Source organism: Aquimarina sp. AU119 (genome assembly GCF_900312735.1).
In the GTDB taxonomy this organism is placed as follows: Bacteria; Bacteroidota; Bacteroidia; order Flavobacteriales; family Flavobacteriaceae; genus Aquimarina; species Aquimarina algiphila.
The window spans coordinates 1-57,671 of record NZ_OMPF01000015.1 but is presented as its reverse complement, the minus strand read 5'-3'; the positions used below and the strand labels follow the sequence as shown (position 1 = coordinate 57,671).

Genomic DNA, 57,671 nt, shown 5'->3' with positions numbered 1-57,671 from the left:
ACCGATATCGTAAAATTTTCTTTTTCCATAATTACTCTAATCTTATATCAGAAACTGATGCTCCTGTCGGAATCATCGGAAATACATTATTTTCTTTTTCAACACATACCTCCAAAAAATAAGGCCCTTCACACGCGATCATTTCTGCAATTGCATCTTGTAAATTTTCTCTTTTGGTTATTCTTGTGGATTTTATGTGATATCCTTCTGCTATTTTTATAAAATCTGGATTTACCATTTCTGTAGAGGCGTATCTTTTATCAAAAAATAGTTGTTGCCATTGCCTTACCATACCCAGAAAATCATTGTTTAAAACAACTATCTTTACAGGTACTTTGGTTTGAAAAATTGTACCCAACTCCTGAATCGTCATTTGATATCCTCCATCACCAATTATAGCGACAACTTCTCTATCCGGAGCTCCCATTTTTGCACCAATAGCAGCAGGTAATGCAAATCCCATTGTACCTAGCCCTCCAGAAGTAACATTACTTTTGGATTTAGTAAACTCTGCATATCTGCATGCAATCATCTGGTGCTGTCCTACATCAGATACGATAACTGCATCTCCTTTGGTTTCTTCATTAATCCCTCGAAGCACTTCTCCCATAGACAATCCTTCTTTACTAGGATATAGCTCATCTTTGATTACTTTATCATATTCTATAGCATCGTAATCTTTAAATTCCTGAAACCACGAATCATGTGTATTTGATTTTACCAAAGGAAGTATTTTGGCAAGTGTATTTTTAACATCTCCCATTACAGCAACATCAGCCTTCACATTCTTATCAATCTCTGCTGGGTCAATTTCAAAATGAACAACTTTAGCTTGTTTTGCGTATGTTTCCAGATTTCCTGTTACTCTATCGTCAAAACGCATTCCGATGGCTAATAATAAATCACACTCATTAGTTAATTTATTTGGACCATAATTACCGTGCATACCTACCATACCAACATTTAATGGATGTGATGTCGGCAATGCAGAAAGTCCTAATATTGTCCATGCTGCAGGTATTCCTGTTTTTTCTATAAAGTTTTTTAATTCTTCTTCTGCTTCTCCAAGAATTACCCCCTGACCAAAAACGATCATTGGTTTTTTTGCTCCATTTATGAGTTTAGCAGCGGCTTCAAGACTTTTTGGTTCTGTTTCTGGTATTGCCTGGTAACTACGTACTCCTTTGCATTTTTCATATATAAAATCTAATTCACCAAACTGAGCATCTTTAGTAATATCAACCAGAACAGGTCCTGGTCTACCCGACCGAGCAATATAAAAAGCTTTTGCCAGTACTGTTGGAATATCTTCAGCTTTTGTTACCTGGCAATTCCATTTTGTAATTGGCATGGAAATTCCAATAATATCTGTTTCTTGAAATGCATCTGTACCTAAAAGATGAGAACCTACCTGGCCTGTGATACAAACCATAGGGGTAGAATCGATCTGCGCATCCGCAATTCCAGTCACAAAATTGGTAGCTCCCGGTCCAGAGGTTGCAATTGCTACTCCTACTCTACCACTGGTTCTGGCATATCCTTGCGCAGCATGTGTTGCACCTTGCTCATGTCTGGTTAATACATGATGTAACTGATCCTGATACTTATAGAGTTCATCGTAGACAGGCATTATTGCCCCTCCCGGATATCCATAAATCAAATCTACACCTTCTGCCAAAAGACATCGTATTACCGCTTCAGCACCAGTCATTTTTTCTGTTGCTACTACCTTTTGTTTTTTCACTGTTTGCGTTTGTGTTTCCATACGCGTTTTTTTATTTAGAGTCTGGATTTTATTTCAATCAAGACTTAGATCCTTTTATATATTTCGGTTTTCACCGAAATGACAATTAATAGAAACCAATACCTCATAAAGCATTGGAATACTTTTTTAGAATTCATCAGTTACACATCCTTGCGATGCTGATGAAACCGTTTTTGCATATTTATACAATACACCTTTACTAAATTTCAATTCTGGTTGTACCCAAGAAGCTCTTCTTTTCTCTATCTCCTCTTTATCAATATCTACAGTAATAGCATTGGTCTCTGCATCAATTGTAATGATATCTCCATCTTTTACTAATGCTATCAAACCACCTTCTTGTGCTTCTGGAGTAATATGTCCTACAACAAACCCATGGGTTCCTCCCGAAAATCTTCCATCGGTAATCAAGGCTACATCTTTACCCAAACCTGCTCCCATAATCGCGGCGGTAGGCTTAAGCATTTCTGGCATTCCTGGACCTCCTTTTGGACCTTCATACCTAATGACGACCACATCACCTTTTTGTACTTTTCCATCTCTAATCCCATCATTAGCATCATACTCTCCATCAAACACTTTAGCTTTTCCTTGAAAACGCAATCCTTCTTTACCCGTTATTTTTGCAACACATCCATTTTCAGATAGGTTTCCAAACATAATTCTCAAGTGCCCTGTTTGTTTGATAGGGTTTTCCAAAGGTTTTATAACGTCTTGACCTTCGGTAAGATCAGGAACATCTAATAAATTTTCTGCTAATGTTTTTCCGGTTACAGTCAAACATTCTCCATGTAATAACCCTTTCTTTAATAAATATTTTAATACTGCAGGAATACCTCCAACCTCATGTACATCTTCCATAAGGTACTTTCCACTTGGTTTTAAATCTGCCAAGAATGGAGTTTCATCACTAATTCTCTGGAAATCTGCAAGTGTAAAATCTACATCTGCAGCTCTTGCAATGGCTAAGAAGTGTAATACTGCATTGGTAGATCCTCCAAGGATAGTCACTAACCGTATTGCATTCTCTAAGGATTTCTTAGTTACAATGTCTTTTGGTTTTATATCTTTTTCTAAGAGTACTCGCATAGCACGACCTGCAGCGATACTCTCTTCTTCTTTGTTGTTACTAATTGCAGGATTTGAAGAGTTATAAGGTAATGACATGCCCAAAGCCTCTATTGCAGACGCCATTGTATTGGCAGTATACATACCTCCGCAAGCTCCTGCTCCCGGACAAGCTTTTTCTATCACACTTTTATATTCTGTTTGAGTAATTGTACCAGCCACTTTCTCTCCCCAGGCCTCAAAAGCTGAAACCACATCTAATTTTTTACCTGCATGATGTCCTGAAGCTATTGTACCTCCATACACCAGAATTGAGGGTCGATTCAATCGTAAAATAGCCATTAAAGCACCAGGCATATTCTTATCACACCCTACAACAGTTACCATTCCGTCATAAGACATGGCTTGTACCACAGTTTCCATAGAATCTGCAATCACGTCTCTTGAAGGTAATGAAAAACGCATTCCCGGAGTTCCCATAGAAATCCCATCACTTACTCCAATAGTATTAAAAATGAGTCCTACAACATCTTCTTCTAATGTTCCTTTCTTCACTAATTTAGCGAGATCATTAAGATGCATATTACAAGGATTTCCTTCATATCCTGTACTTGCAATCCCGACTAAAGGCTTATTAAAATCTTCATCGGTTAAACCAATTGCATGAAGCATTGCTTGCGCTGCAGGCTGTGTGTCATCTTGAGTGACTTGTTTACTATATTTATTGATGCTCATTACGTTTGAATACCAGTTTTTTATTAATTTGATAAAATTTTAACTATTCTTTTACGACATTTGTATCGTATTGAATAAACCACAGTATAAAATTATTTCCTTATGGCTAAACGGGTAAAGATTATTCAATACCCTTACAATATCCAATACTCACTTTACCTTTCTTAAACACTGATTAACAAGTGTTTATATTCATTTTTTTTACAATCACTATTTGTTAATTTTTAATTAATTCTACATTTTGGTCTAAAAAAAATCCCTTCATACTTGAAGGGATTCTTATATTTTTAACATATCAATATCCCTCATCATGGTGAGCTAATCACAATACTAATAATGACATTGATATTACTGTTGTTAAACATGTTCATTTTTTAAATTTGGTTCAAAAAAAATCCCTTTACTGAGGGTAAAGGGATTTTTTATATTTTGAATATCAAATATGATCCCTTATCAAGGTAAAATAATTACCTCAATACTAATGACCGCGTTGATATTTATGTTTTTTATACTCATTTATATGGTCAAATATAGCAAAATATTCTATTGTCCTATATTTTTATATGTAAACTTTTGAAAATTTAGCGTTTCACTAGATTTTAAATAATTTGTTTTTCATACAATAAATCACCAACCCTACTCTTGTTTTCACTTCTAGCTTTCTAAAAACAGTTTCTCTATAATTTTCTATTGTTTTTGGACTTAGGTTCATTTCTCCAGCAATATCCCTATAGGTAAGTTCTGAACAAGCGAATTTCAAAAAGACTCTTTCTTTGTCTGTTAATTTATCTTGTAGGTTTTTACTAGTATCAACACCTTCAGAATTTCTTAATGCACTTTCTATTTTACCTGAATAATAGAAGCCTTGTTCTATTACCATCTTCATTGCAAACTCAAAATTCTCTGGATGAATATCTTTAAGCAAATATCCTTTTGCTCCAGCTCTAAGCATTTTGATAATGGTTTCTTCATCATCTTCCATGGTCAAAGCCAATACTTTTTGATCTGGTTTATTTTCCTTAAGCCATTGCATGGTTTGCACACCATCCATAACTGGCATTTTTACATCCAAAAGAATAAGGTCTGGTGTTTTTCTTTTATGAAGATAATATTGTGTAAGTTCTTTGCCGTTCTTTAGAATCGCTAATACCTCATATGCTTCAAGCTTAGAAATCAAACTTTCTAGCGACTGCGCGAATAAAAGATGATCATCAACAATTACTATGGTCTTTTTTTTCATCTGGTCCTTTTTATTATGTATACCATTTAAATTATATAGCCATCTATATTGAGAAAACAATTCTCAATACTACAAATGTATTAAATCAATTTCTATCTAGCATAGGATATGACAAGGTAAGTAAGACACCTTTTCCCGGAGAAGATTTATAGTCCAGTTTTGCTTTGACCAATGAAGCCCGACTTTTCATATTTAATAATCCTGAGTTTGCCTGTACAGATTTCATATCAAAACCAACCCCATCATCTTGTATTTTAATACGAAGTGCTTCTGGTGTATACTCCAGTTTTACATCGAGATTAGATGCTTCTGCATGTTTAATGGTATTAGAGAAAAATTCCTGAATAATACGATATAAGATAATCTCATCTTTGGGATCAATATACCCCTCTTCACCCTTTATCGTTAGTGTAGGTGTTAAAAAATTAAGTTTTTCAAAACGTTTTAGTTCTACCCGAATGGATTTCTCTAATCCCACATTCTCAATCACTTCATGATTTAAGGTTTTGGATAAATTGCGGATTTCCTGGAGACTATCTCCTACCAGTTTGCGCACATCTTGCAAAGAATCTGAAGACTGGGTATCAATCGTTGTACCCATTATATTGATTTGCATTACTGCTGTAGATAATAACTGGCCGATATTATCATGTAACTCCCAACTTACATTTTTAAGAGCCTGTTCTTGTATTTCTATACGAGATTTAAAAATCTCGTCTTCAAAACGTTGTTCTGCTCTTAATTTCTCAAGAATCAATTTATTTTTTCGTCGTTGAAAAGCTATAAAAAAGATAATCCCAAATACTACAAAAAAAAGAATAATTGCAGTAAAATAAACTATTAATAAGATTTGTTCTTTCGCGAGCATACCACAAAACCAATTGTATAACAAGTATAGGTAAAAATTATAGCACAATAAAGAATTATAACGCGGATTTTAACAAATTCAACGTTTTCTTTTGAATAATAAGAACTATAAATAAATAAAGGTGCTACTACTAAATGCAGAACCATTGTTCCTATTGCAATATAAAAAACCAAGTCTTTATTGAATTCTAATATTTTTTCACTTTTTAACATTTCAAAAAAATAAAAAAACACACTTATTAAAATAATTAAAGTACCAGTAATCATAGGGAATGCAGAATGAACTTTAAAAAAGTCATCAGTAACTAGCAAATTAAGTACAGATGTAACAAAAAATACAACTATTAAGACATTTAGAATATAAATGAATTTTTTTGATATTAAATTTTCTTTAAAATACCATGTATAAAAAACAATACTAATAATAGAATGAATATTATATAACCATGCATTCTTATAACTTAATAATGTCCCTTTTAAAAATGACATACTATCATATGTAGAGATAAGTGTTGGAAGTTTACCAAACATCTCTACAAAAAAGTTAAACCATAAAAAATATACAAAATACCGTATCAAACTACTGACACGGTATTTCATTATATAAATCGTACCCACTAACGCTGCTAAAAACTCAGCAGCCTGAAAAAGAATACCTAAAGTTTTCATTAATAAATCTGTGGAGGATTACCGCTATTTCCATAATTATAAGGCTCTAATTTATAATTATTTTGAGCACTATCACCTCCTTTACCCATTTCACCAGCAGGTGCTCCGGTAGGTACTAAAAATACCGTAGAGTAGCCTCTATCCATTTTACATTGTTCTTTTGGGTATGCGCCAAAATAAATTCTAATCCCTGGATTACAGATTCCTTGTTTTTTAGACTGTTTTTTTACATATTTAAGATACTCCTGAAGTTCTTCTACACTCCACCAAAATTCTCTGGTATCTTCAAACCCAAGACATTTATCTATTTCTGGTGTTCTGGTATCACACCATGCTTTTTGAAGCTCTTTTGCCTCTTCTACACTAATACATTTTTCGGGTCTTTTTTTTCCCATAACTTTTTTTTATTTAGGTTAACTGATGCTAATATATCCAAAAAACCTGGTGCAAAGCAAATACAACGTACCATCAACCACAAAACCAAAAGAAGACCAACAACTATTAAAAAACTGGATCACAACATCTTAACACACTAAACACAATACCATAAAAAAAGAACATAGGGGATTTTCCCCCTATAGTAAAAAGGGGCATTTCCCCTGTTTCATAATTACACTTTTTGATTATACAAATGTGTGACATATAGAAAGATTATGCGCTATACAGTAAGTCGAACAATAAGAAATCACCCCAAGGATTGAGGCGTTAAAATAAGACTCTGTTGAAAAAACAAAATTAGTTTAACTTACAATATTTAATTCTCAGTTAAATAAGATTCAAAAAAACGAATTTCATTAATATAGAAATAAGTTGATTTTTCATTCCGTTGAAAAATGGAATCTACTTAATACATGTACTACCAAAAATTGACTCCAGCCTACACTGGAATGACAAAAAACAATGAATACTCGTTCATCATACTAAAAACAACTAATTAAACATATAGGCAAATAGGAAATGAAAAAATTACCTTATCACTTTGAAACTACACTTTGACAATGCCTGTCCTGAGCTTGTCCAAGGGCTCAGTATGACAATTTTGATTTTATCATACTTAACGGTATTGTTATATCAACTTAAAACTACATCTTTCTTTCATTCTTTTTTGTGCAATTATATTGATTGACATTTCACTTAATTGTAAAACTCTTGGATATCCTCCCGTGGTTTGACAATCTCTCATCAAAATTATCAAAGTCCCCGATGGAGTCAATTGAACTGTACCCGGTAAAACCGGAGAAGTTAACATCGATGGTAAATCATTATATAATTTCTCTTCTAATTGAATTGCCATTCTATTTATTGTATTCGAAATGGTAAACGAATTATCAAATAAAAACGACTGTTGATCTTTTGATAAATGATCAAATTCTGGTCCCTTGTACACTTCTAATTTTTGGGTACTATCGAACAATATTGGAATAGAAATAGTAGACAATTGACGCTCAAAAATATTGTTGATTTTATATGGCAAAATAGCATCATTTTCTAATCGATAATCAGAGGTAATTGATTTATAAAATGATTTGCTTTTTAAAATCATTGGAGTAGAAAAACCTTTACTTATTCCTACATAACCATACACGCCTTTCCTACATGATTTAAATTTTAAAATATCATCTTTAACAATGCGAATTTTTTTATACATATCAATTTTCAGATCATTTAAAAAGGCATCCGCTTCAGCCCCTGTTAAAACAATTTCTGTATTTTCAAAAAAATGTAAAACTGGAGGTTGGAAAGTCCATTCTATACATGCCGAATTTTTATCATTCCCCAACAATGAATTTGCTAATCCATATGATAATTTATCCATAGCCCCACTTCTGGGAACACCATATTTTGAAAACCCAAAACGACCTCCATCCTGAATAGTAGTAAAAAAACCTGCTTTAAGAATTTTAACTCCTCCAGTCATCTCATGATCGGTTTAAGTAAGAAACTATCTTTTTCACACTTTGATCTGATATCGTTATATTCATATTCTTTTATCGACATAAACTGAATAGTATCGCCAGGTTCAAAAACAGTAAACTCTTTAGCATTTGGATTAAAAAAATCAAAAGGACACATACCTATCACATGCCAACCACCAGGACTTGTAACCGGATAAATTCCGGTTTGATTTCCACCTATAGCTACCGATCCTTTTTTCACCTCTAAGGAAGGTGTGTTTTTTCGAGGCAAATGAAGCTTTGAATCAAGACCACCCAAATATAAAAATCCAGGTAAAAAACCTATAAAGAAAATAGTATAACGAGGAGCAGTATGCAACGCAATTATTTCATCTACAGACAATGATTTATTTTTTGCAAACGTGTTCAAATCAGGTGCCAGAGCAGGGGAATAACATACCGGGATTTTCCACAGTCGATTTTCTTGTTGTCCTGGTAACACATTAGATGAATACAAGGTTTTTAGTTCAAAAACGGTATCATAGAATTTCTCTATAGTAGACACATAGTAAATTAACAACGAGTTATATCCAGAAATTACCTCAACAATTAGTTTACCATAAAAAGATTCAATTGATTTTTTATAAAAAAGAAGGTCATAAAGGACATTTTTGTCAATTACTGAAGGCCATTCGATTAAAATAGCCTTTTCAGAATACTGCCAATATCTTAATTCGTAACTCATGAATTTATCCTATACTTATGTTCAATTTCAAAAATTCCTGATGTAAATATTTTAAAATATCAACCGATTTTGGATTATCTCCATGTACACAAATCGTATCAAAAAAAATTGGCAACTCCTCTCCTTTTTTCGTTCTCACCTCATCTTCTAAAACCATTCTTTTTACATGTTCAAAAACTTGTTTTACATCTGTAAGAACAGCTTCATTTTCTAAACGAGAAACCAAAGTCAAATCGTCATTATAATTTCGATCTGCAAAAACTTCAAATTTTAATCTAAATTTATCTTTCACAAGATACGATAATTTAGAATTTTTTGACGTTATTATAAACAAACTTTTATCGATATTATTTATTGCTTCAAGTACTGCAGAAGCTACCTCTTCATTTTTGACTACTTCATTATAAAGCGCTCCATGTGGCTTTACATGATGCAACTCCTCTCCTTTTTTGTCAACGTAAAATTTAACTTCTTCTATTTGAGCAACAATTGTTTTCACTAAATCATCATATGCCAAGGCCATCTTAACTCTTCCAAAATTTTCTCGATCGGGATATGATGGATGTGCTCCAATCTTTACTTTATGTGCACTTGCTAACCGGATAGTTTTCTGGATCTCTTCTTGATCACCTGCATGACTCCCACATGCAATATTACACCAAGATATAAATGGCATTATCTGAGCATCAAAACCAGCTCCTTCTCCAACATCTGCATTAAAAATTATTTCTTTCATATTCCTACAAAAAATAAAAATAAATCCTACAAATTAATTACTACCTTCCAAATACTTCTACATCCTAAAAAAGCGGCAATCAATACAATCAAAAAACCAATAGCATTTTGCACCTTAGAATTAGTGTATTTTCCTAAAATATTTTTCTTGTTCATAACCCATAAAAGGAAGCCTGCAATTACAGGTAAAAGGAGTCCGTTTGCCACTTGTGCAAATTGTATAATCTTAATTGGTTTTATCCCTAGAGATGAAAATACTACACCAAGAAAAAGTATAAACATCCAAACTGATCTAAATTGTTTACTCTTTAATCCTCCTTGCCATCCTAAACATCCTTTTACTACATATGCAGCTGCTAAAGGAGCAGTTATAGCCGAGGTAATTCCTGCTGCAAAAAGCCCTAAAGAAAGTACATATTTTGCTGCAGGTCCAAAAACAGGTTCCAGGCTTTTTGCTAAATCAGCTGCATTATTTACTTCGTTACTAAGTATTGCAGCACCCGCAATAATAATAGCCATAGACACTAACCCACCAGCCGAAATAGCAATAATGGTATCTTTTCTTGCTAATGGTAGTTCTTCTGGAGTATTCCATTTTTCTTTTACCACTGAAGCATGAAGAAACAGATTATAAGGAACGACTGTAGTACCCACTAACCCAATAACTGTAAATAGTTTTTCTGAAGAAAAATCGGGAACAAACCCTTTAACAACTAAAGAAATATCTGGTTTGGTCACAATAGCAGTAATAATAAAAGCCAAACTCATAAAAAGTACTAACACTATCAAACTTCTTTCTAGTATTTTATAATTACCTATGTACAAAACCACAAATGCCAATACTCCAATTATCCAACTCAAATAGTTAAAAGCGAACCCTCCCAAGCTTATATTTGGCGATTCAATGATTGTTGATAACCCTAAGACACCACCACTTATATTGCCTGCTTCATAGGCAGCATTACCAATAAAAATTGCAGAAATAATAATACCCAGAAGTATTGATTTTACAATTTTATTATCAAACTGAGATTTAAGCACTTCACTAAGTCCATTTTGAGTTACCACACCTAGCCTTGCTGCCATTTCTTGCAATACCATACAAGCTATAATAGAAAGTCCCAAAGCCCATAATAATGTATACCCAAACTTCACTCCTGCTATTGTGCATACTGTGACTGTACCCGGACCAATAAATGCTGCTGTAACCAAAGTCCCCGGACCAATATTAGAAAACCACTTTTTCATGCGTTCACCTATTTTTAATCATTTATTTTGTATTTATATCTAAGGTGTATATCGCAAATGACCCTAACCAATGCCCTCCTTCATAACTATCTCCAACCAGATTGGGTAATGAATAGTTGATGTGCGTATTTGCTACCGAAAAAAGATGCGCATAGTCCTCGTATTGTTTTGCTAATCCATATAGCACCCAGGCTCTACTAAAATTGAGCCCATCTAAATGTACTAGTTTACCATCAGTACGATCAGATACTTTACCCACTTCTATTGTGTAGTTTTTATTTTTTAGTTGAGGCATGAAAGCAGAAATCCAATGATCAAATTCTTTTTTATTAAGTATTCTTCTCATTAGGTCAATTTCTTCAAAACAAGGAGACAAAAAATCATAGCCACTTGGTTCCCATCCGATAGGGCAGTTCTGATCATTCTGATAGAACTCCTTTGCTTTACCTTCAATACTTTCCTTTAATTTTTGATGATTAACCGTATTCGCATAGTCCCAAGCAAATGATAATCCGAATGCTGTATTGGTATGCTCTCCCACTCTAATAGGATAATTAAGTTTTGGCAAGAAATCAATGTATTTTTGAACAATCATAATTGTTAAAGGTTCTAAATTTTCCTCCAACTCCCTTGCTATTGGATCATCCCAGGTATGCAATTCTTCTGCTAGTTTAAGCAACCAAGCCCAACCATAAGTTCTCTCATAAGATTTATTATGTTTCTCTTCAAAATATTTAACTTCTATTGCTATATTATTTTTTGAAATATTTTGGCGCAATTTGTTTATAGCTTCTTCTCTTTTTTCGAGATCGGGAAAGGTTTTTAAAAGCTTCACCAATGACCAATGACCATGAACAGAAGAATGCCAGTCAAAGCAACCATAAAATGTAGGATGCAATTCTTTAGGCTCTCCAATATTTTCTTTTCCTCCCAGTGTTTGATTAAGCTTGTTAGGATATTCAATTTGTAAACACGCTAATGGTAATTCTGCCAACGAATTAGCATTGGCTAATGTAAGTTGCAAAGGTTTTTGAATTGGATGTTCTTGCTGATTTTGAGCTGCTTTATCTTCTGATAATTTCTTCTGATTTTCAGCATCTTTATTACAACTTATGAAAGCTAGTATTAAAATCAAAAAAAGTATTCGATTCATAGTCAATATTTAAAAGTTCAATGTCTGTTTTCCTAAAAATATTGATTTCAGAAGGGATAGTAAATGGATTGTTGATAAGAACCACAAATAGTTTATAAGTTATCGAATACCCCATTATTGGACTTATTAAACTAGCCTAACCAACCATCCCGATCCAGGCTTCTGTATTGTATGGCTTCAGAAATATGATTTCCTTTTATATCCTTAGAACCTTCAAGGTCTGCAATAGTTCTTGAAACTTTTAGAATACGATCATAAGCTCTTGCTGATAGATTTAACCTTTCCATTGCTGTTTTCAGTAATTCTTTTGAATTTTTATCAAGTGCACAAAATTCTCGTATTTGTTTTACTCCCATTTGTGCATTGTAATGAATACTCTGTAACTTTTCAAATCGCTTGGTCTGAATATCTCTTGCTACAATCACTCGTTTCCGAATATCGACACTAGGCTCTCCTCTTCTTTCTTCGCTAAGTTTATCAAATGGAACCGGAGTAACTTCAATATGAATATCAATTCTATCTAATAAAGGCCCGGAAACCTTACTTAGATAACGTTGCATTTCTGCAGGAGAAGAGACTACAGGCGCGTCAGGATCATTAAAATAACCTCCCGGACTCGGATTCATGCTCGCCACTAACATAAAACTAGATGGATAAGTGACTGTAAATTTTGCTCTCGAAATTGTTACTTCTCTGTCTTCTAAAGGTTGACGCATTACCTCTAACACTTCTCTTTTAAATTCTGGCAACTCATCCAGAAATAAAACTCCATTATGTGATAGGGATATTTCTCCTGGTTGGGGATAACTTCCTCCTCCAACTAAAGCTACATTTGAAATCGTGTGATGTGGACTTCTAAATGGTCGTTGTGCCATTAATCCAACATTATCTTTAATACGCCCAACGACACTATGAATTTTGGTCGTTTCTAATGCTTCTTGCAAAGACATAGGCGGAAGAATACTTGGTAACCTCTTACTTAACATCGTTTTTCCACTACCCGGAGGACCTACCAATATAATATTATGACCTCCCGCGGCCGCAATTTCCATACAACGTTTTATACTTTCTTGCCCTTTTACATCGGCAAAATCAAATTCGGGATTAGCAAGCGCTGAATAAAATTCTTCCCTAGTGTCAACGATAGTTTGTTCTAATTGTCCTTTATCATCAAAATAATCAATTACTTCTTTAATATTATCAACACCATACACCTCTAGATGATCTACAATTGCAGCCTCTTTAGCATTTTGTTTTGGAAGTATAAAACCTTTAAAACCTTCTTCTCTGGCCTTAATTGCTATTGGAAGAGCTCCTTTTATCGGTTGCAGACTTCCATCTAGAGAAAGTTCCCCCATAATTAGATAATCAGAAACAGTATCTCCTTTGATTTGTGAGCTTGCAGCAAGGATTCCTAATGCCAAAGTAAGATCATATGCAGATCCTTCTTTTCTTAAATCTGCAGGCGCCATATTGATAGTAATTTTCTTTCCTGGTAATTTGTAACCGTTATTTTGTAAAGCAGCTGCGATACGATAACTACTTTCCTTTATCGCATTATCAGGCAACCCTACCAAATGATACCCAATCCCTTTATCAATATTTACTTCTACAGTTATTGATGTTGCTTCAACACCAAAAACAGCACTACCAAAGACCTTTGTCAGCATATATTCCTTTTTTCATACATGCAAACATAATCAGAATGAGTTTCAAAAAATGAAACTAGATTTTTGTATTCCGAAATATAGAATGGTAAAATAAATTATTCGACTATCAATATTTCTCGAATAGAGACTGGTTTTCCTTTATCTGTAAATCCTTCTAGTGAGATTTCATATTGCCCAACATTGTCTGATGTAAAAAAGTCAATTACCATCTCTTTAGCATCAAATTTAAGGTTGGGTATCCACAGTAATTGATGTCTATAATCCGGAATATGATCTGTTGTAGACTTTGTAGCTTCATCATATTGTTCGTGATAATATTTTTTTATAGGCAATGGTTTTGATAAAGTCAAGCTATACACCCCTTCACTTCTAAATGATTTATAATAATCCCCATCTATTGTTTCTATATCTATCACTCCTTGAAACATTTGTGAATTTAGAAAATACAAATCTCTTATAAGTTTAATACTTTTAATTTTGTTTGCATTATAATCCACTATAGTACTATGATCCTGAATTATGACGCCATCAATAATAACGAGTGGTAGAAATGCATAATTTGAAGAAGATTCATAGCCACGAACCTGAAAAACATATTGCTCTTCATCAATCTTTTTAATCCATGCATTATTTACAATTTCTACCAAAGTTTCTCTTATTGTAGGGAATCTTGTGTAATCATCTAAATTAAAAACCTGTGCAATATCTCCATAAAAACGAGACTTATCATCATTTAAAGCCAGTGTATCAGGTTTAACAGAGAAGTATCCATTGCGTATTTGATTATACACACTGCGTTCCAAAACGGATGATTTAGATTCTGAAGACAATGAAAATTTATTAAATACAAGATCAGAATAATCAGGGGATTTAGGATCATCCAAGGTTATTCTGAATTTCTCTTTATCGCCTAATACCTGAACTAAGGCATCCTGCTCAATGTGGGCCTTGTCTACATTAAAATAAAACACTCCGTCCCCATCTGCTTCTGCTATTTTTAATTCATAATTCTCACCAGGTATTGATATAGCTACTTTCTTATTAGATACTAAAGTTCCCGAATCTACAGGAGTAATCTTTCCCGATATAAGCTCTCCTCTAAGTTCTGGTGGAACAATTTTTTTAGGACTACCACTTTGTTGTGATTCATACAGAGAAAAAAATGTTTTGGCGCTATATCTTGATGCTTCTTGAAAGGATGTATCCTTCTTTTTAACTGATATTGAATAATTTCCATACCCAAGATTGCTTCTTATATCTTTTATGGTTAATTGAACCTTACTCCTTTTAGTAAATTTTTTCTTATTCAGAATCAGTTTTACATTAGTATTATCATTTTGAATCAGATCCGAATCACTATTTATCTCTTTCTTATCTGAAGTCTCTAAAATGTTTTTTTGATTACCTTGATAAGGATTTATGACACTAATATCTCCTTGAAAAAAATTATTCTTAACCCCGTTATTCATCCATTGCGTGTATCCTACAAGTTTATAATTCCCAGAAGGAATAGTAACTGGAAGGAAAAAATCTCCTTGCCCTACTCCTTTATTCAAATTTATTTTATGTTGGAAAATACTTTTTTTATCCTCTCCTACTAACTCCACATATGCAATTTTACTCAAATCACTCAAGAGGTTAAGCTTAGCATTAATACAGTATAAACTATAGTATAAATATTCTCCTGTGAATAATAATGATGAATTGTAATGTATATAAACTTTTTCTTGAGGTATATCCTTATAGTCTATAGATTGTAATTTATCTTCAGTATTTGATTGAGAATTAACCAATGAATAAAATAAAAGAAAGATCACCACTAATTTCATACTATGTCTATTCATAATTTTCATAATTAATTTTCCCAAAATTCTGGGATTTCACTATTACCTATCTCTGTACAATCACCACACTCCTTTTCTACTAACTTATATGGACCTCCTTGTTCTGGGTCATCATTAAGACCAGCAAACAAAAACAATCCCGACCTTATTATACTAGAAAATCCATTTATACGTGGCGCACCAATATTACAATCTTCAAAATAAGGAGGTAAGTCTTCTTTTGGAAAAAAGTCTCTATAATTAAAAAAAATACGTTTTGATGATATTGAAGAAACCTGAAAAAGCCCTAAAACATTTTCTTTTTCATTAGAAAGCGATTTGATATTACCTACAATAAATCCAGGTTGTGTTTGAGAAAACAAGGTTATAGAATTAGAAAATTCTTTCAATGTTTGATAAAACTCATATGTTTCTCTCGACTGCACAAACTGATGTACTAGAATTGAATAGCGATCACTTATTGTATAATCATCGATACCAATAAAACGAACCAAAAATTTTGACACTCTATTTTCATCAAAATCTTCAGTTTTTGTAATTAAAATATCTAAAGCAGGGTTTGTTTTATAGCATACTCTTTTTTCTAAAGGTCGTCTAACGAAATCCACTGTTAATGGATTATCAGAAAGTAAAATCAAATCAAAATCATTAAATTCTGGAGCTACAAATCTAAATGTTTCTTCGAATTCATATCTGTAAAAAGACGCATTACCTGTTGCATCAAAACTATCCACAAAAATCCCTATTCCTTCTTTACCTTTTTCATTAATAATTCGCTCAGCATATAGTTTGTCTATACTTGTTTTTGGTGTTAATTCTACCGAATCAGATATATATGATTTACCGTCATTGGTTTGAATTGATAAAGTATACTCTCTATCAGATAATGCCTGAAAAGGCAATACTGATGTATACACCCCTAAATCTGTTTCCTGAAAGAGATACTCACTCCCTTCACTATCATTAATCTTCACTTCGGCATCCTTTTCTCCTGATAGATTATCATCTTCAAACCGAAAGGTTTTTGACAACTTAACCACTTGGTGTTTTAACTCATCTGTAATAATAGCTTCGATAACAATAATATCTTCAAAAGTCTCTGTTTGTAGTTTAAACTCTTCTGTACAATTTGTTATACAAAACAAGATGAGCATTCCTAAAAGTATACGATATGTATTATTATTCGTTTTCATTATATTAGTTCTCCCAAAACTCTGGTACTTCACTACTTCCTACCTCTGTGCAATCACCACATTCTTTAGGAACAATAAGATATGGTCCAGTTTCTACATCATTTGATCCTGTTTCTTCTAAAAATAAAAAAAGTCCTGTATTAAATGTGTTCGTAAAAATGCCTGGAGAAGGCATAATTGGCGGAGCAATACCTTCACAACTAAAAAAATATGGTGGTAGATCCTCTACTACAAAAAAATCTCTATAATTAAAAAATATACGTTTTGATGATACTGATGATACTTGAAAAAACCCAAGTACATTTTCGTCAGGATTTTCAATAGCTTCGATATTACCTGCTATAAACCCTGGTTGTATTTGCGAAAACAAGGTTTCTGAACCAGAAAAGTCTTCTATCGTTTCATAAAACACCTGAGCTTCTCTGGACTGTACAAATTGATTAACCTGTATAGAATAACGATCACTAATACTATAATCATCTGTTCCTACAAAATGAACCAAAAAACGAGAAATTCGATTTTCATTAAGTCCTTCAGTCTTTGCCAGAATTATATCTGTTGAAAGATCAGTTTTATAACATGTTCTTTTTTCGATTGGTCTTGGTGTAAAATCAACCACAAAAGGATCTTCTGAAATCACTTCGAGATCAATAAAAGAAAACGACGGCGCAACAAATCTATATGTCTCGGCATACTCATACCGATAAAACGAAGCGTTCCCTGTAGCATCAAAACTATCTACAAAAATACCTACTCCTTCTAACCCATCATCATTAGTCATACGTTCTGCATAAAGGTTATCTATTTCTGTTTCTGCCGGTAAAACAACAGGATCAGAGACATATGATTTCCCATCGCTTGTGCGTATCGATAATGTATATTCTAGCCCAGAAATTGCTTGAAAAGATGTCGTAGATATATATACCCCTGAGTCAGTTTCTTCAAAAACATATTCATTTTGATCACTATCAACAACTATTACCTCTGCATTACTTTCTCCAAATGTTCCACTTTCATCCTCAAAACGAAATGTTTTTGATAATTGAATTTTATGCTGTTTTAATTCATTCGTAATGTTTCCTTCTATTACCAAAAGGCTTTCAAAAGTTTCGGTTTTAGGTACAAATTCTTCTGTACAATTTGTTAAACAAATGACTACTAATCCTAGAAAAAAACGATGTATTCTATTTTTTAAATTCATGTTATTAATCTTCCCAAAAATCTGGTCTTTTATTAGTTCCCAAAACGGTACAATCTCCACATATCTTGGGCACTAATAAATAAGGCCCTTCAAAAATATTATTTACCCCTGTTTCTCCATCAAATAAATACCTATCCGCATTTAACTCATTAATTAGAGCTACTGGAATTGGAACTATAATAGGCGCAAATGATTCACATCCTACAAAGAATGGAGGGATAGGCTCTGTTGGGAAAAAGTCCCTATAATTAAAAAATATGCGTTTTGTAGTGGTTGATGTAACCTGAAAAAAACCCAACACATTTTCATCAGAGTTATCGACTGAATTAATATTTCCTTCAATAAATCCTGGTTGAGTTTGAGAAAACAAAGTTACTGAACTAGAAAAGCTTTTAACATTTTCATAAAATGAATGCGCTTCTCTAGATTGAACAAATTGATGCACCAAAATAGAGTATCTATCACTATTTCTGTAATCATCCACCCCGATAAATCTAACTAAAAACTTAGACACTCTATTTTCATCAAAATCTTCGGTCTTGGTAATTATAATCCCCTGAGAAACATCGGTTTTATAACAAGTTCTCTTATTTTGAGGTCTTGGAACAAAATCAATAACAAAAGGATCTTCAGAATCCAAAACAATATCCTCGTCATTAAAACTAGGTGCATTAAATCTATATGTTTCTTCAAATTCGTATCTATAAAAAGAAGCATTACCGCTTGGATCGAAATTATCCACAAAAATACCAACTCCTTCTAATCCTTCATCATTAGTCATACGTTCTACATAAAGATTATCTATTTCATTTTTCACTGGTAATATCATTGGGCTGGAAATATAGGACTTCTCATCATTAGTTCGTATTGATAGCGTATATTCTCGACCAGAAACAGCTTGAAAAGGAGATATAGACCTATATACCCCAGGAGTAGTTTCTTCAAAAATAAATTCGTTTCCTTTATTATCAACAACCATAACTTCAGCATTACTTTCTCCTAAAGAACTATTTTCTTCTTCAAAACGAAATGTTTTTGACAACAAAATTTCATGTCGTTTTAACTCATCTGTAATGTTTCCTTCAATTACCAAAAGACTTTCAAAAATTTCTGTTTTGGGTTCAAATTCTTCAGTACAATTTACAGCAGAAAATATGATCATGATTACAAATAACATATAATATTTCTTATAGTATTTCATAGCTATAATATAGAATACCTCATCAAAATTTAAAACTATAAGTAATTGACGGCACGGGTACCGAAAAAATTGAACTTTGTAATCCTTTAATCTCACCCTCATCCGTAACAAAAAAGACAGAGAAAGGATTATTTCTTCCCAATACATTATATATAGAAATTGTCCAAAAACTATGGGCCACTTTTCCCTTTTTGTGATTGCCTTCAACATTAAAACCAATATCTAATCGATAAAAATCTGGTATTCTAAATTTATTACGATCACTGTACACTACAAATTCAGAATTATTAAAATTAAAATTCCCTATAGGAAAAGTTACAGGTCTCCCTGTCTGGTATACAAAGTTTGCAGATAGACTAAATCTTCTTGTAAATTTATAATTAGTAACCATACTAATATCATGAGGCCTATCAAAATTTGAAGGAAAAAAATCTCCATCATTTACTTGTTCTTCTCTAAATGGACTATCCAACTTAATAAAAGAACGTGAATAAGTATATGCTAACCATCCATTAAACTTTCCTTTGTTTTTTCTTATTAAAAATTCTGCACCATATGATTTTCCATCCCCTTGTAAAACTTCGGTTTCTATATTTTGATTTAGTAATGTTTGTGCACCTGTTTTAAAATCTAAAATCTTATCCAATCTTTTATAAAACCCTTCTAGACTTAGCTCATAAGCATTCTGATTAAAGTTTTTATATAGCCCGATAGAATATTGATTTGCCCTTTGCGGTTCTATATTTAAATCTGAAAGTTTCCATGTATCTATTGGAGAGGCTGTGGTATTATTAGATAATCTATGTATATATTGTATTGTGTTATTGTAGCTTGCTTTGACCGAAAAATCTGGTAATATCAAATATCTCGCAGACAATCTAAGTTCTGGTCCTCCATATGTTTCGACTACTTCATTTTTATCAAATTCTCTTGTTTCAATTAGAGTTCCATCATTTTTAGGTAATCCTTCTTGATATATTCGCTGTGATGATTCTCCCAATGTATTAAACACAGAAAATCTAATCCCTGCATCCAATAATAATTTTTTGGTTACATCAAACTTTCCAGAAAGAAAAGCAGCTGATTCTAAACCTCTTTCTTTTGGAACGTTTACAGGTGTTACAATAGATTCTGCACCATCCGGTTTTTTATTTCCTGGTCGCAATGCATATAACTTACTTGAAATACCATAATCAAACTTTAATCGATCACTATACAAGTATTTCATTTTTAATTTTAATTCGGTTTCTTCAATACTATTCCCTAGTTTAAAATCACCATTTGTATCTCCATCAAACTCTATATCAAATTCATAAGCACTATTTACTACTATTAAATTACCTCTATTCTTCTCATTAAACTTATGCTCCCAGTTAAGAGATAATGCTCTGTTTTTATAGATATACAATGAATCAGAAGTAATACTAAAGTCATCTCTACTAAAATAGCCTGTTGCGCTAATTTTATTATTCTCATTGAATTTATGATTATATTTTGCCACAACATCATAAAATGATGCCTCACTATTTTGTAGATTTTCTTCATCCAGAGATCTTAAAATCCAATTCGCATAAGCTACTCTTCCTCCAACCATAAGTGCAGACTTATCTTTAAACACTGGTGTTTCTAATACTACATTACCGGTAACAGGACCTATAGAGGCCTCTCCTTTAAACTCCTTAGCATCACTATCTCTTGTTTTGATATCAAATACAGAAGATAATCGACCTCCGTATTCTGCTGGTATACTCCCTTTATAAATATTAACTTCACCAAGAGTAAATGGGTTTAATGCAGAAAATACTCCGAAAAAATGTTGAGGATTATAAACCACTGCGTCATCTAGTAAGATTAGATTCTGATCTGATTTACCCCCTCTAACATTAAATCCAACGGCTCCTTCGCCAGCAGTAGTAACTCCTGGTAATGTAGTAGCTACTTTTAAAACATCACGTTCTCCAAGTACCAATGGTATATTCTTTGATTCTTCTACATCAACTTTCTCTGCTCCTGTTATTGCACTTTTAACATTTTCATTGACATTTGATTCTATAATTACTTCATCAAGAACTTCTAAACTTTCTTCGAGATTAAAATCCAACTCACCGTCATTATAAATAATAATCCTTTTAGTTTGACTTGCAACTCCCATAGCACTTGTTTCTAAAATATTGAGACCTGGAGAGAGTTCTATCTCATAGTATCCATTTTTATCTGTATCGGTTCCTGTATTTTTATTTTTTACAATAATCGAGAGGTTAGACACTGGAGCACCTGTTCTAGCATTTATAGCATATCCTTCTAGAGTAAAACTAGATCGATCACTATTTTTATTTTCTCTTCCTATTCGAATAGTTTGTGCTCTTCTCTTTTTTGAAATACCATCTTTTATCTGAAAAACCGGATTCACCTTTATTTCTTCTCCACTATCAACAGTTTCTTTTTTTTCATTTCCAAAAAACCCCTTAGGTAATTCATCATAAATAACACTATTACGAGTTATTATAATCCCTTTTTTATTAGAAATAAAAAAGTTCAAAATGGTGTCTTTAAAGATATCTTCTAAAACTTCATTAAGCGGAGTATTTTCATACTTACCAGAAACAATTTTATCTCCTAACCAAGCATCGACATAATAAAAACGATAATTTGTTACTTCTTCTATTTGACTAAATGCATTTTTGAGATTAACGTTATCGAATGACAATGACACCTTAGGTTGATTATCTTGTGCGTATATAACGGTAAGCCCGAAAAAGAATATAATTCGTATTAAAAACCTCATTCTTTTATACTATTATTATTGTTAGAAATCAGTGAATGGATTTTTTTCATTAGAAGTATCCAAAACATATCTGAATTTGATTTACGTACTGTCTTATTAGCGTTATAAAAAGTAGTGATGTCTTTCTTGAGTTCTGGAAAAACTCTGTTTAATTCGCTTTTTGTACGTATTAAATAGTAACTATCGTTATAAAAAAGAAAATATGATTCTCTATCTAAAAAATCATATAACAACCGGTCTTCTTTAAAGAGCTCTTTCTTAATTTTATGATGTTTCTTATAAAAAACAAAACGATCATTACTTGTTAGAACTTCATAGAATCCAGATTCTTTTGTAGTACTTATTCCAGAACGAATATTAACAAATTTATGATCACCAATACTAAAATTATCCACATTACTGGAAATAAGCTGTAAAGTTCTTACTCCAAATTTATTTGACAATTTAATAAGTACCTTATCTTCATAAATATTATATTTTATCATCAATCCATAGTATTCCTTACCTTCATACGAAACTGATCCCGGAATAAAATCAGATGAATTAAAAAATTGATGTTTTTTATGTATAAGATTATATTTTTCTGTGTATAATACACCATTATATAGTCCTGTATTCTCTATACCTATAAATGTATCAAACCAATTATAGTAGTCTGGATTATTTTTATTGAGTAACTGACCATAGGATATGAAACAAAAAAGTGAGGAAAAAAATAGTAGCCGTATTTTCATGCAGTTTTGATTAGTTAGACTCTTTTAAAACCACAATAACTTTTAGCCCAATAACTATAAAAGGAATATCTATAGTTTAGATAGTTAAATTAAACCCAGGATTTAGATAATTGTAATGAATTAACAGAGATTTCTTACTTTTTTCTAAAAATACATATTTTGAAAAGCTAAAAAACACCCTTCACTGTTAAATAATGTTAATTATTTAAAAAAGAAGAAAATAGTTGAATTATAAAAAATTCATAATCTCCTCTTTCTTCTTTCGAGTATCTTCCATAGTTTCTGGAATATGATTTTAAATAAACAAGTATAATTTAAAAACACTATCTAGTAGTCCTGTATATATAGAAAGTTGAAGATCTAGGACTTTTTTCTTGTTGATAACTTATATCTTTTTTTGTATAATGATTAGCAATCTATTATAAACTAATAAAGTAGGGCTTACACTTTGTTAAGATATATATTACGTATGATATCAAAGCTCATGCCCTACTTATTTATGTACAAATTACATAACAAACAATTATACTACTGCCTCTTCTTTAACCTGAAACAGTTTTTCATTTAAAAATCTTAATGTTGGAATTTTATCTTTTGTATCTACCAGAATAGATATATTATTATTACTTCCTCCATAAGAAACCATACGAACCGGAATAAAATTTAATATTTCAAAAAGTTTATATGAATTCTTATCATTAATAACAGATTCTCCAACAATACATATAATACTATGATCCTGTTCTACTGTTATTTCTGCATAGTTTTCTATTTCTTTTACAATCTTATCTAAATTGGTAGTATCATCAATAGTTAATGATATGGCGATTTCTGAAGTTGTAATCATATCAATAGATGTATGATAATTATCGAATACTTCGAAAATCCTTCTAAGATAACCATGCGCCATTAGCATTCGATTAGACTTTATTTTAATCGCGGTAATTCCATCCTTTGCAGAAATTGCTTTCAATCCTTTTCTATATGTCTTATTAGAAATTACTGTTCCTGAGGCTTCTGGATCAAAAGTATTTTTTAATAATACAGGGATATCTTTATCTACTACAGGAGAAACAGTTTGTGGGTGAAGAATTTTTGCTCCAAAATATGCTAACTCTGCAGCTTCGTTATATGTAAGGTGAGATATTGGATGCGTTTCATCCACATATCTTGGATCATTATTATGCAGGCCATCTATATCTGTCCAAATTTGTATCTCAGAAGCGTTTATAGCTCCTCCAATAATTGTAGCAGTATAATCACTACCTCCTCTTTTTAAATGACTAATCTCTTCTTTAGTATTTCTACAAACAAATCCCTGAGTAATATATATTGAAGATTGAATATTATTTTCTAATATCCTGTTCAATTTTTTTGAAACCTTCTCAAGATTGGGGTTATCTACAGAATCAACATACATAAATTCTTTGGCATCTAAAAGTACATTGGGCACATCAACAGTATTTAAAAATCCAGAAAATATATACGTTAATAATGTCTCTCCATATGTAATAATCCTAGAATTAATAATTTCAGAATAATCTTGACTAGATATCTCAAACATTTCTGTTATCATAGATGATAAACCATCTTTAAGTGTATTTTTTACTTCCTGGTTTTCAATTAACTCATCAATAACATCACTATGTTTACTCTCAAGTCGATGTAAATTTCTTGTTATAGCATCTGTATCTTTAAATTTTATACTTTCTACCAATCTAATCAATTGATCAGTAACTCCAGACATTGCAGAACAAACTACAATTTTATCTTCTTGATCAGAAGTCAAAATTTCTTTAACTCTATTTAGATTTTCAACAGATCCTACAGAAGTTCCTCCAAACTTTAAAATTTTCATCAATCTTACTTTTACTGTTTTTTAACGTTGCATAATTAGTTAATAACGAACAGATAATAAATATTTTAAAAGAAAAAGCATAAATTTGCACAGAATGTTAAATATATAACAATGAAAACAATTACTGATTGCGTACACAATATACTTAGACATCAACCCTTTCTTGAGGACGCTCTATCAAGAGATATTATAAACTTTAGTTCTTTGGCCATTGATTTATTGCCAAGAGTAGAAAAAGTTATGAAAAAACCTGTTAAACCAGGATCTATTGTAATGGCATTAAGGCGCTATCATCCCAGACGTATTAAGCATATTGACAATTTGAGGAACCTTGGAGATATTGTAGTAAGGTCTGGAATAACAGAATATACCTTTTTAAATTCTAACACTATATTATCAAGTCAGAGTAATCTCTTAGAAAGTGTAAAAAACGAAGCTAAAGCATATTTCACTTATTCCAGCAACTTCCAGGAGAGTAATATTTTAGTAACATCTTCACTTAAAAGTATTGTAGAAAAGCATTTTAAAGCTGAAACCTGTATCTCTGTTGCAGATAATTTATCTTCTATTTCTATTGCCTTACCTGAAGATAATTCTAAATCCATTGGACTATACTTTTACATTTTTAAACTCTTAGCATATGAAGGCATTCCTGTTTTTGAGGTTATTTCTACTTCAAATTATTTTACTTTGTTTCTAGAAAAAGAATATGTAAACAAGGCTTTTCTTTTAATGAATGAAATTAAAGAAGATTGAATAAAAAAACCCTGCCAGATAGCAGGGTCTTATTATATAACTATTATAAATAAACGTATTACCAGATTTGAACTCTTTTCTCTGGCGCTAAATACATTTTATCACCTTCTTTTATCTCAAATGCATCGTAGAATGCCTGAACATTTAACAACGGTTGAATTGCTCTTGTAAAGCCTGGAGAATGTGGATCAGTTTTGATTCTTGTTCTTAATGCATCTTCACGCATTTTTGTTCTCCATACTGTAGCCCAAGACATAAAGAAACGCTGCTCTGCCGTAAACCCATCAATATCTTCTGGTCTTCCGTTTTCAGCAAGGTGCATTTGTAATCCATCATAAGCTCCTAATACACCTCCTAAATCACCTATATTTTCACCAAGGGTAAATTTTCCATTGATAAATACACTATCCAATACTTCTATAGCACTATATTGCTCTGCTAATGCATCTCCTCTTTTTGTAAATGCCTTAAGATCTTCTTCTGTCCACCAATTTTTAAGGTTTCCATCTGCATCAAAACGAGCTCCAGAATCATCAAAAGCGTGTGAAATCTCATGACCAATTACCGCACCGATACCTCCATAATTAACAGCTTCATCAGCAGTGTAGTTATAAAAAGGTGGTTGTAAAATCGCTGCAGGGAACACAATCTCGTTATTAAGTGGATTAAAATATGCGTTCACCGTTTGTGGTGACATTCCCCATTTTGTTTTATCAACAGGTTCTCCTATATCCTCAAAATTCTTATCCCTTGCCCACTTATCTACAGCAGCCATATTCTCAAAATAAGTTTTATCTGAAGATACTTCCATTTTAGAATAATCTTCCCATTTATCAGGATATCCAATTTTAACAGTAAACTTATTCAGTTTTTCAATCCCTTTTGCCTTGGTTTCATCACTCATCCAATCCAATTTCTGGATACGAGCTTTATATGCTTCAATTACATTAGCAATCATTTTTTCGGCCTTGGCCTTAGCTTCTGGCGGGAATTTTTCATCCACATATAGTTGTCCTAAAGCTTCTCCAACTGTTCTATTTACAGTAGCAAGCGCACGCTCATCTGCTGGACGTTGTTCTTTTTGACCACTTAAATATTTACTATAAAACTCCCAATTAGCAGTTTCAACATCTGTTGTCAAGCGACCAGCTGCATTATTAAATGTATCCCATCTGATCAAAGTCTTTAAATCTTCGATAGACGTATCCTTTAAGAAACCATCTAAAGCTTTAGTGTATCGTAATTGAGCAACTATTATGGTATCAAATTTCTTAGTTACACCAAGATCACTAAGCATTTTATTAACATCTATTGAAGTTAACATTTTATCAGCTTCTGCTATTGTTCTTGGATTATTATAGTTACGAGCATCTCTACTTTCAACTTTATTTAGTCTTGGTTCTGCAAGTTTAGTTTCTAAATCAAGTATCTTGTCTGCTGCTGCAGTAGCGTCGGACTCTGAATCTCCCAACATTTGCAACATTCTAACAATATGCTTTTTATATTCTACACGAATTTCTTTTGATTTACCATCTTGATCTAAGTAGTAATCTCGATCTGGTAATCCCAATCCATTTGCTCCAAGATAAACCGCATTCATAGCACTGTTATTTAAATCTGCTTGTACACCTAATCCTATGAATGGTGACGAAACTGATGGGTTTTTGGCCAGTACAGTTTGTAAGTCATTAAGATTCTTAATCGATGCAATATCATCAAGTGCTGACTGTAATGGTGTAAGACCTGCTTTATTCCTTGTTACCGTGTCTAATTTGGTATCAAAAATGGCTAATGCTTTTGCTTGATCGGTATCTCCACCGTATTTCCCGCTTTTCTTAGCTTTATCCAAAATTTCCAGTACATCTTTATCTGTTGACTTACGAAGCACTCCAAATCCTCCCCAAGTTGTTCTGTCCGCCGGAATTTCGGTGGTTTTCATCCAACTTCCATTAACATAGTTATAGAAATCTTCTTTAGGGCTCACGGTCGTATCCATATTTTCTAGGACTATCCCGGGGATTTTTTCTACCTCTGCTACCACTTCACTCTCGCTATCATCTTTTTTTGTTTCGTTTTTACAACTCACAAAAGCGAAAATAAATGCAGCTAAAAAATAAACATTTTTCATTTTTATACTCATTCTATTAGTAAATTAAGATTAGTTATCTGCAATATGACGTATAAATTGAGAATTTGTTACGCATATTAAGCGCGTAATTTATGGAAAATGATAGATGTTAATACTCTTTATATAGAGTTTTAACTAAAAAATAAGATTTATAAAAAGTAATAAATTCAAAATAAAACAGTTAGCTTCTCAAAAAAAAACAATTCTTATTTCAACAATCTGGTATCGAAAGAGAATGGTTCTATGTCCACAAGTTTTATTTCCCCAAATTTAGGATGCAAAGGATTGATGAGAAGGTTTTCTTCTTTTGGTATGATTATACTAGGGACCTTAAGTCCTAAGTATTTCTCCTCTGTTATCCATGGAACTGCAAAATTTTGAATTTCTATCGGTACAGGAATTTTATTCCAATTATCAGGTAATGTTTCTATACGCATAGTAGTTACCAGCTTATCAGGAATGGTTATAGTAGCAATTGCCATATCATCCGGGAAATAAGCAGCTGGTAAATGTGCTAATACTTCTAAGGCCGAAAGAGCTACAGACGCACTTGTATAAAGTACCGCAATACCTTTGGGATTCCACCTTCCACCTACAGTTTTTGCTCCAATTCCAGAAAGGTCTTTAATGTATTTTTGCTTTGCTATTCTATATACTTGCATTATGCAAAGATTCCATGCTCGATTCTAACTAATTCTTCATTAAGCAGTTGAAAGCCAAAAGTTGTATCCAGAAGTTCTTTTGGTTTTTTCATAGCTAATGCAACACTTGGGTGATCCATCCAATTCTTAAAACGAATAAGGTCTCCAAAAATATTTTCCCCTTTTGCATAAAGTTTTGCTAATTGTAACGCCTTTGCACTTGCCTCAGTACTTAATTTTTTATTCAAATCATAACGTTGGATAGTACGTTCTGACATATGTAGTACATGTGCTAATTCTTTGAGATCAAAACCAATAGTTTTGGCTAAATGTAACAATGCTTTTTTATCTATTCCATTTCTTGATAATTCAATAAAATCATACATATTTCGTAATGGAATATCTATATTTAGATATCGTAATAAACCTTTATTCTCAAAACTATCAAAATCCAAAGGAGATACTGCACTCATGGCTATTTATTTTACGACAAAAGTACAAAAAAAAATGACAACTGTCAAACATTACTGATAAAATTGAGTTAAATTATGGTTTTACCGTATTTCATAACATGCTTGATGATTACATTATATCCTCTGACCTAATAAAGTACCTAATTACTAATCATTACTATAATGAACGTATAACTTTAATATTTAGTTCATACAAACTTTACGTTTATACTGTAAAAATCAATAGAATTATAAAACTCAAGTTAGATTTGTTAAAAAAAACAAAATATCTCTATTTCTAAAACTTCCAGTGATTACGGGGGTATTCAAGATTTATACTGCTAAAACAAAAATAATTTTCAATCTTCCGCGCAAAAAAGTTACGTTTTTAACATAATTTATTGTATATTGTCGTTGATTTTATGTTTTACAACGATAAAAAACCAAAACAAGAAAGAAATTTCTTACAAATTTAAAATTAAGGTTTAACCCTAAAACCCCAAGCTATATGAAAACACTTTTACCCTTATTAGTCTTGTTTATAACAAGCGTTACATTGGCAAATACTAAAATCGATATTTCATATAAATTAATGTCGGTCACAGAAAACACTATTGTGAATGGTTTGGATGAAAATACAGAAGAAGGTGTTATTTTTATTACAGAAAGTTTACATCTAGAAGATGGTGTTCGTATTAAAGTTAGAAATGCATGTCTTATCATCCTTGGTGATTTAACTGGTAATGGTATAATCGACATTGATGATACTGCAACCGTTACTCTTGAAGGACAAGAACAAGGAAGAATTACCTTTATAGACAGGTTTTTGGCAGATGACACTTGCCAACAAAGTACTGATTTAAAAACTTTTAAAGATATAAAAGAAGTTCCCCAAGGTCTTAACTATAGTCTTTATAATATGTCTGGAAGATTATTAGACAAAGGAGAAGTTGACGACTATATTCAGAATTATTTAGATCCAAAAACTTATCTAATTAAGATAGAAGGATATAAATTAAAGCAAATAGTTTTCAAAGGATAATTTTAACACTAAAGTAAGGTTTAAAATCCGCAGCAGATCTTCTGTTTCGGATTTTTTTATGACATCTATTTACACCAAAAATTCTTAATTTTAGAGAAACATTAAGTTTTGTATTTTAAAAAAGACTTATATTTAACAAGAAATCCCCTATAAAAATTTACTTCCTTACCTCCAGGTTGTTAAACACTAAACTAACGTAAGAACTCAACCAAATCAATTCATATGGTTCATATATCATGGTTCAAATCTGAGGTAGCAAAATATACTTTTTACGGAGTACTATTTGGACTTATGTTTCCTATTCTAGCCACGTGTATTGATATAATGAGACTGGATATGGAACTTTCCTGGAAATCTGCAATCTTTGTTCAAAAGAACTATCCAATTCATTATATTATAGATACAGCTCCTCTATTTCTTGGACTATTTGCTATGTTTGGTGGAAGAAACCTAGATCGTTTAAAAGAAAAAAACCATCAAATATTAAAGGCTTCAAAATTCAAACAAGATTTTCTTGCAAATATGAGTCATGAAATAAGAACACCTATGGTAGGCGTAATAGGTATGATAGATTTGCTTCTTAAAAACACACCCCTAAATAGTTTACAAAAAGAATATGTAAATATCATTCATCAATCTTCTCTAAACTTATTAGATATTTTAAATCAAATTTTGGATCTATCAAAAATAGAAGCAGGAAAATTTGATTTAACTCCGACACATATTGATTTTAAAAAAACAATACATCAAAACATGAATCTTTTTCTAGCAACAGCTAAGGCAAAAGAAATTGATATGTTTCTCGATTATTCAGAAGAATTACCAACTACTATTCTTGCAGATGGTAATCGTTTAACTCAAATTATTTCTAATCTTATAGGCAATGCTATTAAATTTACCGAAGGAGGTGACATACACATAAAAGCCTCTTTATCATCAAAAAAGAACGATGATTTAGTGATAAAATTAGAGGTTATAGATTCTGGTGTTGGTATTAATAAAAAAGACCAGGAGACTCTTTTTACTCGTTTTAGTCAATTTCATGAAGCTTCTATCACAGCCGGAGAAGGAAGTGGTCTTGGGCTCACTATTTGTAAAAAACTAGTAGGTCTTATGCAAGGAAAATTAGGAGTCAAAAGTGAATTAGGCAAAGGAAGTAATTTTTGGTTTACCTTTAAAACGACTCGATCTAATTTAACAATAACCAAAGAGAATACTCCTTCTCTAAAAAAACAAAATCAAAAATACAACCTACATGTTTTATTAGTTGAAGATTCAGATACTAACATACTTGTCTCTGAACAAATATTAAAATACTTAGGATGTACTTCTGATATTGCGAAAGATGGAAAACAAGCATTAAAAATATTCAAAGAAGATACGTATGATCTTATTTTAATGGATATAAACCTACCAGAATTAGACGGAGTACAAACCTGCAATCTAATTCGTGAAAAATACACCAAAATCCCACCTATAATTGCACTTACGTCAAATGCACTTCCCGGTGACGCAGAACGTTACATTGCCAAAGGTCTAGATGATTATATCACAAAACCTTTTACAACAGAAATTCTAAACATTAAACTTAAGAACTGGTTTGGAGATCACCATGAATATCATTAAAAGTCATAAATTCTAAATCAATTGACTTCTCACCTCTGTTTTTAACGTATCTACAGCAAATTACATCAAGAAAATTTCTTACCTTGTAAGTTAGGATTAAACTCAATACATAGAATTTACAACCAAAAAAAATAGCTATGAAAAATATTTTATTTTACAAAAAGCATCAGGCTCTTATACTGTTTGTTTTATTGATTATCGGATATTCAACACATATGCACGCATTTACATATTATCAAGATATCGATTCTCAAAATTCAGTAAATTATAATGAGTACAAAGGAGTAGCTGTAGATAAAGAAAATAATACACCTCTTATATCTGCTTCTATAACTGTAAATGAAACTAATATTTCTACCGTTACAAATGATGAAGGAGAGTTTTTATTAAAAGTTCCTAAGAATATGGCTGATGGTAAAATTACTATTTCACATCTTGGTTACTTAGACAAAATAGTTTCACTATCAGAATTTAAAGGTCAGGAATTAAAAATAAAACTGAGTTTATCAGTAACAGAACTATCAGAAGTTACCATTGATCCAAGAGATCCTGAAGCCCTTATACGTGAAGTTATAAAACGAAAAGGGGTCAACTATATTAATGATAATACAATAATGACCGCTTTTTATCGAGAAACAATTAAGAAAAGAAGAACTTATGTTTCTCTTTCTGAAGCTGTAGTTGATATCTATAAAAACCCATACGAATCAAAAAAAACGGACATTATTAAGCTGTTTAAGGCTAGAAAAAGCGCTGACTATAAAAAACTAGACACACTAACGTTAAAACTACAAGGAGGACCGACTAGTACACTGTACATAGACGTAATGAAAAATCCTGAAAACATATTTACCGAAGAGATGCTAAAATTCTATGATTTTAGTTTCGATAAATCGACCAAAATTAATGATCGATACATTTACGTACTAAAATTTAAACAGCTTCCTTCAATCGAAGAACCTTTATACTTTGGTAAACTATATATAGATGCAGAAACCTTGGCTATGACAAAGGCTATTTTTAGCCTGAATACAGAAAACAAAGAAGAAGTCAGTAAAATGTTTGTTCGTAAAAAACCTAATAGAGCCAAAGTATATTTTACAGAAGCCACTTATAATATTGATTATCGACAAAAGAATGGTAAATGGTATTATGGATACGGCAGAATTGATCTTGCGGTAAAAATAAATTGGAAAAAGAAATTATTTAATTCAAATTATAGGTTAAATGTTGAAATGGCGATTACCGATTGGAAAAAGAATATTGACAACGAAACGCTTAAACCAAAAGATAGGTTAAAATCATCTGTGGTGATTAGTGATGAAGCTTCTGGGTTTTCTGATCCGCAATTCTGGGGAGAGTATAACGTGATAGAACCCGAAAAGTCAATAGAATCGGCAATTAAAAAAATTAAAAAACAATTGCGAAAATTGAACTAACAAAATAAGTCTAAATAAACTTCTTTAAAAGAGCACGCTATAGCGTGCTCTTTTTTTTAACAACATCTATCAATCAATTCAACATACAATTTTATTACTTTTACATCTGGGAAAACAAAAAGATTGCAACAATTACCAATCTAAAGAAGTTAATTAAGTAAAGAATCATTTTTCAAAATTATCAAATGAAGAAAACACAGTTTTTTGTGCTTTTTTATATATTTTCTTATGTAGTATCTGCCCAAAGACATGTTGACTCTTTAGGAGTTAAGGAAGATTTTAAGATTTTTGAAAGCATCTTGAAAAAAGGACACCCAACCTTATATGAATTTATTGATGAGGATTCTCTGAATTATATTTTTAAAGACACCAAAGAATCACTTGGTTCTAAAAATTCTGATATAGATCTGTATAAAAAAATGTTAAACATTACAGATAAGATCAAAGATGGGCATCTTATATTATATGCTCCAAATACAATAAAAACAGATCAATATTATTTTCCTTTAATTTTGAAAATAATAAACACCGAATTTTATACTGATACAGAGGATTTTGGAATTCCGGTTGGCTCAAAAATTCATGAGATTAATGGCAAAGAGATTTCTGAAGTTTTAGAAAGAATGAAAAAGTATGTTGCCAGTGATGGATATAATTTAACTAAAAAATATAGAGATATTGAATTAAAATTTGGTTTGTATTTTGCCTACGAATATGGTATAGAAAAACAATTTAATATCAACTATACAGAACCCAATGGAATAAATAAGACACTCTCCCTCCCAGCAGAATCTTTTGCAAAAGTTAGATTAAGAAATACCAAGCGCAATTCATACTTTGCCAAATATCATAACAAAGAAAATGACTTTGATTTTTTTAATACATATATCAGTAATAAAGACCCTTTTGTTTATTATAAGGAAAAACTTAATACAGCAATTTTAGTCGTAAATACTTTTGAAGGTGATACAAGAATATTTAAATCGAAGTTGACAAAAATTTTCAAAGAAATCAATAAGAAAAAGATTCGTCATCTTATTATCGATGTTCGTCAAAATAATGGAGGTTTCAGATCTAGCGCAGTTCATTTATATTCTTTTATCGCAAAAAGTATCTTTAAGCAAGTTACTAGTGAATATGTTACTTCTCTTTCTATCCCTGAACGAAAATACGTAACACAAACATTTCTTAATGAAAAAGAATTTTTAAAAGATAAATTTAATAATCACCCTATATATGATGGTTGGAAGCTCGCATTTGATGATATGGAAGCTGTTATGGTACCTGATAAAGATCGTTTTAAAGGAAAAGTTTATGTATTGTCAGGAGGAGCAACTTTTGCTGCAGGCTCAACGTTTACACTAAATGTAAAAAATGATCCCGATATGCTATTGATAGGAGAAGAAAATGGTGGAGGTTATTATTTCTTTAATGCTGAATTTCCTGTTTTCTATGAATTCCCAAACTCCAAAATACTTATGTCCATGTCTATGGAAAAAGTTAATCACTATGTTAAAGATAAAACCATCCCTAAAGGATCTGGTGTACCTCCAGATAAACATATAATTCTAACCGTAGAAGATCTAATATCGGGTAGAGATCCAGAACTAGATTATGTTTTACGACTTATAGGAGGATGAGAATAAGAATACAAATTTTAAAATCATGTATTATCCTATGTAAGTATTTACACTAGTTGTTAACTTACATGAGTTATGAAGCATTTGCTTAAATCTTAAAGCGATATGTTCATCATCAAATTTCATTGCTTCACTTATACTAGTAGACAAAACAAGCTCACCAATAAGATATTCTACAAAATAACTTTGCTCATCCGTTAAAAGTACATATTCTGTCATATGGTAATCTATCTAATCTTAATTTTTATAAATACATCCTAACAAGACTGGTAGAATTTGTAAGTAAAAGTAAGTTTAAAACATATGTAAAACAGAAGGTATGTCCAATACTTTTGCACAGAAGTATTAACAATTTATCCTTTATAAACTATGGGTATGATTTTTGATATTATAGAAATCAAAATATGTATTATGCAAATATACTCGTCATCACTAGTTATTCTCATTGTGGTACTTAGCTTTACATCTTGCACAAAATCTTCAAAAAAGCCATACATCCTTCCAGACAATGCCATATCCTTATTGGCAGGAGAAACAGGAAAAACTTGGAAATTAGCATGGAGATATAATAATGGTACTCGCATGAACATGAGAGGTTGTTTTCTTTCATATAGAGCTACTTATTCCCCAGATATGATGTTTAGGGATAATAATGGTGATCATCAAGATTGTGGTCTAACTTTATTAGGAAATTGGGAGATCACTAAGGATAAAAAAGGAAATCCATACATAAAATTAACTAGCGATCAGCTTCCGGATATCATGCACATTGATAAGAATTATAAGTTTTTCAAAATCTTAAAACTCGATAAGGATACGCTTAGAATTCAATTCAGACACAAGCAATTTTCTTCTAAAAGTACTTTTGTCGACACTTTTGTTTCTGAGCATATAAAAATCGAGGGGAGAGATTTTCATTGGTAGAATATTTTTTGTTTCGAGAGAATCAAATAAAAAAACCGATCATAATATTCTCTAAATATTATAATCGGTTAATTTAAAACATATGACTGATTTTAATCAGACACAAAACGTAAGTAAACCTGGGGCAAAAAAAGCTTTTCTTCAAACTTAGTTAAATCAATATAACTAATGTTTGTTAGCTATAACTAACTTCAATTTTTCGCAAAAGACCTATTTCTATATATTCTAATATTTTATCAGCTTTACCTATTTTTTCTGTTTCTATTGGCACCCATCCATCAATTTTGATCATGTCATTAGGATTACTGCTAAAAAACATTTCGTATTCATACTCTTTGGATCTCCCATCATTGAAAGAAGGGTATGGACTATTCTTTGTTTTGTCCATCATCCTTTTTTGAACGATTTCTATTTTTGAAGCTAAATCTAAGGTTTCTGTATCCCTATGTACTTCTACATCCAAAAACTCTGCAATCGAGGCCATAATTACTTCTTCTAAATTCATAAGCATAAATTTTAGTGATTAATAATATCTAACACTACATGTTAAAATATTTTCTTTACTTTTTTATTAAAACATAATACCCTTATTTTTATAGGGTATAATTTTAAAAAAACATATTTAAATTAAACTGAACCCTATAAAAACAAGTCAAATCTATATATAATTAGTCAAAAATTAAAAATACACCCCATAAAATATAGGGTATGTATTGAAAATTTACATTTTGATAAAATTTAGATTATCCAAATTGAGTATTTGCTAATTGAGTATTAGGAAAATTCTTTTTTTTCCAATGAATGAATAGAAAAAAAACATCATATCAACTAATAATAAGCCCTAAAAAGTTTTGATTACATACCAATAGAGATAGAAGAGTACTTTTTTTACCCCTGTTTTTTTAACCGGAATGTATTAATTTGAAAAAATATTTAGACAACTTCTAAAATTATTTTTTCAAAATTATCCTTAGTAGCCTCACATAGGGAGCAAGAATAAGTTTTTGGTAAATCATGAAAATCGATACCAGCCTGAATTTCTAAAGTTACATCACCCACTGAAGGATCATAAATGGTTTTACAATCTTTACATTGATACACTTCTATTTCAATACTCTCTCTTTTGGCTATAAAATTTTGAACTTGTTCATCCTCCTCTGTTCCCAGGTTCTGAAAATAAGTTTTAGTTAATTCAATTAGTAGTCTAGGTAAATCCATCTGATCAATATCCTGAGCATATACTTTATACATTCTTGAATTCGGATTAAAATTCCTTGCATACAAGACATTATAAGTCGGTCGTACTACAAAATCCTCTATAGGTTGAGATATTTTATTTTCTTCTATCATTATTGAAGTAAAATACCGGTTTCTATTTTTACTGGCAGTAACTCCAAATGTCAATCCATACGTACTGATATCATTCTGATCAAAATTCATCACTAAAGATTTTTTCAGATCTAAAGCTTTTTTATCATTAACTGGCAGATGCCAATTTAATTCTAACGAAGAATGTCGAACATTTATTCCAGACTGTCCTAATAGCTTTTCTAATGCTAATTTACTCTCCTTGGGAATCGCTTTAATAATAAATGATTTCCATGGTGTTAAGCAGATTTTTCCGATTCTATGTTCTACACAAAAATCACATAGTGTTTTAAGAAATTCTAAATCATATTGATTATTTCTCCAATACAATCCTAACCAGTATTGGTTAATCCCCATTTTATTCATTCCTTCATAGTAAGGAAAAGGATTAAAAGCAACTCGAAGCGGTTTCTCTATAACTCTATTATTAGTATCCAAATTTTCATTTAAAAACAAAAAAAGCTCATTAACATCTCCTACCTTTTTATAGGCGTTCTCAATCGCTTCTGCCACCTTTGCAATATCCCAAGTATAAATTAGCACAGGATAATATTCCTCTTCCCAGCCTGGTAATTTTAGAAACAAATACCAATAATCTTCATGTGAAGATGCAATAAAATTAAGATCTCCAGAAAATAAAGGTACAATTTGTTGTTTAGGATCTGTAATATTTATTTTCAATTCTGGTTTATATCTAAAATTTTCTAAAATATATAAATAGGTCGTTCCTCTTAACCATACTGTAGCATTAAAAATATCTATTGAAACGTAAGAACAGCTTATATTTTGCTGTATTTCAGAAGTGAAAAAAGAGGGATCAAAGGATTCTTTTTCGATAATTAAATCTCCATTACCATCCTGTAACGGAAAAATAATATCTTGTCTAGACCCAAAATGAAATGTTTCCAATCCAAGATTTTGTGCATAGCTTATAATACGCTGTAACTCTATAGGAGATAGCACACCTCCTTTTACATCAATTCTTTGCAAAGACTGTTCTTTATTCATTTTTATTCAGTTTTAAATCTTCAAAAAACACTTTAACACTATGCTAATTGTAAGACAGAATTCAACACTTCTTTAACTTCGGGTTTACAACTACCACATCCCAGACCTGCTCCAGTTTTAGTGCACAATTCTGAGAAATCTTCACATCCAGACTTAATTGCCTCTTCTAAGTTACCTTCTCCAACTTGACTACAAGAACAAATGAGTTTACCAATCACGGGTTCATTAGATGTAGCGGATCTTAATAATTCTTCCCGTTTCTCTGATAATTCGATCTTCCCTTCAATAAGATTCTTAAAATCAGCAAATTCACTCTTATCTCCCATTAATATAGCTCCAACTAATCGATCATCCTTTACAATACATTTTTTATAAAAACGCTTTCGAACATCCATCAAAATAACCTCTTCAAAGGATGAATCATTTTTTGGTATATCAACACTACCAATACTGCATAGATCAAGATCTTCAAACTTAAGGATATTCATAAATACAGATCCTCTGTAAATTGCACTATAATCTCCCAATAAATACTTCGCAACGATATCCGCCTGTTGCTCTGCAGCAGCTGTGATACCATATAAATCACCTTCAAATTCTGCTATTTCACCCACAGCAAATATATTGGGATCACTAGATTGTAAATACTGATTTACAAGAATTCCGCGACGACAATCCACATTTGTTTTCTTTACCAAGTCAATATTAGGAATTGTACCAATTGAATATACCACCGCATTACAACCAAATGATTTTCCTGATTTTAAGTTTACCAAAAGATCTCCTCCTTCTTGATTAAACACAGTATCCACTTCATTATCAAAATGAATCTGAATCCCTTTCTCGAGAACATCCTCTGCTAATAAACGACTCGCTACAATATCTAATTGACGCTCCATTAATCGGTTTCCTCTTTGTACAATAGTTATTTTAACTTGTTTTTTACGTAATGCAGCTGCAAGTTCCAACCCTAACAGCCCTCCTCCTACTATTGCTACATGTTGTTCGTTTTCTGGCAGGCCAGTTTCATTAAGATATGTTTTTAATTTATCAGCATCCCCTCTGTCCCGCATTGTAAATCTCCCTGGCAAATGAACAGGTACTTCTTTTGGTACAAATGCACGACTACCGGTTGCCATTAAAATAACATCGTAATCATGTTTATCTCCTTTGCTATCTATGATAAATTTATCTTCTCTATTAATTTCTGCAACGGGATTACTAGTATACAAGTTCACATTTAGAGATTCCATGCTTCCTTCTCGCATTTTCTGTAATTGCTCCCATTTTAATTCTTCACTTACATACTCAGGAAGCAACACCCGATTATAAAACGGATAAGGCTCCTTTGAAAACACTACAATCTCATCTTCGGTATTATACTCTCTATAAGTCTGTATAAAACGATACGCGGCTGTACCAGCTCCTATAATACAAATCTTTTGTTTTGATTTCACAAATTTAGAAACCTGAACCGCAGAATATTTAAAATCTGGTTCTTTAGAAATTGGATCTAAGATATCTGTAGTAAGGTTATTTGCTCTACCATAATCGTTACCCATCACCTTTCCCCAATGCATAGGAAGAAAAACCACTCCTTTTCCTATGTTATCAGACACTTTTACTTTTACCTGTACTTTACCTCTTCTACTCTCTACCACAGCAATATCACCATCCTTTAATTTTCTTAAAAAGGCATCTACTTGATTAATCTCCAAATACGGATCTGGAATATGTGTAATCAACTTATTTACTTTACCAGTTTTTGTACGAGTATGCCATTGATCTCTTACCCTTCCTGTTGTGAGAATTAAAGGGTGTTTTTCTGTAAGAAGTTCTGAAGTGGGTTTATTAAATTTTGGAACAATAAACTTAGCATTACCTGTATCTGTATAAAACTTTTTATCCTCGAATAATCTTGGTGTACCCGAATGATTAGATTCTGGCACTGGCCACTGAAAACTTCCTTCCATCTTAAGACGGCTGTAAGAAAGACCTGACACATCAATAGAGGTTCCTTTTGTTAATCTACAATGTTCTTTATATACTTCTTCTGCCGAAGTATAATCAAATCCTTTATATCCCATTCGCTGTGCAAATTTCCATAAGATTTCGACATCAGGTAGAGCTTCTCCAGGGGGATCCACCACTTTATTGAGATACGTTATACGTCGTTCGCTATTCGTCATCGTACCTTCTTTCTCTGCCCATCCTGCTGCAGGAAGTACTAAGTCTGCAAATTCTAAAGTCTCAGCACGATGTGATATATCCTGAACTACTACAAATTTTGCGTTTTGTAAGGCCTTTTCTACTTTATTAGAATTAGGTAAACTCACCAATGGATTTGTACATATAATCCAAACTGCTTTTAACTTACCATTTTCTAAAGCATCAAACATTTCGGTAGCAGTATACCCTGGTTTTGGAGATATTTCTTTACCTCCCCAGAAATTCGCCACCTCTCTCCTATGCTCATCGTTACCTAAATCTCTATGCGCTGCCAAAAGATTCGCCATACCTCCAACTTCTCTACCCCCCATTGCATTTGGCTGCCCAGTTAATGAAAATGGTCCTGATCCCGGTTTTCCTATATGACCTGTTAACAAAGACAAATTTAACAACGCATTATTTTTATTCACTCCAATAGAACTTTGATTAAGTCCCATAGCCCAAAGTGTAATAAACCCTTTTGCATCAGCAATATATGTAGCTGCTTTTTTTATATCTGCAACGGTTACTCCACAAGCTTTAGCAGAATCACTTAATGAAACTGATTGTAAAGTTGTTTTAAGTTTTTCGAAATCGTCTGTATGATTTGTTATAAACTGCTTATCGATTTTTTTTCTATCAATCAATCGCTTAGCAATAGCATTATACAATATCACATCTGTACCGGGAAAAATCTGCAAATGTAAATCGGCAATATCACAAGATGGTGTTTTGCGGGGGTCAACTACAATAATTTTAGTATTAGGTTTTCTTTCTTTATGTGCTTCGATTCTCCTAAACAGTATAGGGTGACACCAAGCAGGATTAGCGCCAGCAATCATAAAACAATCCGCCAATTCTATATCCTCATAAGAAATAGGAACACTATCTTCACCAAGTGCCTGTTTATACCCAACTACAGCAGAGCTCATGCACAATCTAGAGTTTGTATCAATATTATTGGTTCCTATAAAACCTTTTGTTAGCTTATTAACCAGATAATACTCTTCTGTAAGACATTGCCCTGACACATAAAAACCAACGCTATCTGGTCCATATTTTTTAATTATTGTATCAAAGACTGAGGTTGCTCTATCTAAAGCTTGATCCCAAGATACCCGTTGACGCTCATGCCCTTTACTCCATCTCATTTCTGGATACAAGATTCGATCACTCTTATCCTGTACCACATGATGCAGATTCATTCCTTTTGAACATAACATTCCACGATTTACAGGATGATCTGGGTCTCCTTCTACCGTGATTGCACCCTTAGGATCTTTTTTAGCAATAATTCCACAGCCCACACCACAATATGAACACGTTGTTTTATATGATTTGAATACGGACATAAAGAGTTTTATCTAGTTTCTATTGAAAATCAAAATTACGTATAATTACGTAAAAATAATTATAAATAACAGCGAAATAGATGAAAGACAAATTAATTATGAAATTGATAAAAGAAGTGCAAAAAAAAGAAAAATCAAAAATAAAAAGGTAGCCTAACTCAAAAATATTAAATATAAAATAATAAGAAAACATCATATTACATAGGCATTTCAGAAAACCAGATTATGTTTTATTTAGTATCTAATTTAGAGAAAACATATTTCAAATAAATGATTCTAAGGATATTACAAAATTTTAAAAAACTTGATTTTTACGATTATCGAAAATTAAGAAATAAGAATTTAAACTATTATCATATTTTTTACTAAAAAACCATAAAAATCAGCAAAAATTAAACCAAAAAGAAGATAAAATACATCAAAAATCAACTTTTATTGAATATTTCATATTTGTTATTTATGTTTAGTTCAGATATATTTGATCAAAATTAAGTATTAATACTTAAGTATTTATTTTAAAATTGTAAACAATGTAATTATGGAAAAAAGAACAATTGAATTAGTACAGTCCTCTTTTGAAAAAATTGCCCCAATAGCAGAGACAGCTGCAAAAATATTTTATGATAAGCTTTTTGAATTGGATTCTGAGTTAGAAAAGTTATTTCCTACCGCAAATCCTGAAGCTATGAAGGGACAAGGCAATAAACTAATGACTATGCTTGCTTCGGCTGTTGCAGGCTTAACTAATCTAGATAAACTAATCCCAATACTAGAGAACTTAGGAAAAAACCATGTTAGCTATAATGTAGAAGCCTCTCACTATGATACTGTTGGTGCTGCATTACTAGAAACCTTATCCATAGGACTTGGAGAAGATTTTACTCCAGAAGTAAAAGAAGCTTGGACTGATACTTATACCGTAATGGCTTCAGTAATGAAAACAGCTGCATATGGAGAAGTTGTTTAACACAACTCTCTTTATAGCTACAAAATAATAAAAACACTCATCTAAAAAAACAAATGTATGAATCGTTACGGTATTAAAAATTTGGTTTTTCTTTTGGCAATAAATAGCATTGTGTTCCTTCAATCATGTGGCGGTGTTCCAGAAGAAAAATCTTCAACTACCCAATCTAATAAAGTATTTGCTGTTTCAGAAATTTTGACTCTAATAGCAGAAGAAAATGATATTACTAGAACATTATACACCAAAGGGATTGTTGGAGCAGGTAAAAAACAAGGATTAAAATTTGATGAAGACTGGCAAGATGACGAAATAGAAGCTGGTCCTCTTCCCGCTTTATTTTTAAGAGGAATATCATCAGACATAAGAAAAAGTGCAGTTCCCTTAGGTCTCTATTTAGGATCAGATTTTCCTATCAATGCATCAAATAAGTTCACAGGAAAACAAGCAGAACTCTTTGAAAAAATAAAAACTGACAAAGAGCCTCAACATTTTTTTGAGGAAGATCAAAAACTATATACATCCATGTTTGCAGATTTAGCAGTTGCTGCTCCTTGTGTAAATTGTCATAATGAACATAAAAACACGACAAAGACTGATTGGAAACTTGGAGATGTAATGGGTGCAACCACCTGGCAATATCCTTCAGATTCTCTCTCATATAAAGAAGCAATTGATGTTATTAAGGCATATCGAAACGGAACAAAAGCAATATACACAGCATATCTTGATGAAATAGCGGGTTTTAAAATAGATAGTACAAAACCATCTATAGGAGATAAGTGGCCTTCTAAAGGATTTTATCTTCCAACTGCTGAGGTATTCATTGATAGTGTTAGAAAATTAACTTCATATAAAAGTTTTGAAAAATTATTAGTAGACTCTAACAAGAGAAAGAGCCAATATCTAGTCTCTAATTAACGAATTCAACAAAAGTGAAAAAAACAGGGAGCTTTGTACTTATTGGCAGTATACTATTCTTAGCATATATACTGCAATACATTCTTAATATTAGATGGACTATATTATATGACTTACAGCTTAATGAAAATTATAAGCGATGGTCTGGAGCATTTGTTAGCGCATTCATACTGTTTCAATGGATACTTACGTTTACAAGAATATCAAAAAAACTAAGAATGTATGCGATACAATTCACATACATTCATAAGTGGATCGGTATCTTATCTCCTATTTTTTTCTATCTCCACGCTATGGAATTTGGATACGGTTATTTAGCTCTTTTATCCTATATATTTTTCATCAATATGATACTAGGAACTATTAATTTAGATATTATAAAAAGTACAAAAAACTGGGTATTTCAATCTTGGATGATAACACATGTAGCACTTTCGTTCTTCATTACTTTTTTAGTCCTTTTTCATATAGGTGTAGTCTTTTATTATAAATAAAAAATAAATCACATGTTATTAACTGTTAAAGATATAATACCAGAAACAAAAGATGCTGTAAGCGTAATATTAAAAAACAATCTTTTTTTTAATAAAATAAAATACAAAGCCGGTCAATTTCTTACTGTAAAAATCCCCATTAAAAACAAAATTGAAAAAAGAGCTTACTCATTTAGCAGCAGCCCTGTAACAGATGATTTTTTAAAAATTACTGTGAAAAAAGTTGAAAAAGGTCTGGTCTCTAATTATATCTGTGATATACTAAAACCAGGGCAAAAAATAGAAGTAGAAAAACCTGCTGGTAGTTTTTATGTAATCCCAAACAAAAATACTCAATTCAACTACATACTATTTGCTGCAGGTAGCGGAATAACCCCCATCTTTTCTATTATTAAAACAGTGTTAGAAAAAGAACCTTTATCAAAAATAATTCTAATTTACTCCAATAGAAATGAGGAATCTACTATTTTCAAAAAAGCAATTGAAAACTTAGAAAAGAAACACCCTAATTCCTTTGTCGTAGAACATATCCTAGAAAAAAAGAATTCAGACAAGCCTAATTATCACCAAGACTTATTAAACAAAGAGCTTGTCGATAGTATCTTAAAAAAACATCATACAACATATGAAGATGGTAAATATATGATGTGCGGACCTCATGGGTTTATGGATAAAGCTAAAGAAATTCTTTTAGAAAAAGGAATTACCAGAGACAAAATCAAACTAGAAGCTTTCAGCACTACTCTCATTACATCAAGTGATGCAAAAAAACTAGAAAGCTCTGTAACGATATATCATGATAACAACAAACATACACTTGATGTCAAAGGAGATAAAACAATATTGCAAGCTGCAATGTCCAATAATATTATGCTACCTTATTCATGTAGATCAGGGATGTGTAATAGTTGCAAAGCAAAATGTATATCTGGTTCAGTAAAAATGATAGATGGTCATTTTCTTTCAGAAGAAGAAGTAGCAGAAGGACATATACTTACTTGTATAAGTTTTCCTAGATCAAATAATGTAAGCATAAGTTTTATTAACGATTAGACAAACACATGCTTAACAGAAACCCATTACGGAAAAGACAATACATAGGTACACTAATTGGAATTACAGTTACAATTGTTGCATATATAATTCTCCCTTTAAAGCAGACAGAAGATTTTCTAAGTTTAGGACCTCTTAATACTGGTCACGAAGGTTTATCTTGCAGTGCTTGCCATACTGATGCTAAAGGGAGTTTAATTCAGCAGTTACAGTCCAATATGGCTTACACTTTTGGCACCAGAAAAACTAAAGTTGATTTTGGAACACAAAATGTTGATAATAAGAAATGTATAGCATGCCATGATCGTCCAAATGACAGACACCCAACGCATCGATTTCTAGAACCCAAATTCAAAGATGCCATTGCCAATATTGACGCCACACAATGCGAAACTTGCCATAGAGAGCACAATGACACAAGAGTTGTTCTTGCCGAGGTTAACTTTTGTATCAATTGCCACTACGATTTAGAAGTCAAAAATGACCCCATAGATGTTCCTCACAGTACTCTTATCTCTAATAAACAGTGGAATACCTGTTTACAATGTCATGACTTTCATGGTAATCACCTATACAAATTAGCAGAAAAAATAGAAGATACTATTCCACTACAAGAAATACAAAATTATCTGAAAGGAGGAAAAGATCCTTTTTCTTCGAAAAAAAAGCATTTACCTCTTAGTGAAGATGAATGGTTAAAAATGAAAACCAAGTATACCAATTCAAAATAAAAGCATGTTATTATGAACTCAAAAAAAGTCATTTTTCTTTATCTTTTTTTAACTATATCGATTCTAAACTCTTGTAAAGAAAAAGTTTCTTGCCAGATTCCAGAAAAAGTCACTTATACAAAACAGATCAAAACTATTATAGAAACAGATTGTTTTTTATGTCATGCCCAGGATGTTTATAAAACAAAAGCTTCCAGAAATAAAATATTTGACTACGAAAGTCTAAAAAAAATGGGGGAGTCTGGAGTTCTTGTTGGGTCTATTACCCATGCCACAGGTTATATCGCCATGCCTTATAAAAAAGGTGTCAAAATAGATAGCTGCAATATTGAACTCATCAAGAAATGGGTACAAACAGGAATGCACAATTAACAACTAATTACGAATTAATTGAAATACATATTAAATACTCTTTTTTCTAGTCGATTTAGTGGGTTATTACTACTCATATTCGCAATATCAATGGCTATAGCTACTTTTCTAGAAAACGATTATAACACAGAAACTGCAAAAGCTTTGGTATATCATGCTAAATGGTTCGAAATATTATTGCTTCTATTGGTAATCAATTTTATAGGTAATATCACAAAATATAATCTTTTTAGTATACAAAAAGCTCCAATATTACTATTTCATCTTGCTTTTATAATCATCATCTTGGGAGCCGGAATTACTCGTTATAGAGGTTATGAGGCATTAATTACTATCAAAGAAGGAGAATCTAATGATAGAATGATCTCTATTGATAATTATCTTCAGGTAATTGCCGGTAATGGTACTATAAATAAAAACCACATCAGCAAACCAATACTAATGAGCGAATTAGGCTTTAACAATATAATAGAAAGCGTTGATCTTGACGAAAAAAAAATTGAATTCAAATTAAAAAAATATATTCCCAGAGCCAAATATGAACTGAAAGACACAATCTCTGGGCATACCTATTTACATATTGTAATTGCTGAAAACGAAAATAGAAAAGATTTTTATATCCAGGAGGGAACTCGTGAAACCATTTATGGAATATCTATTGCCTTTAATACACCAAAAAAACTCAAAACTGATATTCTCGTTACCAAAAAAAATGAAATTTGGCACGCCTCTTTTCCAGAGGTTACCGATTATTTTTCCATGTTGACTAATAAAATCGATTCTTACCCAAAAGATCAACTTACTCCTATTCAATTTAAAGCACTCAGCCAGATAAACAACACTCCCGTTGTATTTAATGAAATAGTCGAAAACAAAGTTCGAATCATTGTTTCCAAGGAAAAAAACTCAAAAATAAAGAATCCTGAGGCTGCTATTATTATTTCTGCAACATCTGGAGCCGACCATAAAGAAATTACATTATTTGGTGGTCCCGGTTATATGAACCCCTTCAATACTTTTTTCATTAATGGTATTCATCTAAAGCTAAGATATGGTGCCAAACCCATTAAACTTCCTTTTTCAATTTTTTTAAAAGATTTCAAGCTAGAACGTTATCCGGGATCAAATAGTCCATCAGCATTTTATAGCGATATAGAAATTCAAGAAAAAAACAAGTTGTTGAATTATTCAATATTTATGAATAACGTTTTGAATTATAAAGGTTATAGATTTTTTCAATCTGCATATTTACCCGACGAAAGTGGTACTATCCTTTCTGTAAATCGTGATTATTGGGGAACATTTATTACCTATATAGGTTATAGTTTATTAGCCTTTGGTATGCTATTAAGTCTATTCTGGAAAAATTCTCATTTCGGATTAACACTAAAACTACTACGTTGAAAAAAACCATTATATATAGCATCATAAGTTTAATTTTAGCAACATTAAACACTCTACAGGGACAACAATTGCATAGGCTAAAACCATATGAGCTTGTCAATAGACAATATATTGATACCCAGCATTCTGAAAAATTTGCAGCGATCCAGGTTCAGGATTTTCAAGGTCGAATCAAACCTATCAGCACATTAGCCCTAGAATTAATAAGAAAAATACATGGAAAAAATAGTTTTATCTATGTTGATAAAGAAAATCAAAAAAAGCAATTGACCCCCATACAAGTGTTCATCGGAATGCAATATAAACCAGATTCCTGGCAGTTATTAGATTTTATTAAAATTGAAAAAAAAGCGATCCCTGCTTTAAAAGATTTAATAAAAATCAATCCGTCCGGACATGTTAGTGCTTCGCAATTTTTTGATTTCAAAGGAATATATAAATTGAAATCATTAGTTTCTTCTGCCTATGCTAAACCTCCCGGAAAAAGAACAATATTTGATAAGGATATCATTAAAATAGACGAAAGACTAAATATTGTTTGGAGTATTTTTAATGGTCAATTCTTAAAAATTTTTCCAAAAATAGATGATCCAGACTTAACCTGGTATTCCCCTGTAGCTTCTGAAATTGAATTTAACAAAGACGATAAAAATTTTATTAGTAAAATAATTCCTACTTATTTTTCTTACCTGGATTTAGGAATTGAAAAAGGAAATTGGCAAAAAGCAAATGAAGTCATCGAACTGATAAAAAGTTTTCAGCAAAAAAATGGAAAAGCTATTTTACTATCCGAAAAAAAGGTAAATACAGAAATTTGGTTCAACAAAAATCATATCTTTTTATGGTCTCTTATAGGATATACTTGCTTTGGCAGTATACTGATGCTATTGTGTTTTGTAAGAATATTAAAAAAACATAAATCAACAATCCAAAAAATTATTAAAGTAGTCATCTTTTTATTAATAAGTGTATTCATCTTACATGCACTTGGAATTGGATTAAGATGGTATATATCAGGTCATGCTCCGTGGAGTAACGGGTATGAAGCTAGTATTTTTATTGCTTGGATAGGAATGTTAGCAGGTTTTATTTTTTCAAAAAACAACTCATTTACTCCTGCAGCAGCAGCAATATTAGCAATATGCTTACTTGGAATAGCACATGGTAGTCTAATGAACCCTGAAATTACAAACTTGGTTCCTGTTCTAAAATCTTATTGGCTTTTAATTCACGTAGCGGTGATAACAGCCAGTTATGGGTTTCTTGCATTAGGATCTTTACTTTCATTAATTACCTTGCTCATAATGTGTATTAGCACGTTAATACATAAACAAGAAACAGAAAATACGATTCAAGAATTAACCAATACCAATCAACTTACTAGCACAATTGGTTTATACTTGCTTACAATCGGAACTTTCTTAGGAGGAGTCTGGGCTAACGAATCCTGGGGAAGATATTGGGGTTGGGATCCTAAAGAAACCTGGGCTTTAATAAGTATAATCATATATTCGTTTGTACTACACATCAGAATTATTATTCCTAAAAATTATCTATATATATATAATGTTTGTAGTCTGCTAGCATTAAGTAGCCTTATTATGACCTTTTTTGGAGTAAATTACTATCTATCAGGATTACATTCTTATGCAAAAGGTGATCCATTTCCTATCCCTAAATGGATTTATATCATAATTCCAATTATCCTTATAATTATCATTATTCCATTACTTAAAAAACCTGTAGTTAAGAAAGAGATTCTTGTAAACTATGAATAAAAAAGTTAACTACAATACACAATCAAAACAAAACAAACTTAAAAACTATAACCGTATTTTCAACTCTGTTAAGGACAAAACAAATTTTGTAATTATTATAAAGCATTAATAAACTAACGAAAAGCCATTCAGTAGAAGCAGTTTTTAATTTCAAAAAGGAAGGATACAATAGCTATTTAAAACTGAAGTTAAAACCTTTTGTTAGGTTATTAACAAGATAATATTCTTATGTAAGAATTACAGTGATTTGATCACAATTAACTCTAAATATATCAAACAAAAAAACCGGTCACAAACAAACTGTGACCGGCAACACAAGAAACACTTAAAGCTACTTATTCTTTAAGGTTTCAACACTAAATTTTTATACTTTAATTGTACGCAGGAATATTTTTCATTTCCTTTTGCACTTCTTTTTCATCTTCTGTTGAGAATTTAATTGCAAGTGTCATAACAGCAGTAAACACAACAAAAATTCCTATAATAAAATACCCACTCGAAACTGCCTCTGATGAAGCTAACGCTTGTGCTGCGTTCACAGCATCAACTCCGAGATCTTGGTTTTCTGCTATCGCAACTTTTTCTGCAAAAGCAGATTTTGACTTTAACACCAATGCGGCAACAAAAGCACCTACATTTCCACCAGCACCTACAATACCAGAAATAGAACCTATAGCTTTTTTATTAATAAAAGGAACAACTGAAAAAGTAGCTCCCTCGGCCATTTGAACTGTCAAGCTAAAACCAACCAGAAAAACAATCCCAAAGGTCAGTCCTGTCATACCCGAAAACAAAGATAACATAAGCCCTTCAACTCCCAAAATAATTGCTAAAAATATAACTCTTCCCTTCAAACCTTTTAATTTACCAAACTTATCACCGAAGAAACCACCTAAAGTTCTGGCAAAAATATTCATTAGTGCAAACGACATCACTAAGTTACCTGCTGTAATTCTTTCTAATTGAAATGTATTTTGAAGATAATCATCCATAGTACCGTACACTGTTAACTCCATCCCAAAACAAGCAGCATACACCAAAAAAAGCAACCAAACTCGGTAATCTTTTATTGCTTCCAAAAAACGAACTTCATCCTTTTTGGACTGTAGTATTTCTCCTTTTGCCTTTAACTCCTTATAGTTACCATTAGGCGTATCTTTTGTAAAGAAAAAATACACAATCCCCATTAAAAAACATACCACTCCTGCAACAATCATACTATACCTCCATGCCTCTGTTTCTGCTATCCCAAAGCTCACAACGGCTGCTGCAATTAAAGGCATCCCCAAGCGATTAGCTCCACCACCCAAATTACCCCATCCAGCCGATGTAGCATTAGCTGTACCAACAATATTTGGTGCAAACATTATAGAAGTATGAAATTGTGTAATCACAAACGAAGCACCAATAAAACCTATAAACAATCTACAAACAATAAATTGTATAGGCGTTTGTACAAAACCAAGTAAGATCACCGGTATAGCACCCAAAGTTAGCAGCCATGTATAACAAATTCGAGGACCATATTTATCACATAATTTACCAATCAATAATCTGGCAAACACTGTTCCAGAAACGGCTACAATTATAGAATTCCATTTTTGATCAGGAGTCAATCCTAAATCTCTAACTACATCAGGCATAAATGGCACAATACCAAACCATGCAAAGAAACATAGAAAAAATGCAATTGAAGTGATCCAAAACGTTCGGATCGGTAGACTTTTAAAATTTAACAGTTGTAATGTAGTAGACTTATTCTCGATATTCATGATTACTTAGTTTTGATTCTTTGATTTTTTCGTATCAAAGGCATTAAATGAATAAATTCAAATCAAAACTAAGTACAAATACTTAAAATAAAAATTTAGAAGGGCTTATAATTACGTAATACTATCTATTATTATGATATTCATAAGTACTAAGGATACAATTTAAAAGAAACAAAATAATAAGGTTTATATATTTCAAATATCGTAATTACTCATTTGCAAAAATTTCAAACCCATACATATTAATGTTCTAAAAAATTAATAAGATGTTCTCTATATTTATAGTAGTCAGGATGGTCTAATACATTTTTTCTAAGTCGTGGTCTTTCAAAATCTATTTCCAGAATATCACCCACTTTTGCCCTTGGACCACTAGTCATCATAATCACTCTATCTGCCAAGAATATAGATTCATCAACATCATGAGTAATCATAATAGCTGTAATCTTTTCCTGATTCCAAACTTCGATCAATACATCTTGCAACTCTCCTCTTGTTAAAGAATCCAACATCCCGAAAGGCTCATCCAACAACAAAACCTTTGGCTTTATTGCAAATGCTCTTGCAATACCTACACGTTGTTGCATACCCTGTGAGAGTTCTTTTGCCTTTTTATACATTGCATCTTCAAGTCCAACTTTTGCCAAATAGTACTTTACAATATCATCTCTATCTCTTTTTGTACCATGCGAAAAAACCTGCTTTACACCAAGCATTACATTCTCATAAGCAGTCATCCAAGGTAAAAGACTTGGAGATTGAAAAATCACTCCTCTATCTGGACCTGGTCCTTTTATAGTTTGATTATTCACAACAATTGTACCTCTGGAAATAGGATTAAGTCCTGCAATCATAGTGAGCAATGTAGATTTACCACATCCTGAATGACCTATTATAGAAACGAATTCCTCATGTTTAATTTTCAAATCCAAATCGTCTAAGACGACATAATCTCCATTAGGTGTTGGATAGATTTTTGTGAGTTGAGAAATATCCATCATATATTTATCCTCAAACAACCCATTATCAGTTCTTCTTATCACAGGTTTTTCCAGTATTTCTTTCATATATGTTGTGTTTTAATTAAAAATTAATCCTCTGAAAGGTATTGGTTTGATTCTAGGCTTGATATCGGGTAATACATAATTATTCTCTTTTTTAGAGTTACGTTGTTCTCCTATTTGTATCAAGTACTCCATAATACTATTACGCAATTTTTTATACTCCTCATTATGATTTAATGCGGTTTTATCCCTTGGGCGTTCTAAATTAACCTTATATTCTGGCCCTAATGTAGCTTTAGGCCCTGGTTTAAGAGGTATAATTCGATCAGCCATCAAAATTCCTTCATCTACATCATTAGTAATCAACAAAGCTGTCTTCTTATCTTTATTCCAAATTTTTAGGATTTCCTGCTGTAGATTTCCTCTTGTAAGAGCATCTAGTGCACTAAGAGGTTCATCCATAAGGATTACATCTGGACTCATCGATAATGCTCTGGTTACCGAAACCCTTTGCCGCATTCCCCCGGATAGTTCTTTTGGTAATTTATGAATTGCAGGAGACAGGCTTACCATCTCTACATATTCTTCGACACGCTTAGCCCTATCTTTTCTTGACATTTTTTTAAACGCTTCTTTTACAGCCATACCAACATTATTTTTGACATTAAGCCAAGGCAATAATGAATAATTCTGAAAAATCACTCCACGTTCATGACTAGGTCCTGTTACAGGCTCACCTTTAAACAGCACTTCACCTTCATCTGGCATGATTAATCCGGAAATAATGTTAATCAACGTTGTTTTTCCACTTCCTGTAAATCCGACAATTGCCACAAACTCACCTTCTTCGATTTCGAGATTGATATTAGACAATACCTGTGTCTTGTTTTTTCCGGTACCAAAAGATTTTGATACATTTCTTAATTCTATGTATGCCATATTTTTTTCTTAAGCAGTTTCTTCTGTAAATGTTACGAATTTTTGTATCGTAAGCATAATTCTATCTAACAAGAATCCTATGACACCTATTACGAACATCGCTACTATGATTTTAGAATTTGAATCGTTTGCTCCATTCTGAAACTCTTCCCAAACAAATGATCCTAATCCTGGGCTTTGTGCTAATAATTCTATAGCAATCAACACCATCCAAGCTACAGATAATGTAATTCGCAATCCAGTAAAAATTAACGGAAAAGAAGATGGTAAAATGATTTTAAATACTTTTTGACCAACACTAAGCTGAAGAACCTTAGCAACATTAATATAGTCTTTATCCACCGACGAAACCCCCATACTGGTATTTACCAATGTCGCCCACATAGAACAAAGTCCTACACTAATAAATGAAATAATAAATGAGCTGTCTGTATCTGAGTTTTTTGTTAACGTTTTTACGATCATGAAAACCAAGAGTAACCACACCACTGGAGAAACAGGTTTAAAAATCTGTATCAACCAATTCACTGAAGACCTTAATGTCTCACTTAATCCTAACATAATCCCAATAGGAACTGCTATAAAAAAAGCTAATAAAAATCCAGCAAAAACGGTTTTCAAACTTGTGAAAATCTGGTCTACAAATGATGGCCTACCAGTATATCTAATAGCATCTAGACCTTGCGCTTCTCTTTTTTCATTAGTAGCTGCGACCTTATCAGCAAAAGCAGATTTCTTTTCTGCAATAATTCTATGATCTGCTAATAATGATTTATAAGCTGTCCATACCTGAGTTGGTGATGGCAATGTATTAGGTTGACAACTAACATCTCCTGATTCGATACATACTCTCATTTCATTAGACGCTACTTCTCCTCTATCTACGAGAGCCTTTTCTATACGTGCATCCTTTTCTATATTATACAAATACGTTGCTCCAGAATGCCACACGATCAAAAATAATCCCACCGATAAGATTGGCAAAAACACTTTCTTAAACAATATGACCAAATTTTTCTGTACTTCTTCACCTGTCGCCAATCTAATTGCTGGTTCAAAAAAACCTAATCCCATAAAATTTAGGACATGGATTGATCTATCTTTCATCTGTTGTCGTTTTTATATTTTTAAATTTTCTAACAATCAACCATTAAGTTTATATATGATACTTAATGATCGATTGTTATATTTGATATTTTAGTGACGCATCATTTCATTATTCGATGTTCGAAACACCTTCTTCACTTTCTTTATTTCCTATATTAAAACTGTTTATATACCCTATAGGATCTTTGGCATCAAACTTTTTACCATCAATAAAATCTGTCGTTGCTGGTTTATAACCATCTGTTTCTGGCAATTCTGATGCTTCTAAATGCCCTTCTGACACTAATAGGTTAGCAGCTTTTTTCCATATATCTGGTCGGTAAATATCTTTGATTGTTTTCTCATACCATTCTACTGGTTTACTTTCTGGGATTTGCCCCCATCTTCTCATCTGAGTCAAGAACCAAATTCCATCAGAATAGAAAGGATATGTTGCATCATAGCGATAGAATACATTAAAATCTGGCATTTCTCTTTTATCACCTTTCTCAAATTCAAATGTACCAGTCATTGAATTAGCCAATACTACTTCATCTGCACCTACATATCCGGGCATAGATAAAATCTTAACAGCTTCTTTACGATTACCAGGAGCATCCAGCCATTTTCCCGCTCTAATTAATGCTTTTGTAACTGCTACAGCCGTATTAGGGTATTTCTCAATAAATTTCTTAGTCATCACAAACACTTTTTCCGGATTGTTTTTCCAGATGTCATAATTTGTAGTTACAGGCACACCAATCCCTTTAAAAACAGCTTGTTGATTCCAAGGCTCACCTACACAATATCCATAAATTGTTCCTGCTTCAAGTGTAGCTGGCATTTGTGGTGGTGGAGTTACAGACAATAACACTTCAGCATCAATTTGTCCTTGTATATTTTCTTTAGAATACATCCCTGGATTAATTCCGGCTGCCGCGAGCCAGTATCTAATTTCATAATTATGTGTTGATACAGGAAACACCATTCCCATCTTAAAAGCTTTTCCTTCATCCTTATAAGAATCAATTACTGGTTTAAGAGCGGTTGCCGATATTGGATGAATCGGTTTACCATCTTCTCCGACAGGAACATTGGGCTTCATTTTTGACCAAACATCATTAGAAACAGTAATACCATTTCCATTTAAATCCATAGAAAATGGAGTTACCAACTCAGCTTGCCTTCCAAATCCTGCACCAGCTGCTATTGGTTGTCCCGCTAACATATGAGAGCCATCCAATTGACCATCGATCACTCGGTCTAATACATTTTTCCAGTTAGATTGTGCTTCAACAGAAACAAATAAACCTTCATCTTCAAAAAAACCTTTTTCTTTTGCAATAGCAAGAGGTGCCATATCGGTTAATTTTATAAAACCAAAAGTCAATTGAGGCTTTTCTATAAGCAATTTTGATGATTCTTCTACAGAAGAATCACTTGAAGCTATTTCCTTTTTCTTTTCTCCCCCACAAGACATTAATGCCATAGTGGTAATAATTATTATAATTTTAAAATGTACTTTTTTCATAATTCTGTGTTTTGAGAATTTTATTAAATAGGATTATTCAAAACTAAGTATTATTACTTAATTTACATAACAAAAAATACGTATTTGACTCATTATTATCTATTACAAAATATTCGGTATCACAAATTGAGTATTCGATAATTTGAGTCGAAAAAAATTATAAATCGATCAATACCCATTACCAAAATAATAGCATAACTATCAATAAAATAAGGTCTTTTTCCACTTTTAACATGGTTTTTCCGTTAAACAAGTCTTAAATAAGCACTAGCAGATTACTCCTTCTAAACCCTCATGAATAATAAAAAAATAATTATTTGACAGGAATTAAAAAATAAGTATATTTACTTAAAAAATATTAAAACCTAAATCATTCTATATGACATTAAAATATTTACTCAAAAAACCAAAAACCCTATTCATTTCTATTTTTACGATATTATTAATTACCTCTAATTCATTCTCTCAATCTCAAGATTATGGATCAATTAGCTACAATAAGGCCATAAACATATCAGGAAAACAACGAATGTTATCACAAAAAATGTCTAAAGCATTTTTATTGATCTCTAAAGGAATTGATAGCGAAGAAATCAAAAAGGAACTTAATTCGAGTAAGTTTATTTTTGAAAAACAATTAGATATATTAAGTAAAAATGCGCCTAGTTCAGCAATCAAGCTCTCTATAAAAGATGTAAAAAAGTCATGGGTGAAGTTTAAAGGAGTTATAAGTTCCCCACCTAATTATATGAACTCAGAAGAGGTTATGAAACTAAACACATTATTACTAAGCAAATCTCATGAACTAGTTTTAAGCATAGAGACAAGTTCTAAATACAATAATCAATTCTTTAAAAATAAAAATCAAGATCTTGCAAATACAATTAATGTCTCTGGTAAGCAACGAATGTTATCACAGAGACTTTGCTTATACTATACAGCTTCTTTAATGTTTCCCGATCAAAAAAACGAGCACAAAAATGTAATGAATAAAATTTTTGATGAGTTTGATTCGGTTATTGGAGATTTATTAATCAATAGCTATAATACAACTGAAATCGAAGAAGAACTTGGTAATGTAATGGCAACATGGGAAAAATTTCAAGCTAACAAAAAAGGATTTCTTAATGGAACTTTTTCACTTGAAGATGTTTTTAATACCACTAACAGCTTAACCAAAAGTTTTAATAAAATAACGGGGGTTTATGAAATAATATCCAAAAGCCTCTGAAACTTTACTTCAAAAAGCTAGGGAATCATTCCATATTCCCTAGCTTTATTATTAAGCTCCAATACATTTTTAACTCCCATCTTTTTCATAAGATTAAAACGATGTACTTCTGTTGTCCTTTTACTTATATTAAGTTCTAGCGCTATGTCTTTATTTGTCATTCCAGAAACAGCAAGGCGCAGTATCTGAGCTTCTCTTTTAGTTAATTCAAACAAATCTTTAGATGATTGTTTCTTTGCAACATTAGTATCTATTGCAGAAATATTTGAAGAATCACTACCTTTTATACTTCTAACCAAAATAGAAGATACATCTCCACTAAAATATTTATCTCCTTTACTAACCACAGAAATGGCTTTAAGAAATTCTTCCTTGCCAGCATCTTTAAGTAAATAACCTTCTGCCCCCGCATTAATGGATTGTAATATGTACTCATCAGAATCATGCATTGACAACATGATAGTTCTTACTGAATTATCTAGTGCTGTTATTTTTTGAACAACCTCTATACCTGACATCTGAGGCATTCTTATATCACAGATAACAATATCAGGACTCAAAGACTGAACTAATTCAATAGCCTCTGGACCATTTGACGCTTCTCCCACTACACTGTATTGTTCCTCATCTTCCAGAATAGCACGAATGCCATCTCTTACCATAAAATGATCGTCAACCAATACTATTTTTATCATAATCGCGTATTATTTATTTAAAATGTAGCATAAAATGCAACTTCTTCTGCATCCAAATATATGAATATTTCAAAAACGCTTAAGTAATTTTATAAATTTGAAAAATAAAACTAAGTATTTTTACATATAAAAACAATAAAAAATAAGTATTAATACTTATTTTTGCTTTCAGTAAATGACATTATCATTAATAATACAATCAGAGGAATACAAAATGATATCAGTCATAATTTACATTTAAATCAGGGGGTACTTTTATCAAAACATAAATTAACTTCCTAAGGTTCTATTTTTAAACTAATCTAAAATTATTGAAATGAAAAACAAGTTATTGATAACAACATTACTGTTTGTAGTATTTGCTTTTAGAGGAAAAAGTCAAGAATTAAGTATTGATGCAGATATCAGGCCTCGGTTAGAATATTTAAATGGTTTTGGAAGCCTTTTACCAGATGGAGTTGATGCAGGATTATTTGTACAACAACGTTCGCGTTTAAAATTTGGAT

General features: G+C 31.8%; 47 protein-coding genes and 1 pseudogene (1 of these 48 running past the window's edge). 16 read left to right on the top strand and 32 right to left on the bottom strand.

Annotated features, from left to right (window positions below; genetic code table 11):
- From ilvN to DK442_RS13880, 20 genes are all read right to left on the bottom strand, one after another.
- Window positions 1-29, bottom strand: the 5' portion of a protein-coding gene (ilvN, locus tag DK442_RS13975; protein WP_109436518.1) for an acetolactate synthase small subunit. 505 nt of this gene lie to the left of the window's left edge; 29 of the gene's 534 nt are visible here — the first part of the coding sequence; the start codon lies at window positions 27-29; the stop codon falls past the left edge of the window.
- A gap of 2 nt (window positions 30-31) precedes the next feature.
- Window positions 32-1,765 (bottom strand): biosynthetic-type acetolactate synthase large subunit, encoded by a 1,734-nt coding sequence (ilvB, locus tag DK442_RS13970; protein ID WP_109436517.1) that lies wholly within the window; start codon window positions 1,763-1,765, stop codon window positions 32-34.
- Between the two features lie 126 nt (window positions 1,766-1,891).
- Window positions 1,892-3,568, bottom strand: coding sequence for a dihydroxy-acid dehydratase (ilvD, locus tag DK442_RS13965; protein ID WP_109436516.1), 1,677 nt, complete (start codon window positions 3,566-3,568; stop codon window positions 1,892-1,894).
- Between the two features lie 592 nt (window positions 3,569-4,160).
- Window positions 4,161-4,808 (bottom strand): response regulator transcription factor, encoded by a 648-nt coding sequence (locus tag DK442_RS13960; RefSeq protein ID WP_109436696.1) that lies wholly within the window; start codon window positions 4,806-4,808, stop codon window positions 4,161-4,163.
- A gap of 85 nt (window positions 4,809-4,893) precedes the next feature.
- A complete protein-coding gene (locus DK442_RS13955) occupies window positions 4,894-5,676 on the bottom strand; it encodes a sensor histidine kinase (RefSeq protein ID WP_109436515.1) in 783 nt (260 codons plus the stop codon).
- Window positions 5,649-6,344 (bottom strand): hypothetical protein, encoded by a 696-nt coding sequence (locus DK442_RS13950; RefSeq protein ID WP_109436514.1) that lies wholly within the window; start codon window positions 6,342-6,344, stop codon window positions 5,649-5,651. The genes DK442_RS13955 and DK442_RS13950 overlap by 28 nt, the downstream gene beginning before the upstream one ends.
- Window positions 6,344-6,739, bottom strand: a complete 396-nt coding sequence (locus tag DK442_RS13945; RefSeq protein WP_109436513.1) for a hypothetical protein — start codon at window positions 6,737-6,739, stop codon at window positions 6,344-6,346. The genes DK442_RS13950 and DK442_RS13945 overlap by 1 nt, the downstream gene beginning before the upstream one ends.
- 671 nt (window positions 6,740-7,410) lie before the next feature.
- On the bottom strand, window positions 7,411-8,262 hold the full coding sequence (locus tag DK442_RS13940) for a biotin-dependent carboxyltransferase family protein (protein ID WP_109436512.1): 852 nt from the start codon (window positions 8,260-8,262) through the stop codon (window positions 7,411-7,413).
- Window positions 8,259-8,984, bottom strand: a complete 726-nt coding sequence (gene pxpB / locus DK442_RS13935; RefSeq protein ID WP_109436511.1) for a 5-oxoprolinase subunit PxpB — start codon at window positions 8,982-8,984, stop codon at window positions 8,259-8,261. The genes DK442_RS13940 and pxpB overlap by 4 nt, the downstream gene beginning before the upstream one ends.
- A 4-nt stretch (window positions 8,985-8,988) precedes the next feature.
- A complete protein-coding gene (pxpA, locus tag DK442_RS13930) occupies window positions 8,989-9,720 on the bottom strand; it encodes a 5-oxoprolinase subunit PxpA (RefSeq protein WP_109436510.1) in 732 nt (243 codons plus the stop codon).
- A 26-nt stretch (window positions 9,721-9,746) separates the two neighbouring features.
- Window positions 9,747-10,967, bottom strand: a complete 1,221-nt coding sequence (locus DK442_RS13925; protein WP_109436509.1) for an Nramp family divalent metal transporter — start codon at window positions 10,965-10,967, stop codon at window positions 9,747-9,749.
- Window positions 10,968-10,989: 22 nt separating this feature from the next.
- Entirely contained in the window at window positions 10,990-12,120 is a 1,131-nt protein-coding gene (locus DK442_RS13920) for a DUF2891 domain-containing protein (protein ID WP_109436508.1), read from the bottom strand.
- Window positions 12,121-12,251: 131 nt separating this feature from the next.
- The gene (locus DK442_RS13915; protein ID WP_109436507.1) at window positions 12,252-13,790 is read right to left on the bottom strand and encodes a YifB family Mg chelatase-like AAA ATPase; all 1,539 of its coding nucleotides are present in this window, start codon (window positions 13,788-13,790) and stop codon (window positions 12,252-12,254) included.
- A 95-nt stretch (window positions 13,791-13,885) separates the two neighbouring features.
- Complete coding sequence (locus tag DK442_RS13910) at window positions 13,886-15,634, bottom strand: hypothetical protein (protein ID WP_160114184.1); 1,749 nt, start codon at window positions 15,632-15,634, stop codon at window positions 13,886-13,888.
- 11 nt (window positions 15,635-15,645) lie between these two features.
- Complete coding sequence (locus tag DK442_RS13905; protein ID WP_109436505.1) at window positions 15,646-16,827, bottom strand: DUF4249 domain-containing protein; 1,182 nt, start codon at window positions 16,825-16,827, stop codon at window positions 15,646-15,648.
- Window positions 16,828-16,831: 4 nt separating this feature from the next.
- Window positions 16,832-18,028: a DUF4249 domain-containing protein gene (locus DK442_RS13900; protein ID WP_109436504.1), complete on the bottom strand. Its 1,197-nt coding sequence runs from the start codon at window positions 18,026-18,028 to the stop codon at window positions 16,832-16,834.
- Window positions 18,029-18,032: 4 nt separating this feature from the next.
- Window positions 18,033-19,229: a DUF4249 domain-containing protein gene (locus DK442_RS13895; RefSeq protein ID WP_160114183.1), complete on the bottom strand. Its 1,197-nt coding sequence runs from the start codon at window positions 19,227-19,229 to the stop codon at window positions 18,033-18,035.
- 22 nt (window positions 19,230-19,251) lie between these two features.
- Window positions 19,252-22,014 (bottom strand): carboxypeptidase-like regulatory domain-containing protein, encoded by a 2,763-nt coding sequence (locus tag DK442_RS13890; protein ID WP_109436502.1) that lies wholly within the window; start codon window positions 22,012-22,014, stop codon window positions 19,252-19,254.
- The gene (locus tag DK442_RS13885) at window positions 22,011-22,748 is read right to left on the bottom strand and encodes a hypothetical protein (RefSeq protein WP_109436501.1); all 738 of its coding nucleotides are present in this window, start codon (window positions 22,746-22,748) and stop codon (window positions 22,011-22,013) included. Before DK442_RS13885 ends, DK442_RS13890 begins: the two co-directional genes overlap by 4 nt.
- Before the next feature lie 523 nt (window positions 22,749-23,271).
- Window positions 23,272-24,606 (bottom strand): aspartate kinase, encoded by a 1,335-nt coding sequence (locus tag DK442_RS13880; protein WP_109436500.1) that lies wholly within the window; start codon window positions 24,604-24,606, stop codon window positions 23,272-23,274.
- A 111-nt stretch (window positions 24,607-24,717) separates the two neighbouring features.
- On the opposite strand from DK442_RS13880, the gene DK442_RS13875 reads away from it, so the two are divergent.
- A complete protein-coding gene (locus tag DK442_RS13875; RefSeq protein ID WP_109436499.1) occupies window positions 24,718-25,362 on the top strand; it encodes a hypothetical protein in 645 nt (214 codons plus the stop codon).
- A 58-nt stretch (window positions 25,363-25,420) separates the two neighbouring features.
- Here the strand turns inward: DK442_RS13875 and DK442_RS13870 are convergent, their stop codons facing one another.
- The 3 genes from DK442_RS13870 to DK442_RS13860 form a co-directional block, all read right to left on the bottom strand.
- Window positions 25,421-27,490: a M13 family metallopeptidase gene (locus tag DK442_RS13870; RefSeq protein WP_109436498.1), complete on the bottom strand. Its 2,070-nt coding sequence runs from the start codon at window positions 27,488-27,490 to the stop codon at window positions 25,421-25,423.
- A gap of 206 nt (window positions 27,491-27,696) precedes the next feature.
- Window positions 27,697-28,152, bottom strand: coding sequence for an RES family NAD+ phosphorylase (locus tag DK442_RS13865; RefSeq protein ID WP_109436497.1), 456 nt, complete (start codon window positions 28,150-28,152; stop codon window positions 27,697-27,699).
- Window positions 28,152-28,604 (bottom strand): antitoxin Xre-like helix-turn-helix domain-containing protein, encoded by a 453-nt coding sequence (locus DK442_RS13860; RefSeq protein ID WP_109436496.1) that lies wholly within the window; start codon window positions 28,602-28,604, stop codon window positions 28,152-28,154. Before DK442_RS13860 ends, DK442_RS13865 begins: the two co-directional genes overlap by 1 nt.
- A 487-nt stretch (window positions 28,605-29,091) precedes the next feature.
- Between DK442_RS13860 and DK442_RS13855 the strand changes: the two genes are divergently transcribed.
- From DK442_RS13855 to DK442_RS13830, 5 genes are all read left to right on the top strand, one after another.
- Window positions 29,092-29,625 carry a hypothetical protein gene (locus DK442_RS13855; RefSeq protein ID WP_143916074.1) on the top strand — a complete coding sequence of 178 codons (534 nt, stop codon included), beginning with the start codon at window positions 29,092-29,094 and terminating at the stop codon, window positions 29,623-29,625.
- 222 nt (window positions 29,626-29,847) lie between these two features.
- Entirely contained in the window at window positions 29,848-31,251 is a 1,404-nt protein-coding gene (locus DK442_RS13850; protein ID WP_109436494.1) for an ATP-binding protein, read from the top strand.
- Between the two features lie 137 nt (window positions 31,252-31,388).
- On the top strand, window positions 31,389-32,690 hold the full coding sequence (locus DK442_RS13845) for a carboxypeptidase-like regulatory domain-containing protein (protein ID WP_109436493.1): 1,302 nt from the start codon (window positions 31,389-31,391) through the stop codon (window positions 32,688-32,690).
- Between the two features lie 185 nt (window positions 32,691-32,875).
- Window positions 32,876-34,330 carry a S41 family peptidase gene (locus DK442_RS13840; RefSeq protein ID WP_109436492.1) on the top strand — a complete coding sequence of 485 codons (1,455 nt, stop codon included), beginning with the start codon at window positions 32,876-32,878 and terminating at the stop codon, window positions 34,328-34,330.
- A gap of 411 nt (window positions 34,331-34,741) precedes the next feature.
- Window positions 34,742-35,254, top strand: coding sequence for a lipocalin family protein (locus DK442_RS13830; RefSeq protein WP_160114182.1), 513 nt, complete (start codon window positions 34,742-34,744; stop codon window positions 35,252-35,254).
- 175 nt (window positions 35,255-35,429) lie between these two features.
- Here DK442_RS13830 and DK442_RS13825 read toward each other — a convergent pair whose 3' ends face one another.
- The 3 genes from DK442_RS13825 to DK442_RS13815 form a co-directional block, all read right to left on the bottom strand.
- Window positions 35,430-35,759, bottom strand: coding sequence for a hypothetical protein (locus tag DK442_RS13825; RefSeq protein ID WP_109436489.1), 330 nt, complete (start codon window positions 35,757-35,759; stop codon window positions 35,430-35,432).
- A 428-nt stretch (window positions 35,760-36,187) separates the two neighbouring features.
- Entirely contained in the window at window positions 36,188-37,630 is a 1,443-nt protein-coding gene (locus DK442_RS13820; RefSeq protein ID WP_109436488.1) for a rubredoxin, read from the bottom strand.
- A 38-nt stretch (window positions 37,631-37,668) separates the two neighbouring features.
- On the bottom strand, window positions 37,669-41,190 hold the full coding sequence (locus DK442_RS13815; protein ID WP_109436487.1) for a nitrate reductase: 3,522 nt from the start codon (window positions 41,188-41,190) through the stop codon (window positions 37,669-37,671).
- Window positions 41,191-41,728: 538 nt separating this feature from the next.
- On the opposite strand from DK442_RS13815, the gene DK442_RS13810 reads away from it, so the two are divergent.
- Genes DK442_RS13810 through DK442_RS13775 form a run of 8 tightly spaced genes read left to right on the top strand, consistent with a single transcriptional unit; the run spans window position 41,729 to window position 48,907 of the window.
- Window positions 41,729-42,157 carry a globin family protein gene (locus DK442_RS13810; RefSeq protein WP_109436486.1) on the top strand — a complete coding sequence of 143 codons (429 nt, stop codon included), beginning with the start codon at window positions 41,729-41,731 and terminating at the stop codon, window positions 42,155-42,157.
- 57 nt (window positions 42,158-42,214) lie between these two features.
- A complete protein-coding gene (locus DK442_RS13805; RefSeq protein WP_109436485.1) occupies window positions 42,215-43,075 on the top strand; it encodes a DUF3365 domain-containing protein in 861 nt (286 codons plus the stop codon).
- Window positions 43,076-43,089: 14 nt separating this feature from the next.
- Window positions 43,090-43,569, top strand: a complete 480-nt coding sequence (locus tag DK442_RS13800) for a hypothetical protein (protein ID WP_109436484.1) — start codon at window positions 43,090-43,092, stop codon at window positions 43,567-43,569.
- A 12-nt stretch (window positions 43,570-43,581) separates the two neighbouring features.
- Window positions 43,582-44,622 (top strand): ferredoxin--NADP reductase, encoded by a 1,041-nt coding sequence (locus DK442_RS13795; RefSeq protein WP_109436483.1) that lies wholly within the window; start codon window positions 43,582-43,584, stop codon window positions 44,620-44,622.
- 8 nt (window positions 44,623-44,630) lie between these two features.
- The gene (locus tag DK442_RS13790; RefSeq protein ID WP_109436482.1) at window positions 44,631-45,353 is read left to right on the top strand and encodes a cytochrome c3 family protein; all 723 of its coding nucleotides are present in this window, start codon (window positions 44,631-44,633) and stop codon (window positions 45,351-45,353) included.
- A gap of 12 nt (window positions 45,354-45,365) precedes the next feature.
- Window positions 45,366-45,725: a hypothetical protein gene (locus DK442_RS13785; protein WP_109436481.1), complete on the top strand. Its 360-nt coding sequence runs from the start codon at window positions 45,366-45,368 to the stop codon at window positions 45,723-45,725.
- A gap of 18 nt (window positions 45,726-45,743) precedes the next feature.
- The gene (locus DK442_RS13780; RefSeq protein ID WP_235010960.1) at window positions 45,744-47,129 is read left to right on the top strand and encodes a cytochrome c biogenesis protein ResB; all 1,386 of its coding nucleotides are present in this window, start codon (window positions 45,744-45,746) and stop codon (window positions 47,127-47,129) included.
- Window positions 47,126-48,907 (top strand): cytochrome c biogenesis protein, encoded by a 1,782-nt coding sequence (locus tag DK442_RS13775; RefSeq protein ID WP_109436479.1) that lies wholly within the window; start codon window positions 47,126-47,128, stop codon window positions 48,905-48,907. Before DK442_RS13780 ends, DK442_RS13775 begins: the two co-directional genes overlap by 4 nt.
- A gap of 371 nt (window positions 48,908-49,278) precedes the next feature.
- On the opposite strand, the gene DK442_RS13770 is transcribed toward DK442_RS13775, so the two are convergent.
- From DK442_RS13770 to DK442_RS13750, 5 genes are all read right to left on the bottom strand, one after another.
- Window positions 49,279-50,679 carry an MFS transporter gene (locus DK442_RS13770; RefSeq protein WP_109436478.1) on the bottom strand — a complete coding sequence of 467 codons (1,401 nt, stop codon included), beginning with the start codon at window positions 50,677-50,679 and terminating at the stop codon, window positions 49,279-49,281.
- Between the two features lie 242 nt (window positions 50,680-50,921).
- Entirely contained in the window at window positions 50,922-51,746 is an 825-nt protein-coding gene (locus tag DK442_RS13765) for an ABC transporter ATP-binding protein (protein WP_109436477.1), read from the bottom strand.
- 12 nt (window positions 51,747-51,758) lie between these two features.
- Window positions 51,759-52,622, bottom strand: coding sequence for an ABC transporter ATP-binding protein (locus DK442_RS13760; RefSeq protein ID WP_109436476.1), 864 nt, complete (start codon window positions 52,620-52,622; stop codon window positions 51,759-51,761).
- Between the two features lie 9 nt (window positions 52,623-52,631).
- A complete protein-coding gene (locus DK442_RS13755; protein ID WP_109436475.1) occupies window positions 52,632-53,729 on the bottom strand; it encodes an ABC transporter permease in 1,098 nt (365 codons plus the stop codon).
- Window positions 53,730-53,838: 109 nt separating this feature from the next.
- Window positions 53,839-55,239, bottom strand: coding sequence for a CmpA/NrtA family ABC transporter substrate-binding protein (locus DK442_RS13750; RefSeq protein WP_109436474.1), 1,401 nt, complete (start codon window positions 55,237-55,239; stop codon window positions 53,839-53,841).
- 379 nt (window positions 55,240-55,618) lie between these two features.
- On the opposite strand from DK442_RS13750, the gene DK442_RS13745 reads away from it, so the two are divergent.
- The gene (locus tag DK442_RS13745; protein WP_109436473.1) at window positions 55,619-56,470 is read left to right on the top strand and encodes a type IV pili methyl-accepting chemotaxis transducer N-terminal domain-containing protein; all 852 of its coding nucleotides are present in this window, start codon (window positions 55,619-55,621) and stop codon (window positions 56,468-56,470) included.
- 17 nt (window positions 56,471-56,487) lie between these two features.
- On the opposite strand, the gene DK442_RS13740 is transcribed toward DK442_RS13745, so the two are convergent.
- The gene (locus DK442_RS13740; protein WP_109436472.1) at window positions 56,488-57,165 is read right to left on the bottom strand and encodes a response regulator transcription factor; all 678 of its coding nucleotides are present in this window, start codon (window positions 57,163-57,165) and stop codon (window positions 56,488-56,490) included.
- 316 nt (window positions 57,166-57,481) lie between these two features.
- Between DK442_RS13740 and DK442_RS13735 the strand changes: the two are divergent.
- Window positions 57,482-57,671, top strand: a pseudogene (locus DK442_RS13735) (hypothetical protein); the annotation flags it as partial.

Bases quoted from the DNA above. Each gene is read 5' to 3' on its own strand.
- DK442_RS13885 (WP_109436501.1), bottom strand. From the start codon at position 22,748: ATGAAAATACGGCTACTATTTTTTTCCTCACTTTTTTGTTTCATATCC.
- DK442_RS13770 (WP_109436478.1), bottom strand. From the start codon at position 50,679: ATGAATATCGAGAATAAGTCTACTACATTACAACTGTTAAATTTTAAA.
- pxpA (WP_109436510.1), bottom strand. From the start codon at position 9,720: ATGAAAGAAATAATTTTTAATGCAGATGTTGGAGAAGGAGCTGGTTTT.
- DK442_RS13915 (WP_109436507.1), bottom strand. From the start codon at position 13,790: ATGCTGACAAAGGTCTTTGGTAGTGCTGTTTTTGGTGTTGAAGCAACA.
- DK442_RS13810 (WP_109436486.1), top strand. From the start codon at position 41,729: ATGGAAAAAAGAACAATTGAATTAGTACAGTCCTCTTTTGAAAAAATT.
- DK442_RS13890 (WP_109436502.1), bottom strand. From the start codon at position 22,014: ATGAGGTTTTTAATACGAATTATATTCTTTTTCGGGCTTACCGTTATA.
- DK442_RS13830 (WP_160114182.1), top strand. From the start codon at position 34,742: ATGCAAATATACTCGTCATCACTAGTTATTCTCATTGTGGTACTTAGC.
- DK442_RS13790 (WP_109436482.1), top strand. From the start codon at position 44,631: ATGCTTAACAGAAACCCATTACGGAAAAGACAATACATAGGTACACTA.
- DK442_RS13880 (WP_109436500.1), bottom strand. From the start codon at position 24,606: ATGAAAATTTTAAAGTTTGGAGGAACTTCTGTAGGATCTGTTGAAAAT.
- DK442_RS13875 (WP_109436499.1), top strand. From the start codon at position 24,718: ATGAAAACAATTACTGATTGCGTACACAATATACTTAGACATCAACCC.
- DK442_RS13855 (WP_143916074.1), top strand. From the start codon at position 29,092: ATGAAAACACTTTTACCCTTATTAGTCTTGTTTATAACAAGCGTTACA.
- DK442_RS13860 (WP_109436496.1), bottom strand. From the start codon at position 28,604: ATGAGTGCAGTATCTCCTTTGGATTTTGATAGTTTTGAGAATAAAGGT.
- DK442_RS13745 (WP_109436473.1), top strand. From the start codon at position 55,619: ATGACATTAAAATATTTACTCAAAAAACCAAAAACCCTATTCATTTCT.
- DK442_RS13940 (WP_109436512.1), bottom strand. From the start codon at position 8,262: ATGACTGGAGGAGTTAAAATTCTTAAAGCAGGTTTTTTTACTACTATT.
- DK442_RS13925 (WP_109436509.1), bottom strand. From the start codon at position 10,967: ATGAAAAAGTGGTTTTCTAATATTGGTCCGGGGACTTTGGTTACAGCA.
- DK442_RS13820 (WP_109436488.1), bottom strand. From the start codon at position 37,630: ATGAATAAAGAACAGTCTTTGCAAAGAATTGATGTAAAAGGAGGTGTG.
- DK442_RS13750 (WP_109436474.1), bottom strand. From the start codon at position 55,239: ATGAAAAAAGTACATTTTAAAATTATAATAATTATTACCACTATGGCA.
- DK442_RS13870 (WP_109436498.1), bottom strand. From the start codon at position 27,490: ATGAAAAATGTTTATTTTTTAGCTGCATTTATTTTCGCTTTTGTGAGT.
- ilvD (WP_109436516.1), bottom strand. From the start codon at position 3,568: ATGAGCATCAATAAATATAGTAAACAAGTCACTCAAGATGACACACAG.
- DK442_RS13785 (WP_109436481.1), top strand. From the start codon at position 45,366: ATGAACTCAAAAAAAGTCATTTTTCTTTATCTTTTTTTAACTATATCG.
- DK442_RS13960 (WP_109436696.1), bottom strand. From the start codon at position 4,808: ATGAAAAAAAAGACCATAGTAATTGTTGATGATCATCTTTTATTCGCG.
- DK442_RS13845 (WP_109436493.1), top strand. From the start codon at position 31,389: ATGAAAAATATTTTATTTTACAAAAAGCATCAGGCTCTTATACTGTTT.
- DK442_RS13950 (WP_109436514.1), bottom strand. From the start codon at position 6,344: ATGAAAACTTTAGGTATTCTTTTTCAGGCTGCTGAGTTTTTAGCAGCG.
- DK442_RS13920 (WP_109436508.1), bottom strand. From the start codon at position 12,120: ATGAATCGAATACTTTTTTTGATTTTAATACTAGCTTTCATAAGTTGT.
- pxpB (WP_109436511.1), bottom strand. From the start codon at position 8,984: ATGAGTTACGAATTAAGATATTGGCAGTATTCTGAAAAGGCTATTTTA.
- DK442_RS13760 (WP_109436476.1), bottom strand. From the start codon at position 52,622: ATGGCATACATAGAATTAAGAAATGTATCAAAATCTTTTGGTACCGGA.
- DK442_RS13905 (WP_109436505.1), bottom strand. From the start codon at position 16,827: ATGAAAACGAATAATAATACATATCGTATACTTTTAGGAATGCTCATC.
- DK442_RS13865 (WP_109436497.1), bottom strand. From the start codon at position 28,152: ATGCAAGTATATAGAATAGCAAAGCAAAAATACATTAAAGACCTTTCT.
- DK442_RS13740 (WP_109436472.1), bottom strand. From the start codon at position 57,165: ATGATAAAAATAGTATTGGTTGACGATCATTTTATGGTAAGAGATGGC.
- DK442_RS13795 (WP_109436483.1), top strand. From the start codon at position 43,582: ATGTTATTAACTGTTAAAGATATAATACCAGAAACAAAAGATGCTGTA.
- DK442_RS13825 (WP_109436489.1), bottom strand. From the start codon at position 35,759: ATGAATTTAGAAGAAGTAATTATGGCCTCGATTGCAGAGTTTTTGGAT.
- DK442_RS13815 (WP_109436487.1), bottom strand. From the start codon at position 41,190: ATGTCCGTATTCAAATCATATAAAACAACGTGTTCATATTGTGGTGTG.
- DK442_RS13765 (WP_109436477.1), bottom strand. From the start codon at position 51,746: ATGAAAGAAATACTGGAAAAACCTGTGATAAGAAGAACTGATAATGGG.
- DK442_RS13910 (WP_160114184.1), bottom strand. From the start codon at position 15,634: ATGAATAGACATAGTATGAAATTAGTGGTGATCTTTCTTTTATTTTAT.
- DK442_RS13945 (WP_109436513.1), bottom strand. From the start codon at position 6,739: ATGGGAAAAAAAAGACCCGAAAAATGTATTAGTGTAGAAGAGGCAAAA.
- DK442_RS13895 (WP_160114183.1), bottom strand. From the start codon at position 19,229: ATGAAATACTATAAGAAATATTATATGTTATTTGTAATCATGATCATA.
- ilvB (WP_109436517.1), bottom strand. From the start codon at position 1,765: ATGGAAACACAAACGCAAACAGTGAAAAAACAAAAGGTAGTAGCAACA.
- DK442_RS13840 (WP_109436492.1), top strand. From the start codon at position 32,876: ATGAAGAAAACACAGTTTTTTGTGCTTTTTTATATATTTTCTTATGTA.
- DK442_RS13805 (WP_109436485.1), top strand. From the start codon at position 42,215: ATGAATCGTTACGGTATTAAAAATTTGGTTTTTCTTTTGGCAATAAAT.
- DK442_RS13850 (WP_109436494.1), top strand. From the start codon at position 29,848: ATGGTTCATATATCATGGTTCAAATCTGAGGTAGCAAAATATACTTTT.
- DK442_RS13900 (WP_109436504.1), bottom strand. From the start codon at position 18,028: ATGAATTTAAAAAATAGAATACATCGTTTTTTTCTAGGATTAGTAGTC.
- DK442_RS13755 (WP_109436475.1), bottom strand. From the start codon at position 53,729: ATGAAAGATAGATCAATCCATGTCCTAAATTTTATGGGATTAGGTTTT.
- DK442_RS13955 (WP_109436515.1), bottom strand. From the start codon at position 5,676: ATGCTCGCGAAAGAACAAATCTTATTAATAGTTTATTTTACTGCAATT.